Annotated in this window: 59 protein-coding genes and 1 tRNA gene; 43 read left to right on the forward strand and 17 right to left on the reverse strand. The window is 58.6% G+C overall.

What is annotated here, in order from left to right:
• The first annotated feature begins 33 nt into the window (after window positions 1-33).
• From hmpA to queC, 8 genes are all read left to right on the forward strand, one after another.
• Window positions 34-1215, forward strand: coding sequence for an NO-inducible flavohemoprotein (gene hmpA / locus APH41_RS24295; protein ID WP_054921989.1), 1182 nt, complete (start codon window positions 34-36; stop codon window positions 1213-1215).
• 236 nt (window positions 1216-1451) lie between these two features.
• Window positions 1452-1958, forward strand: coding sequence for a disulfide bond formation protein B (locus APH41_RS24300; RefSeq protein WP_047711744.1), 507 nt, complete (start codon window positions 1452-1454; stop codon window positions 1956-1958).
• 793 nt (window positions 1959-2751) lie between these two features.
• Window positions 2752-3693: a ubiquinol oxidase subunit II gene (cyoA, locus tag APH41_RS24310; protein ID WP_054896962.1), complete on the forward strand. Its 942-nt coding sequence runs from the start codon at window positions 2752-2754 to the stop codon at window positions 3691-3693.
• A 3-nt stretch (window positions 3694-3696) separates the two neighbouring features.
• Window positions 3697-5715: a cytochrome o ubiquinol oxidase subunit I gene (gene cyoB, locus APH41_RS24315; protein ID WP_003194053.1), complete on the forward strand. Its 2019-nt coding sequence runs from the start codon at window positions 3697-3699 to the stop codon at window positions 5713-5715.
• Window positions 5716-5718: 3 nt separating this feature from the next.
• A complete protein-coding gene (locus tag APH41_RS24320; protein WP_003194052.1) occupies window positions 5719-6345 on the forward strand; it encodes a cytochrome o ubiquinol oxidase subunit III in 627 nt (208 codons plus the stop codon).
• Entirely contained in the window at window positions 6345-6680 is a 336-nt protein-coding gene (gene cyoD, locus APH41_RS24325; RefSeq protein WP_003194051.1) for a cytochrome o ubiquinol oxidase subunit IV, read from the forward strand. The genes APH41_RS24320 and cyoD overlap by 1 nt, the downstream gene beginning before the upstream one ends.
• Window positions 6681-6691: 11 nt before the next feature.
• Complete coding sequence (gene cyoE, locus APH41_RS24330; RefSeq protein WP_003194050.1) at window positions 6692-7579, forward strand: heme o synthase; 888 nt, start codon at window positions 6692-6694, stop codon at window positions 7577-7579.
• A 152-nt stretch (window positions 7580-7731) separates the two neighbouring features.
• On the forward strand, window positions 7732-8430 hold the full coding sequence (gene queC / locus APH41_RS24335; RefSeq protein ID WP_054921991.1) for a 7-cyano-7-deazaguanine synthase QueC: 699 nt from the start codon (window positions 7732-7734) through the stop codon (window positions 8428-8430).
• Window positions 8431-8537: 107 nt separating this feature from the next.
• On the opposite strand, the gene APH41_RS24340 is transcribed toward queC, so the two are convergent.
• Together APH41_RS24340 and APH41_RS24345 are read right to left on the reverse strand one after the other, a co-directional pair.
• Window positions 8538-9401, reverse strand: a complete 864-nt coding sequence (locus APH41_RS24340; RefSeq protein WP_014719862.1) for a queuosine precursor transporter — start codon at window positions 9399-9401, stop codon at window positions 8538-8540.
• On the reverse strand, window positions 9388-9993 hold the full coding sequence (locus tag APH41_RS24345; protein WP_082430497.1) for a helix-turn-helix transcriptional regulator: 606 nt from the start codon (window positions 9991-9993) through the stop codon (window positions 9388-9390). The genes APH41_RS24340 and APH41_RS24345 overlap by 14 nt, the downstream gene beginning before the upstream one ends.
• Before the next feature lie 211 nt (window positions 9994-10204).
• Between APH41_RS24345 and APH41_RS24350 the strand changes: the two genes are divergently transcribed.
• The 3 genes from APH41_RS24350 to APH41_RS24360 all read left to right on the forward strand — a co-directional run bounded on the left by APH41_RS24350 (window position 10205) and on the right by APH41_RS24360 (window position 13454).
• Window positions 10205-11287, forward strand: coding sequence for a pyridoxal phosphate-dependent aminotransferase (locus APH41_RS24350; RefSeq protein WP_054921992.1), 1083 nt, complete (start codon window positions 10205-10207; stop codon window positions 11285-11287).
• Window positions 11288-11407: 120 nt separating this feature from the next.
• Entirely contained in the window at window positions 11408-12079 is a 672-nt protein-coding gene (locus APH41_RS24355; protein WP_156359088.1) for a LuxR family transcriptional regulator, read from the forward strand.
• Between the two features lie 175 nt (window positions 12080-12254).
• The gene (locus tag APH41_RS24360) at window positions 12255-13454 is read left to right on the forward strand and encodes an MFS transporter (RefSeq protein ID WP_169918863.1); all 1200 of its coding nucleotides are present in this window, start codon (window positions 12255-12257) and stop codon (window positions 13452-13454) included.
• Window positions 13455-13503: 49 nt separating this feature from the next.
• On the opposite strand, the gene APH41_RS24365 is transcribed toward APH41_RS24360, so the two are convergent.
• The 8 genes from APH41_RS24365 to APH41_RS24395 all read right to left on the reverse strand — a co-directional run bounded on the left by APH41_RS24365 (window position 13504) and on the right by APH41_RS24395 (window position 22793).
• The gene (locus tag APH41_RS24365; protein ID WP_034128720.1) at window positions 13504-14220 is read right to left on the reverse strand and encodes a hypothetical protein; all 717 of its coding nucleotides are present in this window, start codon (window positions 14218-14220) and stop codon (window positions 13504-13506) included.
• An 84-nt stretch (window positions 14221-14304) separates the two neighbouring features.
• On the reverse strand, window positions 14305-15558 hold the full coding sequence (locus tag APH41_RS24370; RefSeq protein ID WP_054921996.1) for an aspartate aminotransferase family protein: 1254 nt from the start codon (window positions 15556-15558) through the stop codon (window positions 14305-14307).
• A 109-nt stretch (window positions 15559-15667) separates the two neighbouring features.
• A complete protein-coding gene (locus APH41_RS24375) occupies window positions 15668-16681 on the reverse strand; it encodes a sensor domain-containing diguanylate cyclase (protein WP_054922000.1) in 1014 nt (337 codons plus the stop codon).
• A 137-nt stretch (window positions 16682-16818) separates the two neighbouring features.
• Window positions 16819-18717: an alkaline phosphatase D family protein gene (locus APH41_RS24380; RefSeq protein ID WP_054922001.1), complete on the reverse strand. Its 1899-nt coding sequence runs from the start codon at window positions 18715-18717 to the stop codon at window positions 16819-16821.
• A gap of 157 nt (window positions 18718-18874) precedes the next feature.
• Window positions 18875-19096: a hypothetical protein gene (locus tag APH41_RS28930; protein ID WP_125919832.1), complete on the reverse strand. Its 222-nt coding sequence runs from the start codon at window positions 19094-19096 to the stop codon at window positions 18875-18877.
• 267 nt (window positions 19097-19363) lie between these two features.
• Window positions 19364-21607, reverse strand: a complete 2244-nt coding sequence (locus APH41_RS24385) for an ATP-binding protein (RefSeq protein WP_054922004.1) — start codon at window positions 21605-21607, stop codon at window positions 19364-19366.
• Window positions 21604-22218 (reverse strand): biliverdin-producing heme oxygenase, encoded by a 615-nt coding sequence (locus tag APH41_RS24390; protein WP_054922006.1) that lies wholly within the window; start codon window positions 22216-22218, stop codon window positions 21604-21606. The genes APH41_RS24385 and APH41_RS24390 overlap by 4 nt, the downstream gene beginning before the upstream one ends.
• 212 nt (window positions 22219-22430) lie before the next feature.
• On the reverse strand, window positions 22431-22793 hold the full coding sequence (locus tag APH41_RS24395) for a response regulator (RefSeq protein WP_003194033.1): 363 nt from the start codon (window positions 22791-22793) through the stop codon (window positions 22431-22433).
• 162 nt (window positions 22794-22955) lie between these two features.
• Between APH41_RS24395 and APH41_RS24400 the strand changes: the two genes are divergently transcribed.
• Window positions 22956-23387 (forward strand): VOC family protein, encoded by a 432-nt coding sequence (locus APH41_RS24400; RefSeq protein WP_054897818.1) that lies wholly within the window; start codon window positions 22956-22958, stop codon window positions 23385-23387.
• Between the two features lie 30 nt (window positions 23388-23417).
• Entirely contained in the window at window positions 23418-23792 is a 375-nt protein-coding gene (locus APH41_RS24405; RefSeq protein ID WP_034128041.1) for a cytochrome c family protein, read from the forward strand.
• A gap of 20 nt (window positions 23793-23812) precedes the next feature.
• Here APH41_RS24405 and APH41_RS24410 read toward each other — a convergent pair whose 3' ends face one another.
• From APH41_RS24410 to APH41_RS24415, 3 genes are read right to left on the reverse strand one after another with little or no spacing between them, the layout of a single operon-like run.
• On the reverse strand, window positions 23813-24220 hold the full coding sequence (locus APH41_RS24410; RefSeq protein ID WP_306109888.1) for a barstar family protein: 408 nt from the start codon (window positions 24218-24220) through the stop codon (window positions 23813-23815).
• A gap of 55 nt (window positions 24221-24275) precedes the next feature.
• On the reverse strand, window positions 24276-24533 hold the full coding sequence (locus APH41_RS28550; protein WP_082430498.1) for a colicin E3-like toxin immunity protein: 258 nt from the start codon (window positions 24531-24533) through the stop codon (window positions 24276-24278).
• A 7-nt stretch (window positions 24534-24540) separates the two neighbouring features.
• Window positions 24541-25695 (reverse strand): S-type pyocin domain-containing protein, encoded by a 1155-nt coding sequence (locus APH41_RS24415; protein WP_054922009.1) that lies wholly within the window; start codon window positions 25693-25695, stop codon window positions 24541-24543.
• 193 nt (window positions 25696-25888) lie between these two features.
• Between APH41_RS24415 and APH41_RS24420 the strand changes: the two genes are divergently transcribed.
• Window positions 25889-26359, forward strand: coding sequence for a helix-turn-helix domain-containing protein (locus APH41_RS24420; protein ID WP_054922011.1), 471 nt, complete (start codon window positions 25889-25891; stop codon window positions 26357-26359).
• On the forward strand, window positions 26356-26931 hold the full coding sequence (locus APH41_RS24425) for a PIN domain-containing protein (protein WP_054922014.1): 576 nt from the start codon (window positions 26356-26358) through the stop codon (window positions 26929-26931). Before APH41_RS24420 ends, APH41_RS24425 begins: the two co-directional genes overlap by 4 nt.
• 80 nt (window positions 26932-27011) lie before the next feature.
• On the opposite strand, the gene APH41_RS24430 is transcribed toward APH41_RS24425, so the two are convergent.
• Window positions 27012-27383 (reverse strand): PH domain-containing protein, encoded by a 372-nt coding sequence (locus APH41_RS24430; protein WP_019817496.1) that lies wholly within the window; start codon window positions 27381-27383, stop codon window positions 27012-27014.
• Between the two features lie 156 nt (window positions 27384-27539).
• Here APH41_RS24430 and APH41_RS24435 point away from each other — a divergent pair, with 156 nt between their 5' ends.
• Window positions 27540-28175: a LysE family translocator gene (locus tag APH41_RS24435; protein ID WP_054922017.1), complete on the forward strand. Its 636-nt coding sequence runs from the start codon at window positions 27540-27542 to the stop codon at window positions 28173-28175.
• A gap of 7 nt (window positions 28176-28182) precedes the next feature.
• Here APH41_RS24435 and APH41_RS24440 read toward each other — a convergent pair whose 3' ends face one another.
• Both APH41_RS24440 and APH41_RS24445 read right to left on the reverse strand, forming a co-directional pair.
• Complete coding sequence (locus APH41_RS24440; RefSeq protein ID WP_054897815.1) at window positions 28183-28512, reverse strand: hypothetical protein; 330 nt, start codon at window positions 28510-28512, stop codon at window positions 28183-28185.
• Window positions 28513-28595: 83 nt separating this feature from the next.
• Window positions 28596-28680, reverse strand: a tRNA-Leu gene (locus APH41_RS24445).
• 108 nt (window positions 28681-28788) lie between these two features.
• On the opposite strand from APH41_RS24445, the gene queA reads away from it, so the two are divergent.
• From queA to APH41_RS24475, 6 genes are all read left to right on the forward strand, one after another.
• Entirely contained in the window at window positions 28789-29838 is a 1050-nt protein-coding gene (gene queA / locus APH41_RS24450; RefSeq protein WP_034128030.1) for a tRNA preQ1(34) S-adenosylmethionine ribosyltransferase-isomerase QueA, read from the forward strand.
• A gap of 5 nt (window positions 29839-29843) precedes the next feature.
• Window positions 29844-30959, forward strand: coding sequence for a tRNA guanosine(34) transglycosylase Tgt (gene tgt / locus APH41_RS24455; protein WP_032803964.1), 1116 nt, complete (start codon window positions 29844-29846; stop codon window positions 30957-30959).
• A 43-nt stretch (window positions 30960-31002) separates the two neighbouring features.
• Window positions 31003-31341 (forward strand): preprotein translocase subunit YajC, encoded by a 339-nt coding sequence (yajC, locus tag APH41_RS24460; protein WP_003175975.1) that lies wholly within the window; start codon window positions 31003-31005, stop codon window positions 31339-31341.
• 62 nt (window positions 31342-31403) lie between these two features.
• On the forward strand, window positions 31404-33272 hold the full coding sequence (secD, locus tag APH41_RS24465) for a protein translocase subunit SecD (protein WP_003194025.1): 1869 nt from the start codon (window positions 31404-31406) through the stop codon (window positions 33270-33272).
• A 9-nt stretch (window positions 33273-33281) separates the two neighbouring features.
• Window positions 33282-34196 (forward strand): protein translocase subunit SecF, encoded by a 915-nt coding sequence (gene secF / locus APH41_RS24470; protein ID WP_003194024.1) that lies wholly within the window; start codon window positions 33282-33284, stop codon window positions 34194-34196.
• 123 nt (window positions 34197-34319) lie between these two features.
• Complete coding sequence (locus tag APH41_RS24475; protein ID WP_003194023.1) at window positions 34320-34862, forward strand: glycine zipper 2TM domain-containing protein; 543 nt, start codon at window positions 34320-34322, stop codon at window positions 34860-34862.
• A gap of 206 nt (window positions 34863-35068) precedes the next feature.
• On the opposite strand, the gene suhB is transcribed toward APH41_RS24475, so the two are convergent.
• Complete coding sequence (gene suhB / locus APH41_RS24480; RefSeq protein WP_005791195.1) at window positions 35069-35884, reverse strand: inositol-phosphate phosphatase; 816 nt, start codon at window positions 35882-35884, stop codon at window positions 35069-35071.
• Window positions 35885-36029: 145 nt separating this feature from the next.
• On the opposite strand from suhB, the gene trmJ reads away from it, so the two are divergent.
• The 21 genes from trmJ (at window position 36030) to APH41_RS24585 (ending at window position 54975) form a co-directional block, all read left to right on the forward strand.
• A complete protein-coding gene (gene trmJ / locus APH41_RS24485) occupies window positions 36030-36800 on the forward strand; it encodes a tRNA (cytosine(32)/uridine(32)-2'-O)-methyltransferase TrmJ (protein ID WP_054922019.1) in 771 nt (256 codons plus the stop codon).
• Between the two features lie 2 nt (window positions 36801-36802).
• The gene (cysE, locus tag APH41_RS24490; RefSeq protein ID WP_034128028.1) at window positions 36803-37588 is read left to right on the forward strand and encodes a serine O-acetyltransferase; all 786 of its coding nucleotides are present in this window, start codon (window positions 36803-36805) and stop codon (window positions 37586-37588) included.
• A 287-nt stretch (window positions 37589-37875) separates the two neighbouring features.
• On the forward strand, window positions 37876-38367 hold the full coding sequence (iscR, locus tag APH41_RS24495; RefSeq protein WP_003194020.1) for a Fe-S cluster assembly transcriptional regulator IscR: 492 nt from the start codon (window positions 37876-37878) through the stop codon (window positions 38365-38367).
• 50 nt (window positions 38368-38417) lie between these two features.
• On the forward strand, window positions 38418-39632 hold the full coding sequence (locus APH41_RS24500) for an IscS subfamily cysteine desulfurase (RefSeq protein WP_003194019.1): 1215 nt from the start codon (window positions 38418-38420) through the stop codon (window positions 39630-39632).
• Window positions 39633-39731: 99 nt separating this feature from the next.
• Window positions 39732-40118 (forward strand): Fe-S cluster assembly scaffold IscU, encoded by a 387-nt coding sequence (iscU, locus tag APH41_RS24505; protein WP_003175965.1) that lies wholly within the window; start codon window positions 39732-39734, stop codon window positions 40116-40118.
• A 28-nt stretch (window positions 40119-40146) separates the two neighbouring features.
• Window positions 40147-40470: an iron-sulfur cluster assembly protein IscA gene (gene iscA / locus APH41_RS24510; RefSeq protein WP_003209680.1), complete on the forward strand. Its 324-nt coding sequence runs from the start codon at window positions 40147-40149 to the stop codon at window positions 40468-40470.
• An 8-nt stretch (window positions 40471-40478) separates the two neighbouring features.
• Window positions 40479-41000 carry a co-chaperone HscB gene (gene hscB, locus APH41_RS24515; protein ID WP_054922022.1) on the forward strand — a complete coding sequence of 174 codons (522 nt, stop codon included), beginning with the start codon at window positions 40479-40481 and terminating at the stop codon, window positions 40998-41000.
• 51 nt (window positions 41001-41051) lie between these two features.
• Entirely contained in the window at window positions 41052-42914 is a 1863-nt protein-coding gene (gene hscA / locus APH41_RS24520; RefSeq protein ID WP_034128026.1) for a Fe-S protein assembly chaperone HscA, read from the forward strand.
• Between the two features lie 3 nt (window positions 42915-42917).
• The gene (fdx, locus tag APH41_RS24525) at window positions 42918-43259 is read left to right on the forward strand and encodes an ISC system 2Fe-2S type ferredoxin (RefSeq protein ID WP_032895388.1); all 342 of its coding nucleotides are present in this window, start codon (window positions 42918-42920) and stop codon (window positions 43257-43259) included.
• 14 nt (window positions 43260-43273) lie between these two features.
• On the forward strand, window positions 43274-43474 hold the full coding sequence (gene iscX, locus APH41_RS24530; protein WP_034128025.1) for a Fe-S cluster assembly protein IscX: 201 nt from the start codon (window positions 43274-43276) through the stop codon (window positions 43472-43474).
• 92 nt (window positions 43475-43566) lie between these two features.
• On the forward strand, window positions 43567-43992 hold the full coding sequence (ndk, locus tag APH41_RS24535; protein WP_003175956.1) for a nucleoside-diphosphate kinase: 426 nt from the start codon (window positions 43567-43569) through the stop codon (window positions 43990-43992).
• Window positions 43993-44021: 29 nt separating this feature from the next.
• Window positions 44022-45170 (forward strand): 23S rRNA (adenine(2503)-C(2))-methyltransferase RlmN, encoded by a 1149-nt coding sequence (gene rlmN / locus APH41_RS24540; RefSeq protein ID WP_003194014.1) that lies wholly within the window; start codon window positions 44022-44024, stop codon window positions 45168-45170.
• Between the two features lie 12 nt (window positions 45171-45182).
• The gene (gene pilW / locus APH41_RS24545) at window positions 45183-45941 is read left to right on the forward strand and encodes a type IV pilus biogenesis/stability protein PilW (RefSeq protein ID WP_054922025.1); all 759 of its coding nucleotides are present in this window, start codon (window positions 45183-45185) and stop codon (window positions 45939-45941) included.
• Complete coding sequence (locus APH41_RS24550) at window positions 45941-46927, forward strand: RodZ family helix-turn-helix domain-containing protein (protein ID WP_034128023.1); 987 nt, start codon at window positions 45941-45943, stop codon at window positions 46925-46927. Before pilW ends, APH41_RS24550 begins: the two co-directional genes overlap by 1 nt.
• A gap of 2 nt (window positions 46928-46929) precedes the next feature.
• Window positions 46930-48039 carry a flavodoxin-dependent (E)-4-hydroxy-3-methylbut-2-enyl-diphosphate synthase gene (gene ispG / locus APH41_RS24555; RefSeq protein WP_054922028.1) on the forward strand — a complete coding sequence of 370 codons (1110 nt, stop codon included), beginning with the start codon at window positions 46930-46932 and terminating at the stop codon, window positions 48037-48039.
• Between the two features lie 23 nt (window positions 48040-48062).
• Window positions 48063-49352, forward strand: coding sequence for a histidine--tRNA ligase (gene hisS / locus APH41_RS24560; protein WP_034128022.1), 1290 nt, complete (start codon window positions 48063-48065; stop codon window positions 49350-49352).
• Window positions 49353-49393: 41 nt separating this feature from the next.
• On the forward strand, window positions 49394-50035 hold the full coding sequence (locus APH41_RS24565) for a YfgM family protein (protein WP_003194010.1): 642 nt from the start codon (window positions 49394-49396) through the stop codon (window positions 50033-50035).
• A complete protein-coding gene (gene bamB / locus APH41_RS24570) occupies window positions 50028-51179 on the forward strand; it encodes an outer membrane protein assembly factor BamB (protein ID WP_054897812.1) in 1152 nt (383 codons plus the stop codon). Before APH41_RS24565 ends, bamB begins: the two co-directional genes overlap by 8 nt.
• A gap of 264 nt (window positions 51180-51443) precedes the next feature.
• Complete coding sequence (gene der, locus APH41_RS24575; protein ID WP_016977675.1) at window positions 51444-52913, forward strand: ribosome biogenesis GTPase Der; 1470 nt, start codon at window positions 51444-51446, stop codon at window positions 52911-52913.
• 134 nt (window positions 52914-53047) lie between these two features.
• Entirely contained in the window at window positions 53048-54196 is a 1149-nt protein-coding gene (locus APH41_RS24580) for a pyridoxal phosphate-dependent aminotransferase (protein ID WP_054922031.1), read from the forward strand.
• Window positions 54184-54975 (forward strand): amidohydrolase, encoded by a 792-nt coding sequence (locus tag APH41_RS24585; RefSeq protein ID WP_054922036.1) that lies wholly within the window; start codon window positions 54184-54186, stop codon window positions 54973-54975. Before APH41_RS24580 ends, APH41_RS24585 begins: the two co-directional genes overlap by 13 nt.
• Window positions 54976-55151 lie beyond the last annotated feature (176 nt).

Genomic DNA, 55151 nt, shown 5'->3' on the forward strand with positions numbered 1-55151 from the left:
AAGGCAATCAGTAAGAAGACCCAGGAGTCTCCCATGCTTAGTGCCCAAGACCGTGCAATCATCAAATCTACCGTGCCCCTGCTGGAAAGCGGCGGCGAAGCGCTGATTACGCATTTCTATCGCATGATGCTGTCCGAGTATCCCGAAGTCCGCCCACTGTTCAACCAGGCCCACCAGGCCAGTGGTGACCAGCCTCGCGCCCTGGCCAATGGCGTGCTGATGTACGCGCGGCATATCGACCAGTTGGACCAACTGGGCGACCTGGTGGCCAAGATCATCAACAAACACGTGGCGTTGCAGATTCTGCCGGAGCATTACCCCATTGTTGGCGCCTGCTTGCTGCGGGCTATTTCCGAAGTGCTGGGCAGCGAGATTGCCACCCCCGAGGTCATGAGCGCCTGGGGCGCGGCCTACGGCCAGTTGGCGGACATTCTGATCGGCGCCGAAGCGGCCATCTACGACGAAAAAGCCCAGGCGCCCGGCGGCTGGCGGGGGGCGCGGGCGTTCCTGTTGGTCAAGCGCGTGGAGGAGAGCGACGAGATCATCTCCTTCTACTTCGCGCCGGTGGACAACGGCCCGATCCTGGCCGCAGTGCCCGGCCAGTACATCGGCCTGAAACTGGTGCTCGATGGCGAGGAAGTGCGTCGCAACTATTCCCTGTCGGCCCTCACCGACACCGGGCTGTACCGCATCAGCGTCAAGCGCGAAGCGGGCGGGCGGGTCTCCAATTACCTGCACGACCAGATGCATGTCGGCGCGACCATTGACCTGTTCCCGCCGTCGGGCGAGTTCACCCTGGCCGCCAGTGATAAACCGCTGGTGCTGATCAGCGGCGGGGTAGGCATTACGCCCACGCTGCCAATGCTCGAAGCCGCCCTGGCAACCGAGCGCCCGGTGCATTTCATCCATTGTGCCCGTAACGGCGGGGTGCATGCGTTCCGTGACTGGGTGGACACCCTGGCGGCCAAGCATCCGCAGCTCAAGCGTTTTTACTGCTACGCCGAGGATGACGGCATCAGCCCGGCGGCAGACAAGGTCGGGATGCTCAACCAGGAGCAACTGGCGGCCTGGTTGCCTGAGGAACGTGATATTGATGCCTACTTCTTGGGCCCCAAGGGCTTCATGGCGGCGATCAAGCGGCATCTCAAGGCGCTGGGTGTGCCGGAGAAGCAGGCGCGCTATGAGTTCTTTGGCCCAGCGGCGGCGCTGGAATAATCCTCCCTAGCAACAACACTGTCCAAAATGTGGGAGCGGGCTTGCTCGCGAAAGCGGTGTGTCAGTCAATACATGTGTCTCTGATACTCCGCCTTCGCGAGCAAGCCCGCTCCCACATTTGGCACTCTATTGCGCCTGATTAATCCGCTGTTAACCCCCCTCTGTTTTAACCACTGCCTGTGTGTAAACTTGTTGCCATCAGGCACAACCATAATCAGAGAAAGGGAAAGACGGGGATGATTGACGACATGCGTTTAGGCAGGGAGCGGCGCTTTCTGGTGTTGCTGGGCATCATCTGCCTGGCGCTGATTGGCGGGGCGCTGTACATGCAAGTGGTGCTGGGCGAAGCACCGTGCCCGCTGTGCATTCTGCAACGCTACGCCTTGCTGCTGATTGCGCTCTTCGCGTTCATCGGCGCGGCCATGCGCACCAAGGGCGCGCTGACGTTCTTCGAAGGGTTGGTGGTGCTCAGTGCCTTGGGTGGCGTGGCTGCGGCCGGCCACCATGTGTACACCCAGTTCTTTCCCCAGGTCAGTTGCGGCATCGATGTGTTGCAGCCGATCGTTGACGACCTGCCCCTGGCCAAGGTGTTTCCCCTGGGCTTCCAGGTCGACGGCTTTTGCAGCACCCCCTACCCACCGGTCCTCGGCCTGTCCCTGGCCCAATGGGCGCTGGTTGCATTCGTGCTGACGGCGATCCTGGTGCCCCTGTGCATCTATCGCAACCGTCATCCCAAAGCCTGAACCGCCGCGCCTGTCGAACGCTCCGTTGCTTCTGAATGAAGGCGGAGCGTTTTTGTTTGTAGGGATTTGTGAAAGCACCGTGACGAGGGGCAACGGAAGGTGCGCGCAGCGTGCGACATGTTGTCACATGAACGTTGTCGCAGGACGTTTCTGACCCGCCAAATCGGCCCTTGGATTTGCACCCCACGTACAAATTGTGCTGTCAGTTCGTGGTTCCCACGGCGGCCCGATTCGTATGCGGCCCCAATCCCTGAAGCATCTATGAATGCCTTGTTTTATGGGCACTTGGATACCCTCGGCATGCCCTTACAGGCCGTAAGGGAAGTGGCACTGTGCCCAATAACACGGCAATTTTTGTGGTTTTTGTTGAGAATCGAACGCGATAAGATCGCGAATCTTTGCAACTTTGGTGAAGGATTGTTGCTGGAATCGATAAAAATTATTTCTCTATAAGACATGGTTTATACATCGCTAGCTAACTACAATCGCCCGCACTGAATGTCCGGTGCTGTTCAATATTTGAGCATTGGAGCGGTCGAGGAGCAGATGGAAGGCTCAATGCGACCCCAGGTTCCGGCAGCCTTTCAACTATCCGCACCAAATGGAATTGGTCTGTAACAAGGCCTTTAGCCACGAAATCGAATAAGAACTCACTGCAGGTCCGTGAAACGTACAGTCATGACGTGTCGGGCAGGCTCTTATTCAATCGAAGAGAAATGCCAACCCTTGGCAGGGTGAAGTGTTGGCGATCAAAACCCAACTGCATTGCGCAAGCTGCTTTAGAGGTCGTGAGATGAGTAAAAACAGGTACCCCCGATTACTAGGCTTTTTGCCGCTGCTTGGCATGATGTTAATGCTGGGAGGCTGCAAGTGGACCTTGCTCGACCCAAAAGGACAGGTCGGTCTGGATGAACGAAACCTGATCATCACCGCTACCCTGCTGATGCTGCTGGTTGTGGTGCCTGTGATCGTGATGACCTTCGCCTTCGCCTGGAAATACCGCGCGTCCAACACCAGCGCCACCTATGCGCCGAAGTGGTCGCACTCCACCAAGATCGAGATCGCGGTGTGGTTGGTTCCGATCCTCATCATCATCGCCCTGGGTTACGTCACCTATAAGTCGACCCACGCGCTGGACCCGTATCGTCCGCTGGAGTCCGACGTCAAGCCTGTGAACATCCAGGTGGTCGCGCTGGATTGGAAGTGGCTGTTCATCTACCCGGACCTGGGTATCGCCACTGTCAACGAGATCCGCTTCCCGGAGCACACCCCGCTTAATTTCCGGATCACTTCCGACGCCGTGATGAACTCGTTCTTCATCCCTGCACTGGGTGGCCAGATCTACGCGATGGCAGGCATGCAGACCCGCCTGCACCTGATCGCCAACCAGAAAGCTGAAATGGAAGGCATCTCCGCCAACTACAGCGGCGCTGGCTTCACCGGCATGAAATTCAAAGCGATCTCGACAAGCCAGGAAGATTTCGACGCCTGGGTAGCTGCAGTCAAGGCCGCACCTAAACAGCTTGATCAAGCTGAATACGACGCTCTGACCAAACCGAGCCAGAACAACCCTGTCGCCTTGTACTCCGCGTATGAGCCGGACCTGTTTCAGAAAATCGTCGACAAGTACGAAGGTATGAAGCCAGGCAAGCCGGTCAAGCACGAGAAGAAAGAAGTGGCCGTGGTTGAAGGTTCTGATACGGGCGCGCATTCAACTGCTGGGGCAGAGGAGTAAACGATGTTTGGTAAATTAAGTTGGGACGCGGTCCCATTCCACGAGCCGATCGTAATGGTGACTATCGCCATGATCGCGCTGGGTGGTTTGGCGCTGGTTGCGGGTATCACCTATTTCAAGAAGTGGTCCTACCTGTGGACCGAGTGGTTGACCTCGGTCGACCACAAGAAAATCGGCGTCATGTACGTCATCGTTGCCATGGTCATGCTGCTGCGTGGTTTTGCCGACGCCATCATGATGCGTACCCAGTTGGCCATGGCCACCGAGGGTTCGCCTGGCTACCTGCCACCTGAACACTATGACCAGATCTTCACCGCCCACGGTGTGATCATGATCATCTTCATGGCGATGCCTTTCTTCACCGGCTTGATGAACCTTGCCTTGCCGCTGCAGATTGGTGCGCGTGACGTTGCCTACCCGTTCCTGAACTCCCTGAGCTTCTGGCTGCTGGTGTCCGGCGTGGTGCTGATCAACGTTTCCCTGGGCGTCGGCGAATTCGCCAAGACCGGTTGGGTTGCGTATCCGCCATTGTCGGGGCTGCAATACAGTCCGGGCGTGGGTGTGGACTACTACATCTGGGCGCTACAGTTATCAGGGCTCGGGACGACATTGACGGGGGTCAACTTCCTGGCCACCGTCCTGAAAATGCGCGCCCCTGGCATGAAACTGATGGACATGCCGATCTTCACCTGGACCTGCACCTGGGCAAACGTGCTGATCGTGGCTTCGTTCCCGATCCTGGCCGCTACCATGGCGCTGCTGTCGCTTGACCGTTACCTGGATTTCCACATTTTCACCAATGAACTTGGTGGCAATCCAATGATGTACGTGAACCTGTTCTGGGCATGGGGTCACCCTGAGGTGTACATCCTGATCCTGCCAGCGTTCGGTATTTTCTCCGAAGTGATCTCGACCTTTACCGGCAAGCGCCTGTTCGGTCACCACTCGATGGTCTACGCCTCTGGCGCGATCTCCGTACTGGGCTTCATGGTTTGGCTGCACCACTTCTTCACCATGGGTTCGGGGGCCAGCGTCAACGCCTTCTTCGGCCTGGCGACGATGCTGATTTCCATCCCGACGGGGGTGAAGCTATTCAACTGGCTGTTCACCATCTACCACGGTCGTCTGCGCATGACCAGCCAGGTCCTGTGGACCCTGGGCTTCATGGTGACCTTCGCCATCGGCGGCATGACCGGCGTACTGCTGGCCATCCCGGGTGCTGACTTCGTGCTGCACAACAGCCTGTTCGTGATCGCCCACTTCCACAACGTGATCATCGGTGGTGCTGTATTCGGCTACATCGCTGGTTTCAGCTTCTACTTCCCGAAAGCGTTCGGCTTCAAGCTGCACGAAGGCTGGGGCAAGGCTGCGTTCTGGTTCTGGATCTCGGGCTTCTTCGTCGCGTTCATGCCGCTCTATGCACTGGGCTTCATGGGCATGACCCGTCGTCTGAACGCCACCACCAACCCTGAGTGGGTACCGTACCTGTACGTTGCCATGTTCGGTGCGGTGATGATCGCTGTGGGTATCGCCTGCCAGCTGATCCAGCTGTACGTCAGCGTGCGTGATCGCAAGCAGAACATGTGCGAATCCGGCGACCCATGGAACGGCCACACCCTGGAATGGTCGACCTCGTCGCCACCACCGTTCTACAACTTCGCCGTGATCCCTACTGCGAACACCATTGATGCGTTCACCGAAGCCAAGGAAGACGGTACTGCGTACCAGAAGCCCAAGCACTACGAGCCGATCCACATGCCAAACAACACCGCCACTGGCGTGGTGATGGGTGCGCTGTTGACCGTGTTCGGTTTCGCGATGATCTGGCACATCTGGTGGCTGGCAATCGCGAGCCTGGTGGGCACTATCGGTTACTTCATCATTCACGCTGCCCGTGATGATCAAGGCTACATGGTGCCGGTCGAAACGATCGAACGCATCGAAGCCGAGCAACACGCTCGCCTGGTAGCCGAGAAGAAGATCCCGGCCAACCGTGTAGAAACCTCGTTGGAACAGGCTTAAACCATGTCGAACTTAGTGACCAATGCTGGACACGCCCATGTCGATGACCATGGGCACGATGACCACCACCACGACTCGGGGCCGATAACCGTCTACGGTTTCTGGCTCTACCTGATGACCGACTGCATCTTGTTTGCGTCGATCTTCGCGGTGTACGCGGTACTGGTAAACAACGTAGCGGGTGGCCCGTCGGGCCACGACATCTTCGAACTGCCTTACGTGCTCGGCGAAACCGCCTTGCTGTTGTTCAGTTCGATCACCTACGGCTTCGCCATGTTGGCCTTCTACAAGGGCAACAAGAAGGGCGTACTGAGCTGGCTGGGCCTGACCTTCCTGTTCGGCCTGGGCTTCATCGGCATGGAGATCAACGAGTTCCACCTGCTGATCTCCGAAGGCTACGGCCCGCACCGTTCCGGTTTCCTGTCGGCGTTCTTCACGCTGGTCGGCACCCACGGTCTGCACGTATCCGCTGGCCTGCTGTGGATGGCAGTGATGATGTATCAGGTCAATAAGCACGGCCTGACCAACACCAACAAGACCCGCCTGAGCTGCCTGAGCCTGTTCTGGCACTTCCTGGACGTGGTCTGGATCTGCGTATTCACCGTCGTTTACTTGATGGGGACTCTGTAATGGCTAATGCACACTCCCATGACAGCCACGATTCAAGCCACGGCAGCGTAAAGTCTTACGCCATCGGCTTCATCCTGTCGGTCATCCTGACCCTGATCCCGTTCGGCCTGGTGATGTACCCAACCTTGCCGAAGTCGATCACCTTGATGATCGTCCTGGCGTTCGCGGTGATTCAGGTTCTGGTTCACCTGGTGTACTTCCTGCACCTGGACCGCTCCAAAGAGCAGCGCGAGAACGTGATCGCGTTTGTGTTCGCAGGCCTGGTGATCGTTCTGCTGGTTGGTCTGTCGCTGTGGATCATGTTCAGCATCCACACCTACATGATGGCGAAGTGAGGTAAGACCCGATGTCGCTTAAGCACTTTATCCAAATCACCAAACCGGGGATCATTTTCGGTAACGTGCTTTCTGTGGCGGGCGGTTTCTTCCTGGCCTCCAAGGGACATGTCGATCTGGCCATCTTCCTGGCTGCAATGATCGGTACGTCCCTGGTGGTTGCTTCCGGTTGCGTATTCAACAACTGCATCGACCGTGACATCGACATCAAGATGGAGCGCACCAAGAATCGCGTGCTGGTCCAGGGCCTCATCTCCCTGAAGCTGGCACTGATCTATGCGACCGTCCTGGGTGTTGCCGGTGTGGCCCTGTTGTACAAGGTGGCCAACCCGTTGGCGGCGCTGTTTGCCGTGATCGGTTTTGTCATCTACGTCGGCCTCTACAGCCTGTACCTCAAGCGCAAGTCGGTTCACGGCACGCTAGTGGGCAGTCTGTCGGGGGCAATGCCGCCGGTGATTGGTTATGTAGCTGTGACCAATAGCTTCGACATGGCCGCGCTGACGCTGCTGGTGATGTTCAGCCTGTGGCAGATGCCGCATTCCTACGCCATCGCGATTTTCCGCTTCAATGACTACCTGGCTGCGTCGATTCCGGTATTGCCGGTCAAGCGTGGCATCCAGGTGGCCAAGAAACACATCCTGCTCTACATCCTGGCCTTCCTCGTGGCGACCTTGATGTTGACCTTCAGTGGCTACGCCGGCATGAGCTACCTCGCCGTCGCCGCCGCGATGGGTATGTACTGGTTGTACATGGCCTGGACCGGCTACAAGGCGGTGGATGACACCGTCTGGGCGCGCAAGCTGTTCGTGTTCTCGATTTTCACCATCACCGCGCTCAGCGTGATGATGTCCCTGGATTTCCAAGTGCCGAAAGAGCTGTTGCTGACCTACGCCCACTGAGTGGTCTTGCAGTAAAAAAGCCCCGCCTTCGAAAGTCGCGCGGGGTTTTTTATTGAGCGCTGCGCTAAACCGGATACGCTGCGTTATCGTTGGCGTTTTTCGCGAGCGAGCTCGCTCCTACCCCCCATTCTACAAATGCAGGAAGCAATGCAATGAGTAAAAAAGCCGTGATGGTCTTCAGTGGCGGGCAGGATTCGACCACCTGTCTGATCCAGGCCCTGCCGCTGTATGACGAAGTGCACTGCATTACCTTTGATTATGGCCAGCGCCATGTGGCAGAAATCGAAGTGGCCCAGAAATTGGCCAAGCAGCTGGGTGCCACTGTGCACAAAGTGATGGATGTGTCCCTGCTCAATGAGCTGGCGATCAGTAGCCTGACGCGCGACAACATCCCGGTGCCGACCGTGAACAGCTCGGGTGAAAGCCTGCCGAGCACCTTTGTGCCGGGGCGCAACATCCTGTTTCTGACCCTGGCTGCGATCTACGCCTATCAAGTGAAGGCCGAGACCGTCATCACCGGTGTGTGCGAAACCGACTTCTCAGGCTACCCCGATTGCCGGGATGAGTTTGTCAGAGCACTCAACCAGGCCCTCAAGCTGGGCATGGAATACGACGTGCGCCTGGACACGCCGTTGATGTGGCTGAACAAGGCCGAGACCTGGGCCCTGGCCGATTACCACGGGCAACTGGAGCTGGTGCGCGAGCAGACGCTGACTTGCTACAACGGCATCATCGGTACCGGCTGTGGCGAGTGTGACGCGTGCAACCTGCGCGCTCGGGGCTTGAATGACTACCTGCAGAACAAGACACCTGTCATGCAGAGCCTCAAGCACAAGTTGCAACTCAAATAACCCTTGTAGGAGCGAGCTTGCTCGCGAAAAACCTGAGAGCGCCGCGTTCCACCAGATGCGCTGCGTGATCGTTGACGTTCTTCGCGAGCAAGCTCGCTCCTACAGGATTATTGATAGCGTTTGAACAATGAGCGTGCGCCATAGGCGGGCAGGATATTGAAGAACGCGAAGCCGACTTTGATCGCGATCTGTACATAGATCATGCTGAGGATGTCGCTGGTCTGCATCGCCCCGTAGAAGGCGATAAAGCAGAACAGGAAGCTGTCGATAATCACCGCAAAGAACGTACTGAGGAATATCCGCAGATATAGATACCTGGAGTTGGTCAGCTCCTTGATCTTGCACAGCAAGTAGGAATTTATATTCTCCGACACCAGGAACGAGACCGAAGAGGCCACCAGCACCGACGACACTTGCAGGATCACGTCGGTATAAGGCCCATCCAGCTTCCAGCCCGGTAGCCCTGGCAGGAACGTGGAGCCATACAGCAGGATGATGATCATCGCGTTGCTGGCAAACGCAAACAGAATGGCTCGCCTGGCCAGGCGCAAGCCAAAATTCTCGTTGAGCAAGTCCACGATCAAGAAGGTCAGCGGATACAGGAACGTGCCCGGCGTGACGATGATGCCCAACGACTCCAGGTAAATCGGTTTGGTCGCGGCAATGCTGGTGAAGATATAGAAGGTGAACAGCAGCAAGTTCAGGATGATGTAGATCATCCAGGAGTTTTCATTGCGGTCGTTTATATCGTAGGCGGTCAGCGTTCCGCCTTGGGAGTAGAACTTCTTGTACAGGTTCTTGATTTCCATCTTGTTGAAGTTGTCCATCATTTCACTGCTGAGCACTTCACTCAGCTTGATCTTGAGGACCTTGCCCGTGGCGATCACCATGATCACCGCCAGGCGCTTGTCGTTTTCAAAGCCCAGCAACTTGTATTTGCTGTTTTCCACGGCGCCCTCAGACGTTGTCATTGAAGCGCTCCTCAAGGATGTCGCCGATGACACAAAAACGCTCTGAGTTCCCGCAGGGTTCGAGGGTGATGAACAGCTTCTTGGTGGCGCGGTCGTACACCAGTTTTTCTTTATCGTCGCTCGACGAGCCTTTCTGCACGATCAGCAAGTCCCCCGGTTCATTGAGGCCGGGAATCCCGTGCTCCAGGCGCACGCCGATCAGGTTGCAGGCGCTGCCAAAGTAGTAGGTCAGCGGATGAAGCGTGGCCAGCTCACCGATGCGCTTGCCCAGGCTTTGCATGAGCAGGCTTTCCTTGAGCACAGGCACTGCCGCCGGGTTCTTGTTACCCAGTGGGGAAACATTGCTCTCGATGACTTCCTTGGCTTCAAAACTGATCGTCTCGATTTCTTCGTAGGAGACGCCAAAGAAGTCAGAGATCTTGCGTATCGTCGACTGCTGTACGTTAACGACCTTGCCTTCCAGGATGTTATAGATGGTGGTCCTGGTCAGGCCGGCGGCACTGCTTAACGAAAGCTGGGTTTCGCCACGACTCTTGATCAAGTACTTGATGTTGCTCTTCAAGTGCTCGGTTTTTTCCCGTCTGTGTATCAAGTGCTCACCACTTCCATTTAGTCATCAGTCCATGCCGGCAGAACCCGTTCTTGACGGTTCGCGGCAGTGAAAGTGTTGCATGCGCCCGCTACAACAATAAAGTCCTGAGTGCAGGGATACGCCTCGGTGGTAAATCAGGCAACGGCTTTCTCGTCATACTCTTCTGAACGGCCAGCGCGAATCCCTCGCGCCTCTACAAGGAGTAGTCACCATGGTGCGTGTCAGTCGTCGATCCCTTCTCGCCCTGGGCGCGGCCCTGCCTGTGTTGGGGCAGCTCAGTTGGGCGCTTGCCAGCCCGGCTCCGACGAAATCTGACAAAGTACTACTCAATTACAACGAAAGCCCCTACGGCCCTTCAGACGCGGCTCGCCAGGCGATGCAGCGCGCGATTGCAGCCTCCGGGCGTTACCCTTACCCGGACATGTATGCATTGGCCGCGCTGTTTGCCGAGCAACAGGGCATCGCCGAAGAAAACATCGGGGTATTTGCCGGCTCGATGGCTGCCCTGCGTTACGCGGTGCTGGCGTTCGCCAGCCAGACCCGCGGCCTGGTGATGGCCACGCCGTCCTACGAAGTACCGCGCCAGGCGGCCGAATCGATCAAGGCGCCGGTGCATGAAGTTAACCTCGACGCCCAGCATGCCCACGATGTGCACGCCATGCTCGCTGCGGACCCACAGGCCGGCATGCTGTACCTGTGCAACCCCAACAACCCGACCGGTACGCTCACCTCGACCGAGGCTATCCGCCACGCTCTGGTGAATAAACCCAAGGGCAGCGTGCTGGTTGTGGACGAGGCTTATATCGACTTCTGCGACGCCCCCAGTTGCGTAAGTTGGGTCAAGGAACACCACGACCTGCTGGTACTGCGTACCTTCTCGAAGATCTATGGCATGGCCGGTGCGCGCCTGGGCCTGGCGATCGGCCACCCGGCGCTACTGGAGCGGTTGGCCGTGTTCGGCGGCGACAACGTCCCGGCCGGCGCCAGCTTGCTGGCCGCCCGTGCGAGCCTGGAAGACGCGCAACTGGTGGGCCAACGCAGAGCGCTCAATGCCAGGTTGCGCGATGAGACGATCGCCTGGCTCAAGGGCCGAGGCTTTACCTGCACCTTTTCCCACAGCAACTGCTTCATGATCGACGTGAAGCGCCCGGCAGAGCAGGTGATTGAGCAGTTGGCGGCACGGAATGTACTGGTCGGGCGGGTGTGGAAGGACTGGCCGCAGTGGGTGCGGGTGACGGTGGGCAATGAGCAGGAGATGGAGCGCTTTCGCGAGGCGTTCGCGGCGCAGGTCTAGCCCCTGGGTTTGCATCCGTTGCCTGGACAGGTAAGCCAGGCATGCTGCATGCTCGACCGGGTTGAATGATCAAGGAAGACACCTGTGCGACCTAATGGCCAACCCGATAAAAAATCGCCCATGCTGCCCGAGGATATGCGCCGCTTGCTCGATACCGAGCTGAGCCGCCGTGGCCTGGGACACTTCGAGGTCTACCAGTGTGGGCCGACGCTGGACCAAGCGCAGATTGTGTCCAATTACCCCGAGGCCATGGAGCCTTCCGACACGGCCGACGATTTCTACCGGCGTGGCGAGCTGGTTTCATTGACCCGTACGCGGATCAAACCATTTTTCTGGAGTGATGAACACCTGCTGGCCGTGGCCGATGAGGCGGTGCCGGTGCCGGGCCCCTACAAACCCGTTGGCGAGGGCGCCAGTTTTATCGTGCATGGCAATCGTGGCTTCTACTCGGTGCTCAATCTGTGCAGCTTCGGCGAACATCGGCAATTTCGCGAGACCGTGCTGGCCCATCAAAGTGAACTGCAGATGCTGTTGGTCTCGATGTACGACGAGGCCCTGGAAGATCACGCGGCGCCTGTCGAACAACAGGCGGTGCTGACCCCAAGGGAAACCGAAGTATTGTCCTGGGTCAGCCTGGGCAAGACCTACAACGAAGTGGCACTCCTGACGTCGATGACCTCCCATACGGTCAAGTTTCATATGAAGAATATCTTCGGCAAATTGCAGGTCAGCAACGGCAAATCAGCAATCGGCAAGGCCCTGCAATTGGGCTATATCCGCCACCCGGCCTGAGGCCGCAATCACCGCCTACCTGTCCAAATGGGTAGCTTGTTCGCCGCACAGTGCTGCATTAGTTTGCCCAGCTATGGAGTTTGGCGCCGGACACACCGGCGCCGCCATTGCGAAAGGACATCCGGATGAGCCGCTCTGCAGCTTTGCTCCACACCTGTGCCAGCGTGCTGCGCTGATGGGTACTTTTCACGCCTTGCGCGGCCTTAATGCGCGGTTGCAAGCATTGTTCATGATCACGCTGGTGTTCCGCACGGGCACCCTGGCGTTTCCTTTTTACGCGGCGTACCTGATTCATCAACACGCGATATCGGCAGGTACGGCAGGCCTGTTGGTCGGCGTGTATGGCGCGGGCGCCCTGTGTACCGACCTGATCATCGGCGCCGTGATCAAGCGGTTTTCGGCCAACCGGGTCATTCTCGGTTCGTTGTTGTTCAACGCGGTGTTGCTGCTGGTCATTCCCTCGGTGGATAACCTGCTCGCGCTGTTCCTGTTGTCGTTTCTCTGGGGGGCCTGTTACGAAGCCTTCACACCGGCCGCGTTCTCCGAGACAGTGGCTCACAGTAATCTTGAGTCACGCAAAGTGGCGTTTTCCTGCAACCGATTGGCGATCAACATCGGCATGGCCATCGGGCCGCTACTGGGCAGCTTGATCTTCCTCAGCAATGCCGATGCGGTCTTCTACATCAATGCCGTGCTGTCCCTGCTGGCCTTCGCCGCCTGCCTGCGGTTTGGTCGGTCTCGGCAGGCCACCCAAGGCGTACCTGTCGCCGTCAAAGGCGAGGGCTTGCCCGAGGTGGCGGCTCATGAGCGTTCGCGACTGCTGGTGATCCTGTTGGCAGCGCTGCCGGTGCACGTGGCTTACGCATTGCCGCCGACTTTTCTGTCGGCGTACATCATCAACTACACCCAATTGCCGGCCTATTACGTGGGCATCATCTTCTTTATCAATGCGTTGCTAGTGATTGTGTTTGAAGTGCCGATCAACCTGCGCATGGCGCACTTGTCGAGCAGTCGCTCGCTGATCATTGGCCTGTTGCTGGCAGGCTGCGGTTTCTTCTTGATGGGCTTTGGTCAGGTCGGCGCGCTGTTGGTGCTTGCTACGGTGTTGTGGAGCCTGGGCGAGATGATTGTGTTCCCCGCGATCACCCACTACGTCAGCAGCATTTCCAGCCGCGACAGCGTGGGCCGCAACCTTGGCTACTACTCGGCGGGCGTCAACATCGGCGTGATGATCGCGCCCTCGTTGGCGTTCATGTTGCTGGCCCGGCCAACCTTGCCGTCACCGTGGCTGCTGGCAGGCTGTGTGTTGTTGCTGTTCGCAATCGCCGTGGGGATGATGAAAAGCTCGGCGGTGTTGTGGAATAAAGAGGCGTAGACGGCAACCGGCGCTGCGCCTTGCGCGCGCGCCTGGTTGCGTCAGCTACTTACTGGGCGGCGATGGCGTAGCCGTCAAAGGCGCTTTGCTGTTGCAGCGCGGTCACGATGCTCTTGCGCGTGACCGGTTGCTCGGCGCCGCTGTTGTCGATGAAGGTTTCGCTCGCAAGTTCCGCCTCGCTGCCTTCGCCCACAAAGGTGAAACCCAGGAACTCCAGCGCTTCGCGGTCCACATTGAGCTTGGAGCGCGGCGTGCGCAGCGGCAAGGTGACGCTGATGCCATCCTTGCTGATCACAAACACTTCGGTGTCTTTCTTGGCGCGTGCAGCCTTGCCCTTGCCGGCGCTCGGGTTGCTGATGGCCTGGTGCGACTGGTTAAGCACTTTGAGGGCCAGGCCATAGACCAATTCCTGGAACTCGGGATCGTCCTTGAAGCTGGACAGGATGCGGCTGATCGAGAACTGGCTGCTCAGGTGTTCCAGGGCGGCGTTGTCTGCGGCTTCGGCGTCTTTCAATTGTTTGAGCTGGCCCATCAGGTCATAGGCTTTGTCATCGTCGAAGGCATCGTGGGCCTGGCGGATGGCAACGCGTAGCTCGCGGATCTGGTCGCTTTCCTTGGAGGTATGAAACGCGTCCAGCACCATCTCGCTGATGATCTTGGCGGCTGGCACATGCTGTGAAAGATTGATGGCGTTTTCGTATTCGGCTTTGGCGTACAGGGCGACTACGGATTCTTCGGCGGATTTTTCGGTGTAGGAATCAGACATTAAAATTTCACTGCGTAGTATGCGGAGAGACAAAAAAACGTCGGGCATTTTCAGCGGGTGAGGGGATCAGGTCAAGGCAGCCCGCTATTCGTCCAGCTGTGTGAGGCACGCCTGGAAGATATCCAGGCCTTCCTCCAACACCGCAGGTTCAATGGTCAGCGGGGCCAGCAAGCGCACGATGTGCCGCGACTTGCCGCTGGGCATCAGCAGCAAGCCAGCCTCTCGCGCCAGCTCCAGCAGTTGCGCCAGTTGCTTGGGAGCGGGTGTGCCGTCGGCGTGGGCCAGTTCAATGCCCCGCATGGCGCCGACACCGGTGAGGCGGCCCAGGTAGGGCGACAGTTGCTGCGCGCGCCAGGCTTCATAGCGACCCACAATCGCGGCCTCCTGCGCGACGCCCCAGGCGTGCAGGTTTTTGTCGCTCATCACCTCAAGGGTCGCCAGCGCCGCCGCGCAGGCGACGGGGTTACCGGAGTAGGTGCCGCCCAGGCCGCCTTTGGGCAGGTTGTCCATCAGCGCCTTGCGCCCGACCACTGCCCCCAGCGGCATGCCGCCGGCGATGCTTTTGCCGAGCAGCAGCAGGTCCGGCTCGATGCCCAGGCGCGAGAAGGCGAAACGCTGGCCGGTGCGACCAAAACCCGACTGGATTTCATCAATGATCAGCAGGATGTTGTGCTGGTCGCAGAAGCGTCGCAAGACTTGGGCAAACTCAGTGTCCAAGGCTAGAAAACCGCCTTCGCCCTGCACCGGCTCGATGATGAAGCAGGCCACATCGTTTATGTCGATTTCCACGCTGAACAGACGCTCCATCGCCTTCAGCGCGTCGGCGCAGGTCATGCCGTTATCGGTACTGGGGTAGGGCAGGTGATATACAGGGCCGGGCAGTACGCCGACCTTCTGCTTGTAGGGCGCGACCTTGCCATTGAGGTTGAGGGTCGCCAGGGTGCGCCCATGGAAGGCACCGTCGAAGGCGATCACCGCCGTGCGACCAGTGGCACCACGGGCGATCTTCAAAGCGTTCTCTGCCGCTTCTGCACCGCTGTTGGTGAGCATGCCGCTGACGGGGTAACCCACCGGGATAAAGGCGCTGAGGCGTTGCATCAACTCGATGTAGGGCGTATGCGGTGCGGCGTTGAACGCGTAATGGGTGAGCCGGGCCGCTTGCTCGCAAATGGCCGCCACCACGGCCGGGTGGCAATGGCCCAGGTTGAGCACGCCGATACCCCCGACAAAGTCGATGTAACGCTTGCCTGCAGCGTCCCAGACCTCGGCGTTTTTACCGTGACTGAGGCTGATGGGGTGAACGATGGAAATCGACTGGCTGATGCTAGCGTGACTCATGGCTCTGGGACTCGGCAGTGGTGGGCGCAGCGCTATCTAAGCCGCGCGCCCGGCCTTGCCGCAAACGAAATAAAGTCGCCGTGTCATTCCACCTTGGAAGGAGCTGCGACTATTCCGACACCCCATCCTTGCCCGCCGCCTTGGATCGGTACAAGGCTTGATCGGCCCGCGCCATCAGCGCAGCCGGGGACTCGCCCATGCGCCGCTCCACCACGCCCAGGCTCAGGGTAACGTTCAAGGCGCCCAAGGGGGCCGCCTCCTTGATTTTATGGCGAATCCTTTCGGCCAACTCTTTGGCCTCGTCCAGGCTGCTTTTGGGCAGCACCACCATAAACTCATCGCCGCCCCAGCGCGCCAGCAAGTCGCTTTTACGTACGCAGGCTTCCAGATGTTCCACTACCCGTATTAGGGTCTGGTCGCCGACGCCATGGCCGTATTGGTCATTGATCGGCTTGAAGTCATCGACATCCATGGCCACCAGTGCCAGGGGCAGGCGGAAGCGTTCGGCGCGGTCGCATTCCTCCAGCAGCACTTTTTCCAGGCGGTACCGGTTGGCGATGCGCGTCAGGGCGTCCCGCTCGGCCAAAGAGCGGTTTTCGTCCAGTTGCAATTGCAGTTGCTGGTTGACGCGCGACAACTCAAGCGTGCGCTCCGCGACCAGCGCTTCCAGGGATTGGTTGCGCTTTTGCAACTGTTCGATGGAGCATTTGCGCGTATGGATATCGCGGTGTGCGCCGACCATGCGCGCCACGGAACCGTCGGGGTTGCGGGCAATGACGTAGCCGCGGTCCTCGATCCAGAGGTACGTACCGTCTTCTTTTCGGCAACGGTATTCGGCCCGGTAATGAGCGGCGCGTTGGCTGATGTAGTCATCGAACACCGTCATCACGCGAGGGTAATCCTCGGGGTGGATCACGTTCTCCCAGGTGAAGACGCTGTTTTCCAGGGAGTGGTGGGAGTATCCAAGCATTTCGTACCAGCCGGGATTGCGGTAGACGAAGCCGGTATTGGCGTTCCAGTCCCAGATGCCGTCACTGACCAGTTCCATGATGGCGTGCAACAGGTCTACGTTAAGGTCGGAAACCTCATGGCGTAGCGGTTCTTTGCCGGATGTATCGTCCATCTGCACGCTTCCTGCGGGGGCTGGCGCCCAAGGCCAGTCATGGTTGACGCCGATACTCCGTGGCTGGCGCTACTGTACATCGGCGCTTGCGCGCTTTGAATAGGGCAGGTGTGCTGCTTTTGACGAGTGGCGAAACGCTATTTTTCTGGCGCCATCATCTTTGTTCGAGGCTTCCCATCAGCGTTGTGCTGGTAAATGGCTTGCGGTTGGCCCTGCTCATTGAAAAACACCTGGCCAATGCCCGCCGAGTTCCACAACCGCTCACCCGCTTCGGCGTGCTCTGGAATATAGGGCACCACCTGCATGGTGCGGCGGCGGGTAAACCAGTTAAGCGGCGAACGCGGGGAGTAGAGCCAGCGGTTGAGGCGGTCGAACCATTCCAGCAGGCGCGGCGGGAACTCGTTCTTGATGCCGCTGCTGGTGATTTGCCAGATATTGGGGCCGCCGTTGCGGTGGCGGATCAGCACTTGGTAGACAAACGAGTAATGCACATCACCGGAAAGGATCACGTAGTTACCCGGTGTGCGCGAGTGGCGGAAGATATTCAAAATCACTTGGGCAGCGCCGCGGTGGGCCATCCAGTTCTCGGCGTCCACCAGCAGTGGGAAGCCACACCAGCTGAAAACCTTCTGCACCGTCTCGATCAGCTTGACGCCAAAGACCGGCGCGGGCGAGACAATGATGGCTGACGGGTGGTCCAGTAGCGCTTGTTGCAGTTCGCTCAAGGCTTCCCAGTCCAGCAGGCCGGAAGGTTGCTTGAGGGTGAACTCGCTGCGCCAGCGTCGGGTGCGGGTGTCGAGTACCACCAGCGCCGGGGTGGTGGGCAATACGTAGTGCCACTGCTGGAATTTCAGCAGTGTGGTGACTAGCTCATCCTGCTGTGTGGCGTCCAGGTGGTTGTCTTGCGCCTGGTTGGCAAGTGCCTGGGTTTGGCTCACCAGTTCGCCAAACACCTTGGGCTGGTTGCCCCAGCCCTGGCATAAAAGATAGGCCATCAACGCATTACCGATGATGCGTTTGGAGAAGGGATGGCCGTAGGCAGTTTCTTCCCATTGGGCGCTGAGGTTCCAGTCGTCGGTGATGTCGTGATCATCAAAGATCATCAGGGTCGAGAGGTGGGCGAATACCCGGGCGACCCCTGGAAGGCCACTGCGAAATTGATCGATCTGTATCTGTTCGCGGGCATAACGCTGCTGTTCTTGCGCGCTCAGTTGCGGCGGTTGGGGGGAGATCAGTGTCCACGGTGTGGGCGACCAGGCCAGCAGGTACATGGCGATCACTTCGGCAAAGGTCACCAGGTGATTATCGGCGGTGCTGCTGGTGAAAATCGGTTTCTTCACGCCGCCGAAAAAGCGCTCACGCAAGGTCTCGTTACTGTCCAGCGCGGGGAGCAGGTCGGCGCGATGGTAATAGCTGGCGCGATGCCCGTAGAGGGCGGCACTGTCGTCAACCACGGCCCCTTCCAGGTATTCGTCGAACAGGCCCAGGCGCGCGATTAATTCATGAATTGCCCGCAGCATGGGCCCCGCGACGTCGTCGGCGTAGACCTGGTCGCCGCTCATCATCAGCAAGGCGGGGCGTTGTGCCACGGTGGGAGCTTGCGCCAGCAGACGATCAATGCACAGCAACCCGTCATCAGCGCGATGGTGAGGCTTGCGGCAGGAGCCGTGGACCAGTTGGTGGATGCGCCCATGCACGACGAAATCGGGCAGCGTGGCGCCTGCGTACAGCAGATGGGGTGCCCACTGGGCTATTCCGCAGCCGTCAATAAACAGGTCATAGTGGATGTTTACATCCAGAGGCAGGGCGTCAGTCAGGGGCACATCGATCAAGTGGATAAACGAATGGCGCCCGACGGGAACGATCTGACAATGTGCATGAAGGTGAATATCCAGCGTTGATCCCTGAGCGTGCTGCAGCCTCATAACCAGCTTCAGTTCCCGGCTCGCCACCAGCCATAGCACCACACGCTTTGGTTCCAGGCGGCGCAGCAACGGGCCGGCAAGTACGGGGGGAAGTGACTGCAGTTCAGGCATGACGCGATCGGCTCACTAATAAGACAAGCACTCAGTATAACGCTGAAAATGTCGGCATTTCGTCAACGAACGTCAGACAGTAATATGTTGTGGCTATTAATGAATAAGCAGCGCCCTGGGCGCTACTTATTTAGTAGTTGCGCTTAAGTAAGTTTACTCAAAGAACATGGCCTTTGCCGAGACTGTCCAAGCCACCACCATTACGTCTGCCGCCTCTGTCTGCGGTGACCCCATTGTCATTAATCGAATTATCGGGAGCGATTTGATCGAGGCTTCGTTTCGAGCGTGAGTTGACCTTCTCGCTGGCTTGGGTGTCTTGGTCGGGGGCGGATTGGGAAATGTAAGTATTGACGGGATTAAAGCCGGTAGAATTGAACACGGTAACGCCTCACTATTAATGGCATGGTTTACATGGCATGTTCTTCCCTGTAACAGTGCTCGGCGTAAGTTAGTGGAGTTCGGTGTTTTTTGCGAGGTGTTCTATGTTTCTGTTTGTGATGGGTGAGTTGGTTTTATTGTTGAATTTTGGTTGTTTTATTTTGAAACTTTTTTAAAGAAATGCAATGTTGTATGAGTATATGTTTGGTTTTCCGTCCTCGGTTATGGGGCAGCAGGGGCAATATGGTTGCCCCTGCCGGCAAATGGCTCAGTTGTTTGCCTCAATCGTCACCTTCGGTACGGTAAATCGAAACTCGCTGCCCTGACCCTGCTTGCTCTCGGCTTCGATCCTGCCGCCATGCGCCTTAACGATGCCTTGGGTGATATACAGCCCCAGCCCGCTGCCGGTGGGGTTGTTTTCAGTCTGGGTCCAATAGCGATCGAACACATGGGGCAAATCGTCCGGCGCAATGCCCTCACCGGAGTCGCGCACCGAAAATACAATCTCCTCGCCGGCGCTCATGGCGCTGATGCCGATGTTGCCCTGGCGCGGAGTGAACTTGATCGCATTGCCGATCAGGTTCGACAGCACCTGGAACAAGCGCTCCGGGTCGGCCTTGATTTGCAGGCCAGGCTCGACATTGAACGACAGGTCGATGCCCTTTTCCGAGGCCAAGGGCGCCAGCAGCGAATACGCCTCTTCAAAAATCTGGCTGACGTCCAGCGCCACCGGCTTGACCACATAGCGCCCGGCTTCGATTTTCGAGGTGTCGAGCAAGTCTTCCAGCAACACGTTCATGCGCCCGGCAGCCTGTTGCATGGTGTCAATGGCGGAAGATATGCGCCGTGAAGTGTGGGGACCATCGGAGCTGAAGGCTTTTTGCATCATGCCGCAGAGCATGGAGATGACGGTCATGGGGTTGCGCAGGTCGTGGGAAACCACCGCGACCAGCTCGTCCCGCGCACGCACCGCTTGTTGCTCGCGCAGCACTTGGCGGGACAGGTCGGTCTCCAGGGCCGAGCGGCGCAAATCGTTGGCGGCAAACAGGTCGCCATGGCTCCACTTGGTGGAGATACCAGCCATTTCCACTTTCCAGATTTCAAACGAGGTGCGTGGGCGAAGGCGCATGCCCGCGTCGCAGGTTTCCAGATTCAGCGGCTTCTGCGGGTCGCCACTCCAGTGGATGTTCTCTTTGACTTCCGGGCGAAACCACAGCACCCCGTTATCCACAGGCTTGGGCAAGCTCATGGCGAGCACGCCGCTGGCCACGCTCTGGTATTCGGCGGCCGGCGGATAAACCGAGGCCAGGTTATGGCTGGAAAATACCGGTGCGCCGTCGCCCTGCAACCACTTGTGCAGCGCGCGTATCTGCGCCGGTTCCGGGCAGTTGCCGTAGCGGTGTAATTGCTTGTCTTCGATGATCGCCACGCCGCCGGAGAGGGTCAGGTCCATCAGCAGTCGGCCTTGCTGGGCCAAGCCGTCGAATACGTTATTGGCAGAGGCTTTCATCGCCCGATCCAGCAGCGCCAGCGCTTCGACTTTCTCGTCGCGCTGGCGGCTCAGCTCCAGGGCCTCCATGGCACTGATCTGCAATGACAGCACCTGGCCGATGGTCTGGCAGGCCATGCGCAGGTCGTTGGGCACCAGCAGCGGCTCACGGTTGCCGCAACTGATCAGGCCCCAGAGTTTGTCGCCCTTCATCAGTGAAATACTCATGGACGACAACACGCCCATGTTCTGCATGTACTGGCAGTGAATCGGCGACACGCTGCGCAGGGTGGCGAAGCTCAGGTCCAGAGGCTGCCCGGTGTCCGGGCGCAATTTGGGCACCAGCGGTACCGGTTCGTAGGATGCATTCGGGATGATCCGTAGCCAGTTGGTGCGATACAGTTCGCGAGCCTGCTCGGGGATGTCGGACGCAGGGAAGAACAGCCCGTTGAACAATTCCATGGACGGCGCCGAGGCCTCGGCGATCACCTGACCATGGCCTTCCTCTTCGAAGCGATAGATGAGCACCCGGTCATAACCGGTCATGGCCTGGATTTCGTTGACGGTGATGGCGTAGAGCGCCTCCAAGGTCTTTGCCGATTGCAGGCGGTGCAGCATCTTGCCCAGGTCGCTGGTGCGGCCACTGTGCGCTCGGGGTTTGAAATCCTTGAGCCGTGGTTCGAATTCCAGCACTAACACGCCCTGATGGCGATGCAACAGGCCTTCGAACTGCTCACCCTTGAAGGTTATCAGCAGGGGCGGCGAGTCCAGGAATGCGCTGTCCTCGGCCATGGTTTGCACGGCCTGGGCGTACTCCTCGCCAATCAATCTGTGCAACGGTTGATCCAACAGCGCCTCGGGGGCGTGGCCGAACAACGTACCGACGTTGGCACTTACCTGAATGATGTTCAGGCCAGGTTCCGACAAGGTCAGCAGCACGCCGTGGGGCTGGATGGCCCCCGGAAAACGAATGGGTTCGTCGGCGCAGTTGGCAAGCAGCTCTTCAAAATCTTCGGGTTTCATAGCAATACCTCCTGGCTGTCGAGCCATTGCTCAAAGCCGCTGAATGTCGAGCGGGCCGCCATCACCGCGCGCACGGCGGCATCTGTATCCAGTGGCTGACGGCCCAGATAATCGAGGAAATCTTTCCAGCGCCGTCCGGTCTCGGCGCCGTATACATTGAGAAAGGCACCGCCGTTGTCGGCGTTCACATCCAGGCGCAGGGCTATTTCCCGGCGCAGCACTTGGCCGCCCAGGGTGGCGCCTTCCAGCACATACAGGGCGCCGAGGCACGCAGCTGGTGTGTCTAATACGGGGAGCTGGGTACAGCGAGGCAGGGCATGGATGGCGTGCTCAGTCAGGCCGAGCGCGTGCAGGTCATGGACCAGGGTTGGCGTTTTCACACGCAACGCAGACTCATATCCGTCGGGAATCAAACCGCTGTCATACAGCGCCGCTTCCATTGGCTGATAAAAGCCGTGGTACGCCTGCAGCAAGCGCCGATACCACTGGGCATCCAGGCGCTCGGAAAAAAACGGCAGGCGCTGTTCCAACGCCACATGCAGCAGGCCCGTGCCCGTGCGCAACGTTTCCAACAAGGAGGGCGCACTAACGTCATGGGCCTGTGAATGCATTCAATGAGCTCGAACTGTGGGCCTGTCGGCCATGAATGACGCGTGAAAATGGGCGACGATTCTACACGACTCATTGTCGTCAGCTGAACGCAGAAGCGAAAAGGCTGACCATCGGATCAGAAAAGTCGCTCCCTGCACCTTACATGACCGCAGAACTAGCCCTCAAGTTCGGTTGAAATGATATCGCGCTGCCATCAATCCCGGGACTGGCCCTAGTGCGTCAATGCTGTCTGCACGCACTCAAGCAAGTGGTCGGTACTCCAGGGCTTGGGCAGAAACCGCACGGAACTGCCCAGCTCGGCGGCGATTTTCGTATTACCTGAGGTCAGCACTACCTGTACTTCAGGCCACCGGTGGGCGACGACACGGCTCAAGTCATAACCATTGAGCAAGCCGGGCATTTGAATATCACTGACAATCAAATCCACCGGGTCATCGCCGCGCTCCAGGTAAATCATCCCTTCGTCTGCCGATGCAAACGATGTCACCACCGCACCAAAGTCTTCCAGCACATCCACCATCAACGCCCGAATGATCTCGTCGTCTTCCAATACCAAAATCGATGGCTGAGCCATGATCCTTACTCCACCATCAGGGGTTCAGTAAGGTGGAGTAGGGGTTGGGTATATAGGTTCGATTGGATGTTTTTTAAACGATGGGTGGTCATTTGGCTGCTTGTGAGCCATGGGCACGACAATCCGTTAAGGTGAACGCCACCCTGCCATCCAAGGAATGCCATGTTCGACCGTAACCCACTCGTGCCTGAACTGATCGTCACCCGCCTTGGCGCGAGCCTGGCGTTCTGGATCGAACAGTTAGGTTTTGCTATTGCCTATCAGCGCGCAGAAGAAGGCTTTGCCTACCTCGACCTTAACGGCGCGCAAATCATGCTCGAACAATACGGCCCCGAGGCCGGCCAGTGGCTTACCGCACCGTTGCAGCCCCCATTCGGGCGCGGCATCAACCTGCAAATCGATGTGCCCGCCGTAGCACCCATCCTGCAACGCTTGGCGCAGATCGGCTGGCCCTTGTTCCGCGATGTAGAGGACGCCTGGTACCGAGCCGGTGACGTGGAGGCCGGGCAGCGCCAGTTCATCGTGCAAGACCCGGACGGGTATCTGGTGCGTCTGGTGCAGCGGCTGGGAGAAAGGCCGGTCGAACAGGCATAATCCAAGGCAACAGCCGATAGGGAGACGTGAATGAAGTATGTGTTATTGACTCTCGCCCTGACCGTTATCGCCGCACCCGCGTTCGCTGCGGGCGACGCCGAGGCGGGCGGCAAATTGTTCACCAAGACCTGCGGCGGCTGCCACAGCATTGGTGAAGGCGCGCGGGGTGGTTTTGGCCCGGAACTGAACGGCATCATTGGCCGGCCTGCCGGTACCACTCAGGACTATCAGTATTCGGATGCGATGAAGAACTCGGGCGTGGTGTGGACGCGGGAAAAACTGGCGGCCTACATTGAAGACCCGAAATCGGTGGTCAGTGGCACGCGGATGATCTTCTGGGGGATCAGTGACCAGGAGAAGATTGAAAATATCCTGGCGTATTTGGAGACATTCCAGCCCAAGTGAGATGCCCAGGCTGGCACGCATCACCGTCCTCTGTCCTCTGTAGGAGCGAGCTTGCTCGCGAAAAGCTCACAGGCGTCGCATTCATTCAGGAAGCACGCGTGATCGTTGACGTTTTCGCGAGCAAGCTCGCTCCTACAAAAAAGCCTTGCTGAACCCGCGACGCAAGGTCCGGGTAAAAGGGTCGCGAGTTCAGCCAAGCACTCCCATAGCATCTTGGCATCGTGGGGTAGGTGCTCTGAAAAAATATCCCAATCAGAAAACTCAAGCGTATCAGGCATTTCTACCAAGCCGGTGATGGCGTCCCAAAAAGCATCCCAGTTTTGGCGATACCAGTTGGGAAAGTTGAGTGAAGTGCACAGCGTGGCGTGAAGTTCTTTGTGGTTCTGGATGCGGCTAAGGTCAATTTTGATGAGGGATGAACGGGTCACTTGTGCACCATTTGCTTTTTCATCTGCTATAGCTCAGGCTGAATTCTTTGAGTCATTACTCGTTTGAAACTTCGTAATCAAATGCGATGAAGTAGTCACTTTCTGAAAGAGCAATTTCATGAGAAAAGCGCGGCTGTATCACTGATAGCCATTCCCTGCGCAATTCAAACATGCCGTTATTGACTTCCGCTGCGCTCAACAACCCGAGCGTGGAAATCACCGAATAGTCATCTCCGCAGTCCGCTGAACTTTCCGTTCCTCTTAGCCTCTCTGTGGTTCTGTCGAACCATTCCAACCTTATTTTTAGTCCCATGTAGTCCTCACAAATATTTTTTGATGTTTCGTTTTTTGATCGGCCCTTTTAGCTGCTCGCCGCTTATGTGGTTGAACGCACCTATATGGCTCCCATCACTTGCTAGATAAACCTCCAGCTTCCCGTGCTGAGAGTCCCATTCATAGATCTTCCGACCTTTTTCCTCAATCCAGCGTTCTCTCAGCCCGGCGCCTCCTTGTCTGGGAGTCTTGGGTTTTGCTTTTATCAGTTTTTCAAAGCCAGTTATTTGTTCAGTGTTAGGCGCTTTGTGGTACTTGTGATCCCCAGCCTTGGCACCTACCACCACATACAGCGGCCGAACCCCCGACTCCGCCGGAAACACCAGAATAAAATCCCGATAGTCCGGTGGGTAAATAGGGTTAACCAGAATCTGCGCCGCCGTTCCCGTCGGTGGGTAGATCCAGATCACCGGTGCTTGCGGCGCAGCCTCCAATGCCGGAATACCTAAGGTGTCATTTGGATCAACGGAGGGCGTCCAGATCAGCTCTACGCCATTATTCAAATCTGCTACTAACTGGCCACTGCGGTTTTGAAATTGCACCACATCAATCATCTGCCAATCGGCATTGTTACCTGTGTAAAACCCATACCCCTTGAGCGTGCCGTCGTCGCGTTGCTCGATATGCAGCCGCATCTGCGAACGCGCTCGTTGCAGCGAACGCAATTGTTCCTCGTTGTAGAGCGCGCTATCACTTAGATCCGACGGCCAAGCCAGCGCTACCAACCCTGTCAACAGGCTACCAGCGACGGATGCGCTGACTGTGGCCGCCGATTCCAAAAACGCTGTACGCAATGCCAACTGCCCTAAGCCGGCTGGCAGTGCACTGCCGCTGATCTTGCGCAAGGCAACCGCGCCTCGGGCGTCCACTTCGCGCCCGCCCAACAGACTTAAATGGCTGTACTCCTTGATCAGTTCCAGTGGAACAAAACCGGTGGGGCTCGAGTAATGGGCGATACCGTCAGGCAGTTGGCATGGCTTGATGAAGACGCAGCCGGGAGGTTTGGCTGGTGTAGGTGGCGGGGCAGGGGATGGCTCGAAAAAATCGACAGTAGGCGAATACGGCATACGCGACGGTTGCCGGGTGAGGATTCGTCGCTTGAGTAACGCTTGTTCGGTGGGTGGATAAAAGCGTTCTGACATGACCGATTCACTTCCTTGCGCGAGGGAGTGAGCCTATGAGGGGGAGTCAGGAACCGATATCAGCTCAATTTTCAGTTGATGTGGGAAAAGTTGACTGGTACGTGAGTCGCCGGCATTGTTTCGAATATTGCGATTTTCGTTTGTTTCGTTTAGCGTTGGCCTCAACTGAATTGCGCAAGACCGGAGTTGCATCATGACCATCAACAACCTTCCAAAAACGATCCTTCCGCTGGAAAAAGAAGTCGAGGCGGCAGTGCAAGGCCAGCGTGAATTAGCGTCCCTATTGTCGACCAAATTTGAAACCCAGCGCATCGACATCTTCGACAAAGAAGATAAGCCACACAGGCTTGTACTCCCAACCTCCGCACTGCGCCTGCTGGTCGATATTCTGGGCGAATTGGCGCTCGGCAATGCCGTCAAGGTAGTGCCGGTTCATGCCGAGTTGACCTCGCAGGAGGCGGCCGACCTGCTTAATGTGTCACGCCCGCATTTGGTCAAAATGCTCGAGGACGGCGCTATCCCTTTTACAAAAACGGGTCGACATCGGCGAGTCCGCTTTTCGGATTTGATGGCGTTCAAGCAACGGCGTGACGAGCAAAGCCAAGAGGCAATGGAAGCGCTGGTTCAACAGGCCCAGGAGTTGGGAATGGGGTATGACGGATGAGGTGTTCGCCCTTTACTGCGGTATACGACGCTTGTGTTCTCTATCCTGCGGCACTTAGGGACTTACTCATGTGGCTTGGTTTGTCTGGTTTGTATCGAGCGCGATGGACTGCCCAGATTCAGGATGAGTGGAAGCGCAACGTACTCAAGAACCGACCCGATCTTACGGCGGCTCAGGTGGACTGCACGTCGGCGCTTATGGACATTGCGATACCTGACGCTCTGGTGACCGGATATGAGGACCTGTGTTCGAGTTTGGATTTACCAGATCCGGATGACCGGCATGTGTTGGCAGCGGCCATTCGAAGTAAAGCTGAGGTTATCGTGACCTTCAATTTGAAAGACTTTCCACCGCATGTATTGGCTGCCTATGACATTGAACCGATGCATCCGGATGACTTTATTTCGGATCTCTGGGATTTGGATCAGGCGGCAGTGTTGGGAGCAGCGCAGAAGCAGAGGAGGGCGTTGAAGAAGCCCGCGATGGAGGCGGGAAGCTATCTCGAAATGTTGATGCGGCAGGGCTTGGTGCAGACTAGCAAGGCAATGGGACCTTATGAAATGATGCTGTGAGCAGGATGAGCCCGGTGTACGTCAGTTGAACCACAATAAAAAAGACCTTGAAACGCCAATGTCTTTTTTATGCCTGTGGATCAACTCAGCAGGTGCTTGGAAATCAGCCGGGAGATTTCCACGATCGAGGTCTTGCCAGTGAATTCGAATTTCACCTTCCCCAACGACGAAAAGTAAATCTCCAACTCCGAATCAAGATCAAACGTCCCGGACGTTTCCACCGAGTACGCCACGATGTTTTTGTACGGCAATGAGGTGAAGTCCTTCTTGCTGCCGGTAATCCCTTGCACGTTCACCGCGATGATGCGTTTGGTGGTGAACACGACGCCGTCGCGCATGGCCTTGTAGGCGTCGACCACTTCTTCGCCGTCCAGCAGCAGGGCCGCTACGCGCTCGGCGTATTCGTCGTTTTGCTTGAGCTTGAAAAAGCCTTTGTTGTTGAAGTCGATCATGTGCCTGTCCTGGGTAGGTGGTGCCGCCGGTGTATGACGTTTTGCTTGCGGATCTGTATCTAACGCCTGGGCCTTCAAGCCCCTAGCATGACGCTCAACACGACCGCGTCGGCGAAGGATTTCACGCTGGCAGCTTAAAAAACCAGGAGCCAATCCATGCCTGATATGTCCAGCTTGCTCGCCTACGGCCTGATTTCACTCGGCATGGTACTGACACCGGGGCCGAACATGATCTACCTCATTTCCCGCTCCATCTGCCAGGGGCGCACGGCCGGGTTGATTTCCCTGGGCGGGGTGGCGCTGGGGTTTGTGGTGTATATGGTGTGCGCGGCGCTGGGTATCACGGCGTTGGTGATGGCGGTGCCGTTTGCCTACGACGCGCTGCGGCTCGGCGGGGCGCTGTATCTGGTGTACCTGGCCTGGCAGGCGGTCAAGCCGGGTGGGCGTTCGCCATTCCAGGTGCGCGACTTGCCCAAGGACAGCCCGCGCAAGTTGGTTACCATGGGGCTGGTCACCAACCTGCTCAATCCCAAAGTGGCGGTGATGTATTTGTCGTTGCTGCCCCAGTTCATCGACCCTAACGGTCATGGCAGTGTGCTGGTGCAATCCCTGGCGCTGGGCTCCCTGCAGATTCTTATCAGCGTGAGCGTCAACGCGGTGATTGCCTGCATGGCGGGTTCCATCGCGGTGTTCTTCGTCACCCGGCCTGGTTGGCAGGTGCTGCAGCGCTGGCTGATGGGGTCGGTATTGATGGGCTTGGCGGTGCGGATGGCGGTGGAAGGGCGCAAGTAAGTCCACGTCACAGGATGGCTTTCAGGTAATCCTTGAGTGCGTGGAGCGGGGCGTCGAGTATTTCCAGGGTCGGTGCTTCGCGCACGTTCGTTGCGAGCCGCTGCAACTCGCGACCCATGACGGTATCGGCGCCACCCAGGGTGTCGAGTGCCAGAGACAGGCATTCATCGAGCTTCACTTGGATCTCGGCCAGGTTTCCCTGGCGCACCAACAACCCGAACACCTCGCGATCATAGCCCTCCATCACGGGATCATCGCGCAGCAACGGGCTACCGTCGTCAGTCTCATGCACCAGCTTCAATGCAAACAACGCAACCGCTTCAAGCGTCAACTCCATGGTCCCGCTCCCTCCACTGCCACGCCTGGCACTTTTTTGCAGGCGAAAAAAAAGACCTTGAATTTCAAGGTCTTTTTTTAAGATGGTGCCCCGAGGGAGACTCGAACTCCCACTCCTTTCGAAAACGGATTTTGAATCCGCCGCGTCTACCAATTCCGCCATCAGGGCTCAATGGCGGCGAAGTATAGAGATGAGATTACCGTTGGTCAATCACGTTTCATGGTCTATTTTCACTATTTCCGCTAGACTTCCCGGCCCTGCTAGACGAACCCCATCATGCGCGTTGCTGACTTTACTTTTGAGCTCCCTGATTCGCTGATCGCTCGCCACCCTTTGGCCGAGCGTCGCGCCAGTCGACTGCTGACCCTGGACGGGGTCAGCGGTGCCCTCGCACACCGTCAATTCACTGATTTGCTTGAGCATTTGCGCCCAGGCGATCTGATGGTTTTCAACAATACCCGGGTGATTCCGGCGCGGCTGTTTGGCCAGAAAGCATCCGGCGGCAAGCTGGAAATCCTGGTGGAGCGGGTGCTGGACAGCCACCGCGTGCTCGCCCATGTGCGCTCCAGCAAATCGCCCAAACCGGGGTCGAGCATCTTGATTGAGGGCGGTGGCGAAGCCGAGATGGTCGCGCGCCACGATGCCTTGTTCGAGCTCAAGTTTGCCGAAGAAGTGTTGCCGTTGTTGGAGCGCGTCGGCCATATGCCGTTGCCTCCTTATATAGACCGCCCCGATGAAGACGCGGACCGCGAGCGCTATCAGACCGTGTACTCACAGCGCCTCGGCGCCGTCGCCGCCCCGACTGCCGGGCTGCATTTCGACCAGCCATTGCTGGATGCGATTGCCGCCAAGGGCGTCGACACGGCCTATGTGACCCTGCACGTGGGGGCCGGTACGTTTCAGCCGGTGCGTGTGGATAACATCGAAGACCACCATATGCACAGCGAGTGGCTGGAAGTCAGCCAGGACGTGGTGGATGCGGTGGCGGCGTGCAAGGCGCGTGGCGGTCGAGTGGTTGCCGTGGGCACCACCAGTGTGCGTTCGCTGGAGAGTGCAGCGCGTGATGGCGTGCTCAAGCCGTTCAGTGGCGACACCGATATCTTCATTTTTCCAGGGCGACCCTTTCATGTGGTCGATTGTCTGGTCACCAACTTCCATTTGCCGGAATCCACGCTGTTGATGCTGGTGTCGGCATTTGCCGGTTACCCGGAAACCATGGCTGCCTACCAGGCCGCCATTGCTAACGAGTACCGTTTTTTCAGCTACGGTGATGCGATGTTTATCACCCGTAACCCGGCGCCGCGCGGCCCTGAGGACAACTTATGAGTCGTATGTCGTTTGAATTGCTCGCTACGGACGGCAAAGCCCGTCGCGGCCGCCTGACCTTCCCACGCGGCACTGTGGAGACCCCGGCCTTCATGCCGGTCGGCACCTACGGCACCGTCAAAGGCATGTTGCCCCGCGACATCGTCGCCACCGGTGCCGAGATTATCCTCGGCAATACCTTCCACCTGTGGCTGCGTCCGGGCACGGAAGTGATCAAGAAGCATGGCGACCTGCATGACTTCATGAAGTGGCAAGGCCCGATCCTCACCGACTCCGGTGGTTTCCAGGTGTTCAGCCTGGGCGCCATGCGCAAGATCAAGGAAGAGGGCGTGACCTTCGCCTCGCCGGTCGACGGCGCCAAGGTGTTCATGGGCCCGGAAGAGTCGATGCAGGTACAGCGTGACCTGGGCTCGGACATCGTGATGATTTTCGACGAGTGCACGCCATACCCAGCCGATGAAGACGTGGCGCGTATCTCCATGGAGCTGTCGCTGCGTTGGGCCCAGCGTTCGAAGAACGCCCATGGCGATAACACGGCGGCGCTGTTCGGTATTGTCCAGGGCGGCATGCATGAAAGCCTGCGCAAACGCTCGCTGGAAGGCCTCGACAAGATCGGCTTCGACGGCCTGGCCATCGGCGGTCTGTCGGTGGGCGAGCCCAAGCACGAAATGATCAAGGTGCTCGATTACCTGCCAGGCCTGATGCCCGCAGACAAACCTCGTTACCTTATGGGCGTTGGCAAACCGGAAGATCTCGTAGAGGGTGTGCGCCGCGGTGTGGACATGTTCGATTGCGTGATGCCAACCCGTAATGCCCGCAATGGGCATCTGTTCATCGATACAGGCGTGCTGAAGATCCGTAACGCGTTCCATCGCCATGATGATTCGCCGCTGGATCCTACCTGTGACTGCTACACCTGCCAGAACTTCTCCCGTGCTTATCTGCACCATCTGGACAAGTGTGGGGAAATGCTGGGTAGCATGTTGAATACCATCCACAATTTGCGTCATTACCAAGTCCTGATGGCTGGTTTGCGCGAGGCTATTCAACAGGGTACATTGGCCGCCTTCGTCGATGCCTTCTATGCCAAGCGTGGCCTCCCTGTGCCGCCCTTGGACTGAGTTTTCCGACCCTAAGATTCACTATTTGCAACTGGAGTGCTAAATGAGCTTTTTTATCTCTAACGCCATGGCTGACGCCGCTGCGCCTGCTGCTGCCGGCCCTATGGGCGGTGGTTTCGAGTGGATTTTCCTGGTCGGCTTCCTGGTCATTTTCTACCTGATGATCTGGCGTCCACAGGCCAAGCGCGCCAAAGAGCAGAAAAACCTGCTGGGCAGCCTGCAAAAAGGCGACGAAGTCGTGACCACTGGCGGTATCGCCGGCAAGATCACCAAGGTTTCCGATGCTTTCGTGGTACTGGAAGTCTCCGACACCGTGGAAATGAAGTTCCAGAAGGGCGCCATCGCCGCCACGCTGCCTAAAGGCACGCTCAAAGCGATCTAAGTAACAACCTTTACCAATCGACGGGGCGCGCAAGGCGCCCCGCGTTATAAGCGGGCGGCGTGATGCTGAACAAATACCCTCTGTGGAAATACGTACTGATCCTGGCGGTGCTGGCGATCGGTTTTATTTATTCCGCTCCCAATCTCTATCCTGATGACCCGGCGATCCAGATCTCTGGCGCCAGCACTTCGCTGCAGGTCAATCAGGCTGATCTGGACCGTGCGAGCAAAGCGCTCAACGACGCGGGCATCCAGGTTAAAGCGGCAACCTTGGCGGCTGGTTCCAAAGGCGGCTTGTTGCGCCTGACCAAGCAAGAAGACCAATTGCCGGCCAAGGATGTCGTACGCAAGGCCATGGGTGACGACTACGTTGTCGCGCTCAACCTGGCCCAGACCACGCCACAATGGCTGCGCAGCATTGGCGCGCACCCGATGAAGCTGGGTCTGGACTTGTCCGGTGGTGTGCACTTCCTGCTGGAAGTCGACATGGACAAGGCCCTGGACGCACGTCTGAAGGTCTACGAAGGCGACGTGAAGAGCCTGCTGCGCAAAGAGAAGCTGCGTTATCGCAGCCTGCCGCAGCTCAACGGCGCCATCCAGCTGGGCTTTGCTGACGAAGCATCCCGCGAACAGGCCCGTGCGCTGATCCGCAAGAACTTCAATGACTTCGACATCGTACCGGCCGACCTCAATGGTCAAGCGGTGCTGCGTCTGGCGATGAGCCCGGCCAAGATCGCTGAAATCCGCGAATACTCCATCAAGCAGAACCTGACCACGGTCCGTAACCGCGTCAACGAGCTGGGTGTAGCCGAGCCGATCGTGCAGCGCCAGGGCGCCAACCGCATCGTGGTTGAGCTGCCAGGCGTACAGGACACCGCTGAAGCCAAGCGTATCCTCGGCAAGACCGCCAACCTGGAGTTCCGTCTCGCGGCAGACCCAGGCGCTACGCGTGCCACTTCCGAAGAATTCGAATTCCGCGAAGGCAACCGCCCTCCAGCGCTGATCGAGCGTGGCTTGATCATCACCGGTGACCAGGTGACCGACGCCAAGGCCGGTTTCGGCGAGCACGGCACGCCTGAAGTGAACATCCGTCTGGATGGCCACGGTGGCGAACTGATGAGCCGCGCCACGCGCAGCAACGTCGGTCGCAGCATGGCGGTGATCTTCATCGAGCAACGCCCGGTGACCACCTACACCAAGCAGATGGTCAATGGCGTCGAGAAAGACGTGCCAGTGCAGACCTTCAAGGAAGAGAAGAAGATCATCAGCCTGGCGACCATCCAGTCGCCGCTGGGTGCTCAGTTCCGTATCACTGGCCTGAACGGCCAGGGCGAGTCTTCCGAGCTGGCGTTGCTGCTGCGTGCCGGTGGCCTGGCGGCACCGATGTACTTCGCTGAAGAACGTACCATCGGCCCGAGCCTGGGTGCCGACAACATCACCAAGGGTGTCGATGCGGCGCTGTGGGGTATGTTGTTCGTGTCGCTGTTCATCATCGCCATCTACCGCTTCTTTGGTGTGATCGCCACTGTCGCCCTCGCGGGCAACATGGTGATGCTGCTGGCCTTGATGTCGTTGCTGGGCGCCACACTGACCCTGCCAGGTATCGCCGGTATCGTACTCACCATGGGTATGGCGGTGGACGCCAACGTGCTGATCTTCTCGCGGATTCGTGAAGAGATCGCCGCCGGCATGACCGTACAGCGTGCAATCAACGAAGGCTTCGGCCGGGCATTTACCGCGATCCTCGACTCCAACCTGACCACCTTGTTGGTCGGCGGGATTCTCTTCGCCATGGGCACGGGCCCGGTGAAAGGCTTTGCGGTGACCATGTCCCTCGGGATCTTTACCTCGATGTTCACGGCCATCATGGTGACCCGCGCAATGGTCAACCTGATCTTTGGCGGGCGTGACTTCAAGAAGTTGTGGATTTAAGGGGCTGCCATGTTACGTACAATCAACTTCATGGGCGTTCGCAACGTTGCGTTCGGCGTCACCGTGCTCCTTACCGTTCTGGCGTTGTTCAGCTGGTTCCATAAGGGCCTGAACTACGGCCTGGACTTCACCGGCGGTACGCTCATCGAGCTGACCTACGAGAAGCCGGCCGACGTTACCCTGGTGCGCAGCGAGCTGGTCAAGGCCGGCTATCACGAAGCCGTTGTGCAGAGCTTTGGTGCCACCACCGACCTGCTGGTGCGCATGCCTGGCGAAGACCCGCAACTGGGTCACCAGGTAGCCGAGGCCTTGCAGAAGGTCGGCGGCGATAACCCGGCGTCGGTCAAGCGCGTTGAGTTCGTCGGCCCGCAAGTGGGTGAAGAACTGCGCGATCAGGGCGGCCTCGGCATGCTGATGGCGCTGGTCGGCATCATGATCTACCTGGCATTCCGCTTTCAGTGGAAGTTCGGTGTCGGCGCCATTGTGTCGCTGATCCACGACGTGGTCGTGACCGTGGGTATCCTGGCCTACTTCCAGATCACCTTCGACCTGACCGTACTGGCGGCTGTGCTGGCGATCATTGGTTACTCGCTCAACGACACCATCGTGGTATTCGACCGGGTTCGTGAGAACTTCCGCGTACTGCGCAAGGCGACGTTGATCGAGAACATCAACATCTCCACCACCCAGACCCTGCTGCGGACCATGGCGACGTCGATCTCTACCTTGCTGGCGATTGCTGCGCTGATGATCTTCGGTGGCGACAACCTGTGGGGCTTCTCCCTGGCGCTGTTTATCGGCGTTCTGGCGGGTACCTACTCGTCGATCTACATCGCCAACGTGGTGCTGATCTGGCTGAACCTCAACAGCGAAGACTTGATCCCTCCTGCCGCTACCGACAAGGAGGTCGACGACCGTCCTTGATGGGCGTTTGTTGATCCGCTGTTACAAGAAAGGCGCGAGTATTGAACTCGCGCCTTTTTTTTTGCTCCAAGGCTGGGTATAGCGCGGATCTTTCGGTCCGCTTGTGATGGTCAGGAGGTTCATGTGAACAAGTCGTTGCTGGTTGGTGCGGTATTGGGTGCTGTCGGTGTGACTGCCGGAGGCGCTGTTGCCACCTACAGCCTGGTAAAAAGCGGCCCTGAGTATGCGCAAGTACTGGCGGTGCAGCCGGTTAAAACCCAGATCAAAACCCCGCGTGAGGTCTGCAAGGACGTCACCGTGACCCGGCAACGTCCGGTGCAGGACCAGCATCAAATCGCCGGTACCGTGGTGGGTGCCCTTGCGGGTGGCCTGCTGGGCAACCAGATTGGTGGCGGTAACGGTAAGAAGCTGGCCACCGTGGCCGGTGCGGTCGGTGGTGGCTACGCCGGTAACAAGGTTCAGGAAGGTATGCAGAACCGCGATACCTACACCACTACGCAAACTCGCTGTAACACCGTTAACGACATCAGTGACAAGGTGGTCGGTTATGACGTGCGTTACAACCTGGACGGCAAGGAAGGTACCGTGCGTATGGAGCGCGACCCTGGCAGCCAGATCCCGGTGGATAAGGAAGGTCGTCTGATCCTCGGTCAGAACCAGCAGTAATCCCCAGGTCTGGTTTCGATCCAAGTGTGGGAGCTGGCTTGTCTGCGATAGCGGTGGGTCAGTAACTAATCAGTTGGCTGGCAGCCCGCCATCGCAGGCAAGCCAGCTCCCACATTGGATTGTATTGAGTCAGTTGGAATTGGTTTTTTGCTAAATCCCACGCATAAAAAAAGCACCCCGCGGGGTGCTTTTTTGTGCTCGCTCGCTTAGCGCTTCAGCGAAGCCGGCAGGTGCGGCTGGATCGCCGTCAGTACTGCCTTGAAGCATTTGGTGTTGCCAGCCACGACGTGGCCTTTCTCCAGGAAGTCATGACCACCGGTGAAGTCGCTCACCAGGCCGCCTGCTTCCTGAATCAGCAGGGCGCCTGCTGCCATGTCCCACTCGGACAGGCCCGACTCCCAGAACGCATCAAAGCGACCGGCGGCTACATACGCCAGGTCCAGGCTGGCTGCACCGGCACGGCGGATGCCGGCGGTCTGGCCAACCAGGGCGCGGAACATGCCCAGGTAGTTCTCCAGGTTGTCCATCTGGTCGTCACGGAACGGGAAGCCGGTACCCAGCAGGGCGCCTTCCAGGCTGGTGCGGCCGCTGACACGCAGGCGGCGGCCGTTCAGTTGGGCGCCACGGCCACGGCTGGCGGTGAATTCTTCCTGGCGAACCGGGTCCAGCACAACGGCGTGTTCCAGGCGGCCACGGTATTTGCAGGCGATGCTCACGGCAAAGTGCGGGATGCCGCGCAGGAAGTTGGTGGTGCCATCCAGTGGGTCGATGATCCACAGGTAGTCTTCACCTTCGCCACTGCCTTTGTGCAGGCCGGTTTCTTCACCGAGGATGCCGTGGGTAGGGTAGGCCTTGCGCAGGGCGTCGATGATTTTCTGTTCGGCGGCGCGATCCACCTCGGATACATAATCCTTGGCGTCTTTTTCGTCGACCTTGATGGTATCCAGGCGCTCGATGGAGCGGAAGATCAATTCACTGGCGCTGCGGGCGGCGCGCAGCGCGATATTCAGCATGGGCTGCATGGATAGGTCACCTAAGGTTGTTAAAGAAAGCCGAGCATTCTAGCAGAAACTTTCCTCAGGTGAAGGACGACGTTCGCTTTCATGGCATAACCTTAGGCGGTTCTGTAAGATTTGCTCCCCTTTCCTGTGTCCGCGAGCGCCTCCCTTGCTGCAAAACATTCGTGTCGTCTTGGTCAATACCAGTCATCCCGGCAACATCGGCGGGGTGGCGCGAGCCATGAAAAACATGGGGCTGACGCGCCTGGTGCTGGTCGAACCGCGGGTATTCCCGCACCACGAGGCTGATGCCCGTGCGTCCGGTGCCAATGACTTGCTTGAAAATGCCCAAGTGGTCGCCACCTTGGAGGATGCCTTGGTCGGCTGCAATCTGGTGCTCGGCACCAGCGCCCGTGATCGTCGTATCCCTTGGCCGCTGCTGGATCCGCGTGAATGCGGCACCAAAATGGTGGAAGAGGCTGCTGGCGGTGCTGAAATCGCCTTGGTATTCGGCCGTGAAGACTCCGGCCTGACCAACGAAGAGCTGCAGCGATGTCATTACCACGTGCATATTCCCTCAGACCCTGAGTTCAGCTCGCTGAACCTCGGGGCTGCGGTGCAGGTGCTGACTTATGAAGTGCGCATGGCCTGGCTGGCCGCTGCTGGCCAGCCGAGCAAAATGGAAAAGGAAGAGGTTGCATCGACCAAAAGTGGCGAGTTGGCCACCATGGACGAGCTGGAACGGTTCTATGAGCACCTGGAGCAAACCCTGGTCGCCATCGAATTCCTCGACCCTGAAAAGCCACGGCACTTGATGGCGCGCCTGCGTCGTTTGTACGGCCGCAGCTCGGTGAGCCGGGCTGAAATGAACATATTGCGTGGCATCCTCACGGAAACCCAGAAAGCGGCCCGTGGTGAGCTTCTTGAGCGGAAGGATTAAAAATGTTCGAGCGTTTGCGAGAAGATATCCAAAGTGTTTTCCACCGTGACCCGGCGGCGCGCAACGCCTTTGAAGTGCTGACCTGCTACCCGGGCATGCACGCGATCTGGATCCACCGCTTGTCCGGCGCCCTGTGGGGCATGGGCTGGAAGTGGCTGGCGCGGCTGGTATCGAACTTTGGGCGTTGGTTGACCGGTATCGAGATCCATCCGGGTGCCAAGGTAGGTCGTCGGTTCTTTATCGACCACGGCATGGGTATCGTGATTGGCGAGACGGCCGAGATCGGCGATGACGTCACCCTCTATCAAGGCGTCACCCTGGGCGGCACCACCTGGAATAAGGGTAAGCGCCACCCAACGCTGGGCGATGGCGTGGTAGTAGGGGCGGGCGCCAAGGTGCTCGGGCCGTTTACCGTGGGTGCCGGCGCCAAGGTTGGCTCCAACGCGGTAGTGACCAAGGCTGTGCCGCCGGGTGCTACGGTTGTGGGCATTCCAGGCCGCATCATCGTCAAGCCGCAAGTCGGTGATGAGCAAGAGGCCAAGCGCAAGGCGATGGCCGAGAAGATTGGTTTCGATGCCTATGGCGTCAGTGAAGATATGCCCGACCCGGTGGCTCGTGCGATTGGTCAATTGCTTGATCATTTGCAGGCGGTGGACGGCAAGCTGGAGGGTATGTGCGGGGCGCTGAAGGAGTTGGGCAGCCCGTACTGTGCCAAAGACTTGCCTGAACTGCGTGAGGAAGATTTTGCTGAAATCAAGGACGAAGCCGCTACCACCAAGGCAGGCTGAACGCGGTCTCTTGTGGGAGCTGGCTTGCCTGCGATAGCTGTCTATCAGCTTGCTTATAGATTGCTGGCCCACCGCAATCGCAAGCAAGCCAGCTCCCACATTTGATCTCCATTGGTTCGGTGGTCTTGCAGCAGGCCTGGTTGCGCTGTTCGATCCCACCCCATCCTGCTATGATTCGCGCGCCCTTTTTACGGGTAATCCTGACTAAAGTACTAGGTCTTATAGTTGACTTAAATACTCGGGAATCGCATACTTGCTCCCATTCTGAAACACCTTGGTACTTGTCCATGAGACTGACTACAAAAGGCCGATACGCGGTGACCGCCATGCTCGACTTGGCCTTGCACGCGCAAACTGGGCCGGTGTCCCTGGCCGATATCTCCGAGCGCCAAGGCATTTCCCTGTCCTATCTCGAGCAGTTGTTCGCCAAATTGCGCCGTAGCAATCTGGTTTCCAGCGTTCGCGGTCCGGGTGGCGGCTATCAGCTGTCCCGCGACATGCAGGGTATTCAGGTGGCCCAGGTGATCGACGCGGTCAACGAATCCGTCGATGCCACCAAATGCCAGGGTTTGGGTGACTGCCATGCCGGCGACACCTGCCTGACACACCACTTGTGGTGTGACTTGAGCCTGCAGATCCATGAGTTTTTGAGTGGTATCAGCTTGGCTGATCTTGTGACTCGCCGTGAGGTGCAAGAAGTAGCCCAGCGTCAGGACCAGCGCCGTTGCAACACCAAGGCGCCGCGTCTGGACAAGATCGAAGCGTCCGCCGTCGAGTGACAGCCGAAGAGCTAACGGCACGCCAGCCAGCCTGATTTAGGAGAAAGTCCATGAAATTGCCGATTTACCTTGATTACTCAGCGACCACCCCGGTTGATCCGCGTGTCGCGCAAAAAATGAGCGAATGCCTGCTGGTCGACGGAAACTTCGGCAACCCGGCCTCCCGTTCCCACGTATTCGGCTGGAAAGCCGAGGAAGCGGTCGAGAACGCTCGTCGCCAGGTCGCTGACCTGGTCAATGCCGACCCGCGCGAAATCGTCTGGACCTCCGGTGCCACCGAGTCCGACAACCTGGCTATCAAGGGCGCGGCGCATTTCTACGCGACCAAAGGCAAACACCTGATCACCACCAAGATTGAGCACAAGGCTGTCCTGGACACCATGCGCCAACTGGAGCGTGAAGGTTTCGAGGTCACCTACCTTGAGCCAACCACCGACGGTATCGTCACCCCGGCGATGATCGAAGCTGCGATGCGTGAAGACACCATCCTGGTTTCGGTGATCCACGTGAACAACGAAATCGGCACGATTAACGACATCGCCGCCATCGGCGAGCTGACCCGCTCCAAGGGTGTGTTGCTGCACGTCGACGCTGCTCAGTCCACCGGCAAGGTCGATATCGACCTGTCCAAGCTGAAAGTCGACCTGATGTCGTTCTCGGCCCACAAGACTTACGGCCCTAAAGGCATCGGCGCGCTGTACGTGAGCCGCAAGCCTCGCGTGCGCATCGAAGCCACCATGCACGGCGGCGGTCACGAGCGCGGCATGCGTTCGGGCACCCTGGCGACCCACCAGATCGTCGGTATGGGCGAAGCTTTCCGTGTAGCCAAGGAAGACATGGCTGCCGAAAACGTGCGCATCAAGGCCCTGAGTGATCGCTTCTACAAGCAGGTGGAAAACCTTGAAGAGTTGTACATCAACGGCAGCATGACCGCCCGTGTACCGCACAACCTGAATTTGAGCTTCAACTACGTTGAAGGCGAGTCGCTGATCATGGCGCTCAAGGACCTGGCGGTATCGTCCGGTTCGGCCTGCACTTCGGCGTCCCTTGAGCCTTCGTACGTACTGCGCGCCCTGGGCCGCAACGACGAACTGGCCCACAGCTCTATCCGCTTTACGTTCGGCCGCTTCACCACTGAAGAGCAAGTCGACTACGCCGCGCAGAAGGTCTGCGAAGCCGTCAACAAGCTACGCGTTCTGTCGCCACTGTGGGACATGTACAAAGACGGTGTCGATATTTCCAAGATCGAGTGGGCGGCACACTAACTATAGAAGCCGCCACCCAAGCTCTGTAGGAACGTGGCGGAAAACGCAGGCGTTTCTACAGGGTTCCAGAGCGGCCCTGATGAGTGAGGATTCAGTACCATGGCTTACAGCGAAAAGGTCATCGACCACTACGAAAACCCGCGCAACGTCGGCAAGATGAACGCGGAAGATCCAGATGTCGGCACCGGCATGGTCGGCGCCCCGGCGTGCGGCGATGTGATGCGCCTGCAGATCAAGGTCAACGATGCTGGCGTTATTGAAGACGCCAAATTCAAGACTTACGGCTGCGGTTCGGCCATCGCATCCAGCTCCCTGGCGACCGAATGGATGAAAGGCAAGACCCTGGATGAGGCTGTCACTATCAGCAACACCCAGCTGGCCGAAGAACTGGCGTTGCCGCCGGTGAAAATCCACTGCTCCGTACTCGCTGAAGATGCCATCAAGGCAGCCGTTCGCGACTACAAGCAGAAGAAAGGCTTGATCTAAGCATTTGGCGACGAGTAAGGAGTCAACGATGGCTATCAGCATGACAGAAGCGGCTGCGCAGCACATTCGCCGCTCCCTGAATGGGCGCGGTAAAGGTGAGGGGATTCGTCTGGGTGTACGCACCACGGGCTGTTCCGGCCTTGCCTACGTGCTGGAGTTTGTCGACGAGGTGGTTGAAGAGGATCAGGTGTTCGAAAGTCACGGCGAGAAAGTGATCATCGACCCCAAGAGCCTGACCTACCTGGACGGCACCGAACTCGATTTCGTCAAGGAGGGGTTGAACGAAGGCTTCAAGTTCAACAACCCTAACGTGCGCGGTGAATGTGGCTGCGGCGAAAGCTTCAACATCTGAGGCTACTCGTGGGTACTCCTTGTCATTTCGCTTTATTCGAGCTGCAGCCGAGCTTTCGGCTGGACCTTGAGCAGCTCGCCACGCGCTACCGTGAATTGGCGCGTGGGGTGCATCCGGACCGCTTCGCTGACGCTTCCGAGCGTGAGCAGCGCTTGGCCCTTGAGCAATCGGCCAGCCTCAACGAAGCCTATCAGACGCTCAAAAGCCCCGCGAAACGCGCGCGTTACCTGCTCGCCCTGTGCGGTGGCGAGTTGCCGTTGGAAGTTACGGTGCACGATCCGGACTTCCTCATGCAGCAGATGCAGTGGCGCGAAGAGCTCGAAGACTTGCAGGACGAAGCCGATATAGCCGGTGTTGCGGTCTTCAAGCGTCGTCTGAAAACCGCCCAGGATGAGCTCAACGAAAGCTTCGCAGCCTGTTGGGATGATGCGGCGCAACGCGAACAGGCCGAACGCCTGATGCGGCGAATGCAGTTTCTCGACAAGCTCACCTACGAAGTGCGCCAGCTAGAAGAGCGCCTCGACGATTAACCCAGTGCTGCCCGTGATGCACGCCTGATAGACAGATAAGACCTGATTACCATGGCTCTACTGCAAATCGCCGAACCCGGCCAAAGCCCTCAACCGCACCAGCGTCGCCTGGCGGTCGGGATTGACCTGGGCACCACCAATTCCCTGGTTGCTGCCTTGCGCAGCGGCCTGTCCGAACCGCTGCCCGACGCCGATGGGCAGGTGATCCTGCCGTCTGCCGTGCGTTATCACGCCGACCGCACTGAAGTGGGCGAATCGGCCAAGCTCGCCGCGTCCGCAGACCCCTTGAACACGGTGTTGTCGGTCAAGCGCTTGATGGGTCGTGGGTTGTCCGACGTCAAGCAATTGGGTGACCAACTGCCGTACCGCTTTGTCGGCGGCGAGTCCCATATGCCGTTCATTGACACTGTCCAGGGGCCCAAGAGCCCGGTGGAAGTGTCGGCCGATATCCTCAAGGTGCTGCGCCAGCGTGCGGAAAACACCCTGGGTGGTGAGCTGGTAGGGGCGGTTATCACCGTTCCGGCGTATTTCGATGATGCCCAGCGTCAAGCCACCAAGGATGCAGCGAAACTTGCCGGCCTGAACGTGCTGCGCTTGCTCAACGAGCCGACTGCGGCGGCTGTGGCCTACGGCCTCGATCAGCACGCTGAAGGCCTGGTCGCTATTTATGATCTGGGCGGCGGCACCTTCGATATTTCGATCTTGCGCCTGACCGGCGGTGTGTTTGAAGTGCTCGCGACCGGCGGCGACAGCGCTCTGGGTGGCGATGATTTCGATCACGCCATTGCTGGCTGGATCATCAGCAGTGCCGGCTTGTCGGCCGACCTGGACCCAGGCGCGCAGCGCAACCTGCTGCAAACTGCCTGTGCGGCCAAAGAGGCGCTGACTGACGCTGCTTCTGTTGACGTTTGCTACGGTAACTGGTCGGCGCCACTGACTCGCGAAGCCTTTGATACGCTGATCGAGCCGATGGTTGCCCGCAGCCTCAAAGCCTGCCGTCGTGCTGTGCGTGATTCCGGTATCGAGTTGGAAGACGTTGGCGCAGTGGTCATGGTAGGCGGTTCCACCCGCGTGCCGCGCGTGCGTGAAGCGGTAGCCGAAGCCTTTGGGCGCCAACCACTGACCGAAATCGACCCGGATCAAGTCGTCGCCATCGGCGCTGCCATCCAGGCCGATACCCTGGCTGGTAACAAACGTGATGGCGGCGAATTGCTTTTGCTCGACGTGATCCCGTTGTCCCTGGGCCTGGAAACCATGGGCGGCCTGATGGAGAAGGTGATTCCGCGCAACACCACCATCCCCGTCGCACGTGCCCAAGATTTCACCACCTACAAAGACGGCCAGACAGCCATGATGATTCATGTGCTGCAAGGCGAGCGCGAGCTGATCAGCGACTGCCGTTCCCTGGCGCGTTTTGAGTTGCGTGGCATTCCGGCGATGGTGGCGGGCGCAGCGAAAATTCGCGTGACCTTCCAGGTCGATGCCGATGGCCTGCTCAGTGTCGCTGCGCGCGAACTGGCGTCTGGCGTTGAAGCCAGCATCCAGGTCAAGCCGTCCTACGGCCTCACCGATGGCGAAATCGCCAAGATGCTCAAGGACTCGTTCCAGTATGCCGGTGACGACAAGGTCGCCCGCGTATTGCGCGAGCAACAAGTGGATGCCCAGCGCCTGCTCGAAGCGGTGCAGGGCGCCCTTGAAGCCGACGGCGAGCGCCTGCTGGATGCCGAAGAACGCATGGTCATTGACCTGCAGATGCAGGAACTGGCCGAACTGATGAAAGGCAACGATGGTTACGCCATCGAGCAACAGACCAAGCGCCTGTCGCAAGTGACTGATGCCTTTGCCGCCCGCCGTATGGATCAGACGGTTAAAGCCGCGCTGGCGGGCCGCAACCTGAATGAAATTGAGGAATAACTGATGCCGCAGGTCACTTTTCTACCGCACGCCGAACATTGCCCTGAGGGCATGGTCGTGGAGGCTGAGACCGGCAAGTCCCTGCTCGACGTCGCCCATGACAACCACATCGAGATCGAAAGTGCCTGTGGCGGCGTCAATGCCTGCACCACCTGTCACTGCATCATTCGTAAAGGTTTCGACAGCCTAAATGAGGCTGACGACCTGGAAGAAGACTATCTTGATCGGGCGTGGGGCCTGGAGCCGACGTCGCGCCTGAGTTGTCAGGCGAAAGTGGGGACTGAAGACCTCACCGTCGAAATCCCGAAATATTCGCTCAACCATGCAGCCGAAGCGCCGCATTGATTCAAGGAAATGTCATGAGCCTGAAATGGGTTGATGTACAAGAAATCGCTATACAACTTGCTGAAGCTCATCCTGAGGTCAATCCTCTTACCGTGAACTTCGTCAAGCTGCGCGACCTCGTAATGGCACTGCCGGATTTTGACGACATCCCTGACCGGGGTGGCGAAAAGGTCCTTGAGGCGATTCAAGGCCTGTGGATCGAAGAAGCAGACTGAGCCGCCTTTTTACGCAGTTAGGCAATACCCAATAACCCGCGTATAATTCGCGGGTTTAATTTTTCGTAAATTACCGTTTCTGGAGTTACACCATGGCTGTTCAACGTACTTTCTCCATCATCAAGCCTGACGCTGTTGCAAAAAACGTCATCGGCGAGATCACCACTCGTTTCGAAAAAGCCGGCCTGAAGGTTGTAGCTTCGAAACTCAAGCAACTGTCCAAGGCTGAAGCTGAAGGCTTCTACGCTGAGCACAGCGCTCGTGGCTTCTTCGGCGACCTGGTTGCCTTCATGATCTCCGGTCCTGTTGTTGTCCAGGTTCTGGAAGGCGAAAACGCTATCGCTCTGAACCGTGAGCTGATGGGCGCTACCAACCCTAAAGAAGCTGCTGCTGGCACCATCCGTGCTGACTTCGCTGAATCCATCGACGCCAACGCTGTTCACGGCTCGGACTCCGAAGCTGCTGCTGCTCGCGAAATCTCGTACTTTTTCGCTGCTACTGAAGTAACCGCTCGCTAAGCATCGGCTTAAAGAGTGAGGGTGAATCCATGACTACATCGACTGTTAAAACCAACCTGCTGGGTCTGACTCAGCCGGAAATGGAGAAATTCTTCGACTCAATCGGGGAGAAGCGTTTCCGTGCCGGTCAGGTAATGAAGTGGATTCACCACTTTGGCGTCGACGATTTCGACGCCATGACGAACGTCAGCAAGGCCCTGCGCGACAAGCTCAAGGCCATTGCCGAGGTGCGTGGTCCCGAAGTGGTCAGCGAGGACATTTCCAGCGACGGTACCCGCAAGTGGGTAGTGCGCGTGGCGTCCGGTAGCTGTGTCGAGACCGTGTACATTCCCCAGGGCAAACGTGGCACTTTGTGCGTTTCGTCCCAGGCAGGCTGTGCCCTGGACTGCAGTTTCTGCTCCACCGGCAAGCAAGGCTTCAATAGCAACCTCACCGCCGCCGAAGTCATCGGCCAGGTGTGGATTGCCAACAAATCCTTTGGCAGCGTCCCGGCGACCGTCGACCGTGCCATCACCAACGTGGTGATGATGGGCATGGGTGAGCCGCTGCTGAACTTCGACAACGTGATTGCGGCCATGCACCTTATGATGGACGACCTGGGCTACGGCATCTCCAAACGCCGTGTGACCCTGTCGACCTCCGGCGTGGTACCGATGATCGATGAGCTGGCCAAGCACATCGACGTCTCCCTCGCGTTGTCGCTGCACGCACCTAATGACGCATTGCGTAACCAATTGGTGCCGATCAACAAGAAATATCCGCTTAAGATGCTGCTCGAATCGTGCCAGCGTTATATGGCGACCCTGGGTGAGAAGCGTGTGCTGACCATTGAGTACACCATGCTCAAGGACGTCAACGACAAGCTGGAGCACGCGGTCGAGATGATCGAATTGCTCAAGGACACCCCGTGCAAGATCAACTTGATCCCGTTCAACCCGTTTCCTCATTCTGGCTACGAGCGGCCGAGCAACAACGCCATCCGTCGTTTTCAGGATCAACTGCACCAGGCCGGCTATAACGTCACTGTGCGAACCACTCGTGGTGAAGACATCGATGCCGCGTGTGGCCAATTGGTAGGGCAGGTGATGGACCGCACCCGCCGCAGTGAACGTTATATCGCCGTGCGCGAACTTAACGCCGCTGAAGATTTGCCGCAAATCGCTGTGAATCGAATCTGAGAGAGGATCTCTATGCCCTTGCGCCTTGCGCTGCTTTTACTGTTTACCGGCCTCGTGGCCGGTTGCGTTTCATCGGGTCATGACAGCCCGTTGCGCACTGATAAAGGCCGTGATGAGGCGCGAGTTGCCTATGTGCAACTGGGTGTGGGGTATCTGCGCCAAGGCATGAGCGAGCAGGCCAAGGTGCCGTTGAAAAAGGCCCTTGAGCTGGACGCCGATGATGCCGATGCCAACGCCGCGCTGGCTTTGGTGTTTCAGGCTCAGGCCGAGCCCGAGCTGGCCGACCGCTATTTCCACAAGGCCCTGGCCTCCCGCCCTGCCGATCCGCGGCTGCTGAACAACTACGGCAGTTTCCTGTTCGAGCAGCAACGGTACGACCTGGCGTCACGTTATTTTCAGCAAGCCGCCGCCGATACCCTCTACCCGCAGCGTTCGCGGGTGTTCGAGAACCTCGGTGTGACCTCGATGCGCCTCGGTCAGCGCGACAGCGCTCGCCAGCAGTTGGAAAAAGCCCTGCACCTGAACAGTCGCCAGCCACGGGCATTGCTCGAAATGGCTGAGTTGTCTTACGAAGACAGGCATTATGTGCCAGCACGTGACTATTACGAGCGTTTTAGCCTGCTCAGCGGGCAAAATGCACGTAGTCTATTGCTCGGTGTGCGCCTGGCGACGGTTCATGAAGAACACGACACGGCCGCACGTTTTGGCCAGCAACTCGAACGACTCTATCCCGGTACGCCGGAATATCAGCAATACCTGTCGGAGCAATGATGAAAGCCGCGCACCCGGAAGATGTAGCAGCTAATCGCGTCAACCCAGGCGAAACCTTGCGCCAGGCCCGCGAAAGCAATGGTTGGTCGCTGGCTGAAGTGGCCCTCAAGCTCAATTTGACCAGTACCTCGTTGGCCAATCTGGAAGCCGGCGCGTTCGACAAGCTGCCTGGGCACACTTTTGCCCGCGGCTATATCCGCGCTTATGCAAAATTGCTGGGTATCGACCAGGCCGTGCTGGTCCAGGAGTTCGACCAGTTCACCGGCACCGATGCCCAGGGCAGTAATGTCCATGGGTTGGGGCGCATCGAAGAGCCTACGCGCGTTTCCCATACCATTTTGCGGATTGTCAGCCTGTTGTTGCTGATTGCCGTGGTCGGCGGCGGTTTTGTCTGGTGGCAAGACCAGACCTCCCAGCGCAACAAAGACCTGACCAGCAACGCCATGGAACATGTCGAAGTTGAAAGCGCCGACGGCACCACCCAGATTCACCCCCTGGACGAGCCGGAAGACCAGGCCGTGGTAGAGGGGCAAGCTGCGCCGCAAGCGCCGGCCACTGCCGAACAACCCGCGCCAGACGCCGGCACGGCCCCTGCTGCGGTACCGGCTCCGGCTGTTCCGACCGCTCCGGCCGCACCCGTGGCCCAGGCTCCGGCGGTTCCGACGCCTGCACCTGCGACCCCTGCGCCAGCCGCACCCGCAGCGCCGGCGATGTCGCCTCCCACCACCCCGGCATTGATCGCCGGTGATGGGCGCGTACAAATTACCTTCATCGCTGACTGCTGGACGCAGGTCACCGATGGCAACGGCAAAGTGCTGTTTAGCGGTTTGAAGCGTAAGGGAGATACGCTTGACCAGGGCGGCAAGCCTCCTTTGACGCTGCGTCTGGGCTTTGCCCGTGGCGCGCAAGTGGCCTACAACGGCCAGCCTGTAGACGTGGCGCCGTTCACCAGTGGCGAGACTGCTCGCCTCAAGTTGGGACAATAGTCATGCACGGCGAATCTCCAATCAAACGTCGCGTATCGCGCAAGATCTGGGTCGGCTCGGTGCCGGTGGGTGGCGACGCCCCCATTGCAGTGCAGAGCATGACCAACAGCGACACCAACGATGTGGCGGCCACCGTGGCTCAGATCAACCTTCTGGAAGCGGCCGGTGTGGACATCGTGCGGGTTTCCGTACCAGACATGGATGCAGCCGAGGCCTTTGGTCGTATCAAGCAGTTGGTCAAGGTCCCACTGGTTGCCGACATTCACTTCGACTACAAGATCGCATTGCGCGTGGCCGAACTGGGTGTGGACTGCCTGCGTATCAACCCCGGCAACATCGGGCGTGAAGACCGCGTGCGTGCCGTGGTGGACGCTGCCCGTGATCGCGGTATTCCGATCCGCATCGGCGTCAACGCCGGCTCCCTGGAAAAAGACCTGCAAAAGAAATACGGCGAGCCCACTCCGGCAGCGCTGGTTGAGTCGGCGCTGCGCCACGTTGAACACCTTGAACGCCTGAACTTCCAGGACTTCAAGGTCAGCGTAAAGGCCTCGGACGTGTTCATGGCCGTAGAAGCCTATCGCCTGCTGGCCAAGGAAATCGTGCAACCGCTGCACCTGGGTATCACTGAAGCGGGCGGTTTGCGCTCAGGCACAGTGAAATCTGCTGTGGGTCTCGGTATGCTGCTCGCCGAAGGGATTGGCGATACTATCCGCATCTCTCTGGCGGCAGACCCCGTAGAGGAAGTGAAGGTCGGCTACGACATTCTCAAGTCCCTGCGTTTGCGTTCCCGTGGTATCAACTTCATCGCCTGCCCGAGCTGCTCGCGGCAGAACTTCGACGTGGTGAAAACCATGAACGACCTGGAGTTGCGCCTGGAAGACCTGCTGGTGCCGCTGGATGTCGCAGTGATCGGTTGTGTGGTCAACGGGCCGGGTGAGGCCAAAGAGGCCCACGTGGGCCTGACGGGTGGCACACCGAACCTGATTTACATCGACGGCAAACCGTCGCAGAAGCTAACGAATGACAATCTGGTGGATGAGCTGGAAAAGCTGATCCGCGAGAAAGCGGCCGAGAAGGTCGCCGCTGACGCAGCGCTGATCGCTCGCGGCTGATTGAACGAATTTAAGGATCTGATGTGAGCAAGTCTCTGCAAGCCATTCGTGGCATGAACGACATCCTGCCGGAGCAGACGCCACTGTGGCGCTACTTCGAAAGCACTGTCGCGCGCCTGCTGGATAACTACGGTTACAAGCAGATCCGCATGCCGATCGTCGAGTTCACCGAGCTGTTCAAACGCTCCATCGGTGAAGTGACCGACATCGTCGAAAAAGAGATGTACACCTTTGAAGACCGTAACGGCGACTCCCTGACCCTGCGCCCGGAAGGCACTGCCGCGTGCGTTCGCGCCGTACTGGAACATGGCATCACCGGTGGTGGCCAGACCCAGAAGCTGTGGTACATCGGCCCGATGTTCCGCCACGAGCGCCCGCAGAAAGGCCGTTACCGCCAGTTCCACCAGATCGGTTGCGAAGTGTTCAACCTGGACGGCCCGGACATCGACGCCGAGCTGATCGTGCTGACCTGGCGCCTGTGGGGCCAACTGGGCATCCGCGATGCGGTCAAGCTTGAACTCAACAGCCTGGGCACCAGCGAGTCCCGGGGTCGCTATCGCGAAGCCCTGGTCGAGTACCTGTCGGCCCACCTGGACAAGCTGGACGAAGACAGCCAACGCCGTCTGAAAACCAACCCGTTGCGCGTACTGGATACCAAGAACGCCGACACCCAGGCCGTGCTGGTCGATGCGCCGAAAATGGCTGATTACCTGGACGACGAGTCCCGGGTGCATTTCGAGGGCCTCAAGGCGCGTCTGGATGCAGCCGGTATTCCCTACGTGATCAACCCCAAGCTGGTGCGTGGCCTCGACTACTACAGCAAGACCGTGTTCGAGTGGGTCACCGACAAGCTCGGCGCCCAGGGCACCGTGTGCGCCGGTGGTCGCTACGACGGCCTGGTCGAGCAAATGGGCGGCAAGCCGACCACGGGCGTAGGCTTTGCCATGGGCATCGAGCGGCTGATCCTGCTACTGGAAACCCTGGAGCAGGTCCCGGAAGAAATTTCCCGTCAGGTGGACGTGTACCTGTGCGCCTTCGGCGAGGCTGCCGAACTGGCGGCCCTGGCCTTGAGCGAAAAAGTACGTGACCAACTGCCCAACCTGCGCCTGCAGATCAATGCCGGCGCTGGTAGCTTCAAGAGCCAGTTCAAGAAGGCCGACAAGAGCGGTGCGCTTTACGCACTGATCCTCGGCGATGACGAGCTGGCCCAGCAAGTGGTAGGTTTCAAACCCCTGCGTGGCCAGGGTGAACAACAGAACATTGCCTTTGATGCGCTCGCTGCGCACTTGGCCACCTGCGTCGTGCAGGGTTGAAGCTGTCGAACAGCCGAATTTAGCGATTAAGGAGTATTGGGGTGTCGAGTACTGATGATGAGCAACTGGCCGAGTTCAAGGACTGGTGGCAGCGTAACGGCAAGCCCCTGGTCACTGGCGGCCTGCTGGCTTTAGTGGTGGTGTTCGGCTGGCAAGCCTGGACCAAGTATCAGGCCAACCAATCCCAGGGCGCTTCGATCGTTTATCAGCAATTGCTGGAAACTACCCTGACGCCGGACGGCAAGCCTGACCCTGCGCAGGTGGCAGACCTGGCCGGCAAGCTGAAAAACGAATTCGGCGGTAGCACCTACGCCCAATACGGCAGCCTGTTCGTCGCTAAAGTCGCGGTCGATACCGGCAAGCTGGATGACGCCGCCACCGAGCTGAAGGCCATTGCCGACAAGCCGACCAACCCGACCCTGGGTGAAATCGCACGTCAGCGCCTGGCACAGGTATTGGCGGCGCAGAACAAGGCTGACGAAGCACTCAAACTGCTCGACGGCGATGCTGACAAGGCATTCGTGGCCACTCGCGAAGAGCTCAAGGGCGACCTGTTGGTCCAATTGGGTCGTACCGACGAAGCCCATGCTGCGTACCAAAAAGCCAAGGCGGCGCTGTCTGATGAAGCGGCGGTCGGTGGCTTACAAATCAAGCTCGACGACTTGGCCAAAGGGGATGCGTGACGTGATCCGTTGGAAACATGCAGCATTGCTGGCTCTGGCCGTTTTGGCCGCGGGTTGCAGCAGCAACAGCAAAAAAGAACTGCCTCCTGCCGAGCTGACCAGCTTCAAGGAAGAAGTGGTCCTGCAAAAACAATGGAGCCAATCCATTGGTGATGGGCAGGGCGACCTCTACAACCTGTTGCAGCCGGCGATTGACGGCGACAACATCGTGGCTACTGATTCCACTGGCGTTGTGGTTGCCATGGATCGCATGAACGGCGACGTCAAGTGGAAGAAAGACCTCGAACTGCCGGTTTCCGGCGGTGTGGGCGTCGGCTACGGCATGGTGCTGATCGGTACCCTCAAGGGTGACGTGGTCGCGCTGGACTCCAGCACCGGTGAAGAGAAGTGGCGCGCTCGCGTGACCAGTGAAGTGCTCTCGGCGCCGGCTACCAACGGCGATATCGTCGTGGTGCAAACCCAGGACGACCGCGTGATCGGCCTGGATGCCTCCACCGGGGACCAACGCTGGTTGTACGACAGCACCCCTGCGGTGTTGACCCTGCGCGGTACCAGTGGTCCGATTGTGACCAGCAACCTGGCCGTTGCTGGCCTGTCGACCGGTAAAGTGGTTGCCTTGAATACCCAGAACGGCGTGCCGGCCTGGGAAACTCGTGTGGCCATCCCGCAAGGTCGCTCCGAACTGGATCGCGTGGTAGACATCGACGGCGGCTTGCTGCTGTCGGGTGAAACCCTCTACGTCGCCACCTACCAGGGGCGTGTTGCCGCGCTGGACCTGCAAAGCGGTCGCATCAACTGGCAGCGTGATGCCTCCAGCTATGCGGGTGTCGCCCAAGGGTTTGGCAGCGTCTACGTGAGCCTGGCATCCGGCACCGTTGAAAGTGTGGATGAGCGTTCCACCACTGCACTGTGGAGCAATGACTCCCTGGCTCGCCGTCAACTGTCGGCACCGGAAGTCTTCTCCAGCTACGTCGCGGTCGGTGACTTTGAAGGCTACCTGCACCTGCTGAGCCAGGTGGATGGTCGTTTTGTCGGTCGCCAGCGTATCGACAGCGACGGCCTGCGTGCGCGTCCGCTGGTGGTGGGTAACATGCTTTATGTGTATGGCAACGGCGGCAAGCTGGAAGCCCTGACCATCAAGTAAAGGTTTGACTATGCTTGGGGTAACCCCCAGGCGGCCCTGCTTCAATACCGGTTGCTGTAGGAGCGAGCTTGCTCGCGAAGGACGTCAACGATAACGCGGGTTTTCTGGATAAACGCGTTGTTCTCGGGTTTTTCGCGAGCAATCTCGCTCCTACAGTGGCGGGGGCAGAAGCAGGGCATGTGGCATTTTAAATGCTGCCCCGAGCACCAGCCGCTGCCCTGCAGCGGCTTTTGTATTTTCTGAAATAACGAAGTGGAGAGCCGCATGGTTCCCGTAATCGCCCTGGTGGGCCGACCTAACGTCGGCAAGTCCACCTTGTTCAACCGCCTGACCAGGACTCGCGACGCCATTGTCGGCGACTTGTCCGGTCTGACCCGTGATCGCCAATACGGTGAGGCAAAGTGGCAAGGGCGCTCCTACATTATTGTCGACACCGGTGGTATCTCCGGTGACGAGCATGGCATGGACGAAAAGATGGCCGAGCAGTCGTTGCTCGCTATCGAAGAAGCCGATGTGGTGCTGTTCCTGGTGGACGCCCGCGCGGGCTATACCGCCGCTGACCAGATGATTGGCGAGCACCTGCGCAAGCGCAACAAGCGTTCCTATCTGGTCGCCAACAAGATCGACAACATCGATCCTGAGGCCGCCCGTGCCGAATTCAGCCCGATGGGCCTGGGCGATGCGATTCCGGTCGCCGGTGCTCACGGCCGCGGCATCACCCAGATGCTGGAAATCGCCCTGCGCGACTTCCCAAAGGATGATGTCGAGGAAGAAGAGGGCGAGGAAGAGATCGTCGCTGAAGGCGAGGAAGCCAAGCGCATTCCTGGCCCGAGCGAAAAAGACGGTATCAAGATCGCTATCATCGGCCGCCCGAACGTCGGCAAGTCGACCCTGGTCAACCGTATGCTCGGTGAAGACCGCGTTATCGTCTACGACCAACCCGGTACCACTCGCGACAGCATCTACATCCCGTTCGAACGCAACGAGGAAAAGTACACGCTGATCGACACCGCCGGTGTGCGCAAGCGCGGCAAGATCCACGAAGAAGTTGAAAAGTTCTCGGTGGTCAAAACCCTGCAGGCGATCAAAGACGCCAACGTGGTGATCTTCGTGATGGACGCCCGCGAAGGCGTGGTGGACCACGACCTCAACTTGCTGGGCTTTGCCCTGGAAGCCGGTCGTGCCCTGGTCATCGCGATCAACAAGTGGGACGGCATGACGCCGAGCGAGCGTGATTTCGTCAAGATCGAGCTGCAGCGTCGGTTGTTCTTTGTCGAGTTCGCCGATATCCACTTTATCTCGGCACTGCACGGCACCGGCGTGGGCAACCTCTACGCGTCCGTACAGAACTCGTTCAAGTCCGCGGTTACCCGCTGGCCGACCAACCGTCTCACCCAGATCCTTGAAGACGCGGTGGGCGAGCACGCACCACCGATGGTCAACAACCGCCGGATCAAACTGCGTTACGCCCACTTGGGTGGTGCCAACCCGCCGATTATCGTGATCCACGGTAACCAGATCGAGAAGGTGCCCAAGTCCTATGTGCGTTACCTGGAAAACACCTACCGCCGTGTCTTGAAACTGGTCGGTACGCCGATCCGTATCGAGTTCAAGGGTGGCGAGAACCCATACGAAGGCAACAAGAACACGCTGACTGACCGTCAGGTGAACAAGAAGCGTCGTTTGATGACTCACCACAAGAAGGCCGACAAGAAGCGCCGTGATAAAAAATAACGGCAGTTTCGAGTTGTAAGCTACAAGCTGCAAGAGAGGGCTCCTTTGGAGCCTTTTTTGTGCCTGACGGTTTGCCCCTTGACCTGCTTGCAGCTTGCAGCTTAAAACTTGCAGCTCACCCGAAGGGGGCTCCCATGATCAGCAGTAAGCTGCCAAACGTCGGCACGACCATTTTCACCACCATGTCGCAACTCGCCGCCGAAACCGGCGCGCTCAATCTGTCCCAGGGTTTTCCCGATTTCAATGGTCCGCAGGGTTTGCTCGATGCAGTGGGTAAGCACATCGCCCTCGGTCATAACCAGTACGCCCCCATGACAGGCCTGCCGGTGCTGCGTCAGCAAGTGGCGGCCAAGATCGCCCGCAGCTATGGCGTCACGGTGAATGCCGACACTGAAGTGACCATCACGCCAGGCGCCACCGAGGCGATTTTTTGCGCCATTCAGGCGGTGATTCGCAGCGGTGATGAAGTCATCGTGTTCGACCCCAGCTATGACAGCTACGAGCCTTCGGTTGAACTGGCCGGTGGCCGCTGCGTGCATGTGCAACTGAGCCTGCAAGGCTTCGCCCTGGACTTCGAGAAACTCAAGGCTGCGCTTTCACCGCGTACGCGCATGATCATCCTCAATAGCCCGCACAACCCCACCGGTGCATTGATCAGCCGTGTCGAGCTGGACCAGTTGGCCGAACTGATCCGCGACCGCGATATCTACCTGGTCAGCGATGAGGTCTACGAGCACCTGGTATTCGACGGTGTGCCCCACGTCAGCGTATTGGCCCATCAGGAACTGTATCAGCGCGCATTCGTGGTCAGCTCATTCGGCAAGACCTATCACGTCACAGGCTGGAAGACCGGCTACGTGGTCGCGCCACCGGCCCTCAGCGCCGAACTGCGCAAGGTGCATCAATATGTCAACTTCTGCGGCGTCACCCCTTTGCAGTACGCTTTGGCGGACTTCATGGCCGAACACCCGGAACATGTCGAAGAACTGCCGGCCTTCTATCAGGCCAAGCGGGACCTTTTCTGCGACCTGTTGGCGCCATCGCGCTTGAGCTTTACCCGGGTGACCGGCACTTACTTCCAACTGGTGGATTACTCGCAGATACGCCCAGACCTGGATGACGTCGCCATGTCCGTGTGGATGACCCGCGAACATGGCGTGGCGACCATTCCGGTTTCGGTGTTCTACCAGCACCCACCCCAAGGCCAGCGCCTGGTGCGCCTGTGCTTTGCCAAACGCGAGGAGACGTTGCGACAAGCGGCGGAAAAACTATGCGTGATCTGAGTGTACTGCCCAATCTGAACATTGCCCTGGTGCAGACGAGCCTGGCCTGGCATGACCGGCATGCCAATTTCGAACACTTCGAGTTGCTGCTGGAGCAGGCCAAAGGCGCCGACTTGATCGTGCTGCCAGAGATGTTCACCACCGGTTTTTCGATGGAATCAGAAACCCTCGCCGAGCCGGAAAACGGCCCCACCCATCATTGGCTCCAGGCCCAGGCGGCAAAGTATCAGGCCGTGATTACCGGCAGTGTGATCATCCAGGCCGCCGATGGCAGCCACCGCAACCGTCTGCTGTGGGCGCGGCCGGATGGTGAGGTGTTGCATTACGACAAGCGCCACCTGTTCCGCATGGCCGGTGAACATGACCATTACACCCCAGGTGAACGTCAGGTGCAGTTCGAGTTGAAGGGGTGGCGCATTCGCCCGCTGATCTGCTATGACCTGCGCTTCCCGGTGTGGAGCCGCGATGCCCAGGATACGGACCTGCTGCTGTACACCGCCAACTGGCCGGGCGCTCGGCGTCAGCATTGGAATCGGCTGTTGCCGGCGCGGGCCATTGAGAACCTGTGTTACGTGGCGGCGGTGAACCGGGTGGGCACCGACGGCAAGGGGTTTGCCTACACCGGCGATAGCCAGGTGTTGGATTTCCAGGGTGAGACTTTGCTGAGTGCAGGGGAGGCGGATGGGGTGTTCCAGGTGATCCTGGATGCGGCGGAGCTGGCGGCTTACCGTACACGGTTCCCGGCGAATCTGGATGCCGATAGCTTTCAGTTAGTCTAAGGCTCTTAGATTGTTCCCACGCTCTGCGTGGGAACGCCTCTTGGGACGCTCTGCGTACCGCTTCTAAGGGCGGACGCAGAGCGTCCAGGGCTGCATTCCCACGCAGAGCGTGGGAACGATCAGGCCCCTGGATTCTCACCCAGGGGCCTTTTGCATTACGGCAATGCTTACGCCGC

The organism is Pseudomonas sp. NBRC 111138, from assembly GCF_001320835.1.
GTDB lineage: Bacteria > Pseudomonadota > Gammaproteobacteria > Pseudomonadales > Pseudomonadaceae > Aquipseudomonas > Aquipseudomonas paracarnis.

What these genes read in the sequence shown, in the direction of transcription:
- hmpA (WP_054921989.1), top strand. Translation starts at nt 34, where the DNA reads ATGCTTAGTGCCCAAGACCGTGCAATCATCAAATCTACCGTGCCCCTG.
- APH41_RS24300 (WP_047711744.1), top strand. Translation starts at nt 1,452, where the DNA reads ATGATTGACGACATGCGTTTAGGCAGGGAGCGGCGCTTTCTGGTGTTG.
- cyoA (WP_054896962.1), top strand. Translation starts at nt 2,752, where the DNA reads ATGAGTAAAAACAGGTACCCCCGATTACTAGGCTTTTTGCCGCTGCTT.
- cyoB (WP_003194053.1), top strand. Translation starts at nt 3,697, where the DNA reads ATGTTTGGTAAATTAAGTTGGGACGCGGTCCCATTCCACGAGCCGATC.
- APH41_RS24320 (WP_003194052.1), top strand. Translation starts at nt 5,719, where the DNA reads ATGTCGAACTTAGTGACCAATGCTGGACACGCCCATGTCGATGACCAT.
- cyoD (WP_003194051.1), top strand. Translation starts at nt 6,345, where the DNA reads ATGGCTAATGCACACTCCCATGACAGCCACGATTCAAGCCACGGCAGC.
- cyoE (WP_003194050.1), top strand. Translation starts at nt 6,692, where the DNA reads ATGTCGCTTAAGCACTTTATCCAAATCACCAAACCGGGGATCATTTTC.
- queC (WP_054921991.1), top strand. Translation starts at nt 7,732, where the DNA reads ATGAGTAAAAAAGCCGTGATGGTCTTCAGTGGCGGGCAGGATTCGACC.
- APH41_RS24340 (WP_014719862.1), bottom strand. Translation starts at nt 9,401, where the DNA reads ATGACAACGTCTGAGGGCGCCGTGGAAAACAGCAAATACAAGTTGCTG.
- APH41_RS24350 (WP_054921992.1), top strand. Translation starts at nt 10,205, where the DNA reads ATGGTGCGTGTCAGTCGTCGATCCCTTCTCGCCCTGGGCGCGGCCCTG.
- APH41_RS24355 (WP_156359088.1), top strand. Translation starts at nt 11,408, where the DNA reads ATGCTGCCCGAGGATATGCGCCGCTTGCTCGATACCGAGCTGAGCCGC.
- APH41_RS24360 (WP_169918863.1), top strand. Translation starts at nt 12,255, where the DNA reads ATGGGTACTTTTCACGCCTTGCGCGGCCTTAATGCGCGGTTGCAAGCA.
- APH41_RS24365 (WP_034128720.1), bottom strand. Translation starts at nt 14,220, where the DNA reads ATGTCTGATTCCTACACCGAAAAATCCGCCGAAGAATCCGTAGTCGCC.
- APH41_RS24370 (WP_054921996.1), bottom strand. Translation starts at nt 15,558, where the DNA reads ATGAGTCACGCTAGCATCAGCCAGTCGATTTCCATCGTTCACCCCATC.
- APH41_RS24375 (WP_054922000.1), bottom strand. Translation starts at nt 16,681, where the DNA reads ATGGACGATACATCCGGCAAAGAACCGCTACGCCATGAGGTTTCCGAC.
- APH41_RS24380 (WP_054922001.1), bottom strand. Translation starts at nt 18,717, where the DNA reads ATGCCTGAACTGCAGTCACTTCCCCCCGTACTTGCCGGCCCGTTGCTG.
- APH41_RS24385 (WP_054922004.1), bottom strand. Translation starts at nt 21,607, where the DNA reads ATGAAACCCGAAGATTTTGAAGAGCTGCTTGCCAACTGCGCCGACGAA.
- APH41_RS24390 (WP_054922006.1), bottom strand. Translation starts at nt 22,218, where the DNA reads ATGCATTCACAGGCCCATGACGTTAGTGCGCCCTCCTTGTTGGAAACG.
- APH41_RS24395 (WP_003194033.1), bottom strand. Translation starts at nt 22,793, where the DNA reads ATGGCTCAGCCATCGATTTTGGTATTGGAAGACGACGAGATCATTCGG.
- APH41_RS24400 (WP_054897818.1), top strand. Translation starts at nt 22,956, where the DNA reads ATGTTCGACCGTAACCCACTCGTGCCTGAACTGATCGTCACCCGCCTT.
- APH41_RS24405 (WP_034128041.1), top strand. Translation starts at nt 23,418, where the DNA reads ATGAAGTATGTGTTATTGACTCTCGCCCTGACCGTTATCGCCGCACCC.
- APH41_RS28550 (WP_082430498.1), bottom strand. Translation starts at nt 24,533, where the DNA reads ATGGGACTAAAAATAAGGTTGGAATGGTTCGACAGAACCACAGAGAGG.
- APH41_RS24415 (WP_054922009.1), bottom strand. Translation starts at nt 25,695, where the DNA reads ATGTCAGAACGCTTTTATCCACCCACCGAACAAGCGTTACTCAAGCGA.
- APH41_RS24420 (WP_054922011.1), top strand. Translation starts at nt 25,889, where the DNA reads ATGACCATCAACAACCTTCCAAAAACGATCCTTCCGCTGGAAAAAGAA.
- APH41_RS24425 (WP_054922014.1), top strand. Translation starts at nt 26,356, where the DNA reads ATGAGGTGTTCGCCCTTTACTGCGGTATACGACGCTTGTGTTCTCTAT.
- APH41_RS24430 (WP_019817496.1), bottom strand. Translation starts at nt 27,383, where the DNA reads ATGATCGACTTCAACAACAAAGGCTTTTTCAAGCTCAAGCAAAACGAC.
- APH41_RS24435 (WP_054922017.1), top strand. Translation starts at nt 27,540, where the DNA reads ATGCCTGATATGTCCAGCTTGCTCGCCTACGGCCTGATTTCACTCGGC.
- APH41_RS24440 (WP_054897815.1), bottom strand. Translation starts at nt 28,512, where the DNA reads ATGGAGTTGACGCTTGAAGCGGTTGCGTTGTTTGCATTGAAGCTGGTG.
- queA (WP_034128030.1), top strand. Translation starts at nt 28,789, where the DNA reads ATGCGCGTTGCTGACTTTACTTTTGAGCTCCCTGATTCGCTGATCGCT.
- tgt (WP_032803964.1), top strand. Translation starts at nt 29,844, where the DNA reads ATGTCGTTTGAATTGCTCGCTACGGACGGCAAAGCCCGTCGCGGCCGC.
- yajC (WP_003175975.1), top strand. Translation starts at nt 31,003, where the DNA reads ATGAGCTTTTTTATCTCTAACGCCATGGCTGACGCCGCTGCGCCTGCT.
- secD (WP_003194025.1), top strand. Translation starts at nt 31,404, where the DNA reads ATGCTGAACAAATACCCTCTGTGGAAATACGTACTGATCCTGGCGGTG.
- secF (WP_003194024.1), top strand. Translation starts at nt 33,282, where the DNA reads ATGTTACGTACAATCAACTTCATGGGCGTTCGCAACGTTGCGTTCGGC.
- suhB (WP_005791195.1), bottom strand. Translation starts at nt 35,884, where the DNA reads ATGCAGCCCATGCTGAATATCGCGCTGCGCGCCGCCCGCAGCGCCAGT.
- cysE (WP_034128028.1), top strand. Translation starts at nt 36,803, where the DNA reads ATGTTCGAGCGTTTGCGAGAAGATATCCAAAGTGTTTTCCACCGTGAC.
- iscR (WP_003194020.1), top strand. Translation starts at nt 37,876, where the DNA reads ATGAGACTGACTACAAAAGGCCGATACGCGGTGACCGCCATGCTCGAC.
- APH41_RS24500 (WP_003194019.1), top strand. Translation starts at nt 38,418, where the DNA reads ATGAAATTGCCGATTTACCTTGATTACTCAGCGACCACCCCGGTTGAT.
- iscU (WP_003175965.1), top strand. Translation starts at nt 39,732, where the DNA reads ATGGCTTACAGCGAAAAGGTCATCGACCACTACGAAAACCCGCGCAAC.
- iscA (WP_003209680.1), top strand. Translation starts at nt 40,147, where the DNA reads ATGGCTATCAGCATGACAGAAGCGGCTGCGCAGCACATTCGCCGCTCC.
- hscA (WP_034128026.1), top strand. Translation starts at nt 41,052, where the DNA reads ATGGCTCTACTGCAAATCGCCGAACCCGGCCAAAGCCCTCAACCGCAC.
- fdx (WP_032895388.1), top strand. Translation starts at nt 42,918, where the DNA reads ATGCCGCAGGTCACTTTTCTACCGCACGCCGAACATTGCCCTGAGGGC.
- iscX (WP_034128025.1), top strand. Translation starts at nt 43,274, where the DNA reads ATGAGCCTGAAATGGGTTGATGTACAAGAAATCGCTATACAACTTGCT.
- ndk (WP_003175956.1), top strand. Translation starts at nt 43,567, where the DNA reads ATGGCTGTTCAACGTACTTTCTCCATCATCAAGCCTGACGCTGTTGCA.
- rlmN (WP_003194014.1), top strand. Translation starts at nt 44,022, where the DNA reads ATGACTACATCGACTGTTAAAACCAACCTGCTGGGTCTGACTCAGCCG.
- pilW (WP_054922025.1), top strand. Translation starts at nt 45,183, where the DNA reads ATGCCCTTGCGCCTTGCGCTGCTTTTACTGTTTACCGGCCTCGTGGCC.
- APH41_RS24550 (WP_034128023.1), top strand. Translation starts at nt 45,941, where the DNA reads ATGAAAGCCGCGCACCCGGAAGATGTAGCAGCTAATCGCGTCAACCCA.
- ispG (WP_054922028.1), top strand. Translation starts at nt 46,930, where the DNA reads ATGCACGGCGAATCTCCAATCAAACGTCGCGTATCGCGCAAGATCTGG.
- bamB (WP_054897812.1), top strand. Translation starts at nt 50,028, where the DNA reads ATGCGTGACGTGATCCGTTGGAAACATGCAGCATTGCTGGCTCTGGCC.
- der (WP_016977675.1), top strand. Translation starts at nt 51,444, where the DNA reads ATGGTTCCCGTAATCGCCCTGGTGGGCCGACCTAACGTCGGCAAGTCC.
- APH41_RS24580 (WP_054922031.1), top strand. Translation starts at nt 53,048, where the DNA reads ATGATCAGCAGTAAGCTGCCAAACGTCGGCACGACCATTTTCACCACC.
- APH41_RS24585 (WP_054922036.1), top strand. Translation starts at nt 54,184, where the DNA reads ATGCGTGATCTGAGTGTACTGCCCAATCTGAACATTGCCCTGGTGCAG.